Below are 57,671 nucleotides of genomic sequence, written 5' to 3' on the forward strand. Positions count from 1 at the left end.
GAAGAAGTCGGCGCCAAGCTGCGCGCCATGATGCCCTGGATCGGCAAGAACAAGCTGGTCGACAAGGCCAAGAACTAATCTTTGCTGCAAAGCAAAATTAGCGTGTTGCGCTTGCGCAATACTGGAAAGGTCGGGGAGAAATCTCCGGCCTTTTTCACATTGATCAGTCTAGTTCCGTCAATATTTGGAACTTTCGGTCTTTTGTTGTATTCTCTCGGTCAGGAGGATACTGCCATGACAACGTTCTTCTATCATTTCGCCATGTTCGATGCTTTCATCGTCGGTGCCATCGTGCTCCTCGTTGGACTCAGTATGTTCGGGCATCATGAAGCGTAACGACGTTTTCTACTGATACGGCAAGCGCTAAGACGGCTATTTGGCCGACGCTCGACCTGTCGGACAGTCACCGCTGTCTCGCGGCATAAATAATGTCCAGTCCTCTGCTCGCTGCCAAGGTCAACGCGTTGATCGCCGGTACCAGCGTCAAACAACGCGCGGCAAGCGATGGCTTTCATTCTCCTCGGTTTACTGACCTTCAAAGATCGATCACAAAATGTGTTCGACACGCCAAATATAGGTCAGCATTATTGACTTATTCGGCAGTCCATGATGTGCTCCGGCAAAAGCATAATCTGAGGAAACGTTCATGCTCGATTGGGAAAACATCTTCGCAACGCGGTCTTCGCGGATGCGCGCTTCGGAAATCCGCGAACTGTTGAAACTGCTGGACCGTCCAGACATCATCTCCTTCGCTGGCGGCATTCCGGATCCGGCCTTGTTTCCTGACGAAGCGTTCAAAGACGCCTATTCGGACATTTTCGGTGGCCCGACGGTGAGCGCCGCGCTGCAGTATTCCGTCAGTGAAGGTTACCTGCCATTGCGCCAGTGGCTGGCCAACCGCATGGCTGCGATCGGCATTCCCTGTGAGCCGGAAAATGTCCTGATTACATCGGGTTCGCAGCAGGCACTCGATTATCTCGGCAAGCTGTTCCTTTCACCGAACGATACCGCTTTGGTGACCTGGCCGACTTATCTCGGCGCCCTGCAGGCGTTCAATGCCTATGAGCCGACCTATGACCAGCTGTCCGTGACGGGCAATCGCACGCCGCAGGCCTATCGGGATGCCGCGGCGGAAGCTGGCGGCCGGGTGAAGTTTGCCTATATGTCGGCCGAGTTCGCCAATCCGACCGGCGAAACGCTGGATCTGGCGGCGCGCGAAAAGGCGCTCGATCTCGCCGAGGAACTGGATATCGCCCTTATCGAGGACGCGGCCTATCAGTCGCTGCGCTATGACGGCGACGCCGTGCCGCCGATCCTGGCGTTGGAAATCGCCCGAAAGGGCTCGATCAACGAGACGCGCACGATCTATTGCGGCAGCTTCTCAAAGACGCTGGCACCTGGCCTGCGCGTCGGTTTCGTCGTTGCGGCCATGCCGATCATCCGCAAGCTGGTGCTGATGAAGCAGGCGGCCGACCTGCATTCCTCGACCATCAACCAGATGGCGATCTGCCATGTCGCCGAGCGCGGTTTCGATGCCCAAGTCGAGAAGATTCGCGCCGTCTACAGCAAACGCCGCGATGCCATGCTGGCCGCCCTTGCGAAGTACATGCCTAAGGACGTTAGCTGGACCGTACCGGAAGGCGGAATGTTCGTCTGGCTCACCTTGCCCGTGGGCATGGACGGAGCGGAACTGCTCGCCAAGTCGCTGGTTTCGGCCAAGGTCGCCTTCGTGCCCGGCAAGGCCTTCTTTGCCGATGGATCGGGCGCCAACACCTGCCGGGTCAGCTTCTCCTGCGCCAACGAGGCGATGATCGACGAAGGTATTTCCCGCCTTGGCAGCCTGATCGGGGAGCAGGCTTTGGCCGCTTAATCCTTCTCTGCGAGGCTGGCGAGAGCGGCCTCGAAGATCAGGTCCGGGAGTACGTCGAACGCGTAGAGCATGTGAACGCGCTCCCATTTCTGATGATAGTCGCGTCCCCATGGGCCGATATTGACCACCGGATAGGACAAAAGCCCATCCGGTGCGTCATCGACAAAGGCGGCGCAGGGCGTGTTTTGCGCCAATAACTGCGTCTGTTCGCTCGATGGGCGGTGGCCAAAGAAGCTCATGTCGGAAATGCCGGCGAAGAATTGCTTGGGCCTAATACTCGTCCCGTGTCGCTTGGCGCAAAGCGCGGCGGCGGCCATCATGTTGCGCTCGAAATCGGCACCCCGTTCGCCGGCGCTGTCCAGATGGACGCGCGGATAGTGAAGGGTGGAAAATCCGATGACGACCAGAGGGCCTTCGAGCCCGGCTTCGGCCAGAGTCGCGGCAACGATCTGGCGGGTGATCGATAGCGGGTCCTGACCATCCGACAGAGACCGATCAAGCTCTTCGATCCGGTCGAGCGCTGCCTGTCCGCCGCGATCAAAGGCGAGGGCGCGGAGTTCGGCGTAAAGCAGGACTTGCCCATCATGCCGACGCACTTCGCCGCCGCCTTGGCGCGCAAAAAATGCCCCGGCGTTTTCACTCTGGGTATCGAGCGCCGTCCTCATCGCATCCGCAACGATCGAACGAAACGCGCCGAGCATCTCCTCGGGCGTGCGACGGTGGGTCAGCCAGTTGAACGACATCCAGACATGGGCCGGGGTCGTCACCTCATACCCGTGGCGCACGTCCTTGGCTTCGAGGCAGACGGGGGCGGGTGAAAGTTCGCCGTGCGCCTCGTCGCAAAGTGCGCTGTTCGTTTCCATCGCCCGCATGATCTCGGCGCCGATCAGATGGGCGCTGATGCCGTCGAAGGCGTATCCGGCATGGGTCGGGCGGCCGGCGATGAATGCGAAGGGCGAGAATTTCCCGACGGAACCCAAATAGACAGCGCGGCCTTCCTCACCGTCTCCGTCATCGCCGCTGGCATCGAGATTGATGCCGCCGATGATATCGAGATCGAATTGTTTTGCGATGGATGGCAGGGCGTCGCGCAGGGCGCGCATGCCGCGCGACCGGTTTTCCTCGTCCGGCGTGGCGACGAACAGGATGTTGCCGGGCGGCTCATCCAATTCGGCAAAGCGCTCGAGCGCTGCGATCCCCGCTGCCAGACCGCTTTTCATGTCGAGCAGGCCACGACCGGCGAGGAAATCGCCGCTCATCAGATCGGAAAGCGCCTTGTCCTCCGACGGGCTGCGGTTCTTCACCGACAACTCTTCGATTAGCGCCCGAGTCAGGGGCTCCGGATCACAGGCAAACGATGCCAGCGAACCATAATTGGTGATAGAGACCGTGTCGAAATGACCGGCCAGCACCAGGCAGCGGCGGCCTTTTCCGCGCACCAGCGCCAGCACGTTCTGCCGCGCCGGTGAGCCATGGCTGTCGAGCGCCAGCAGTTGATCTGGGTGAGCGGCGAAATAGGGCGTTTGCTCAAGAAGCTCGATCAGTCGCCCGGAAAAAGCCGCTTCGTCGTCGCTTTCCGTGACGCTCGGCCATCGGGTCATCTCGACCGACAGTTCGCCGGCACGTGACAGGGAATTGCGATGGGCGGCTGGGCTGGATGGCATGGAATGGGTCCTGATGTGCGGAAGGCAAGGAGCTTGCGGGAGCGATCACCAGACTGTAGTCGGTGGTGCGATAGGGCGAAATGGCAAAATAATAGAAATTTGATTGATAATTAACGCAAAATGATAACTCATATTGACGTATTGCAGAGGAGGTCGCGATGGACAGCACAGACCGTAGATTGCTGGCGATTCTGCGGACGGACGGGCGCGCCTCCGTTTCAAAGCTTGCTGAAATGCTGAAAATATCGCGCGGCACGGTGCAAAACCGCATCGACCGGCTGACCGCTGACGGCGTCATCGCCGGCTTCACGGTCCGCATTGCCGCAGCGGAGGACCCGCATGCCGTGCGTGCGGTGATGCTGATCGAGATCACTGGCCAGAAGACGGTGTCGGTCATCAAGACCTTGCGCGGCATTCCCGAGATCAGGGCGCTGCACACGACCAACGGCGCCTGGGACCTCGTTGCCGAAATCCAGACGGAAAACCTTGGAGAGTTCGACCGCGTGCTCCGTCACATCCGGGCTCTGGATGGCGTATCGAAATCCGAGACCAGCCTGTTGCTGACGACCATATAGCCATCCATTGCACTCATCGGAGAAAATGACTAGATTGCTGACTAGTCAGCAGGAGGGTTCAGATGCGAGAATGGCCAGTGCAGGATGCGAAAGCGCATTTCAGCGAACTTCTCGATACATGTTTGAGTGAAGGGCCACAGGTGGTGTCGCGACGCGGCGAGGCGAAAGCCGTGCTCGTTCCGCTGAACGAGTGGAATGATCTCAACAGGCGGGCGGCGCCAAGCCTGAAGGAGGTCCTGTTGTCCGGCGAACCCCGGTTCGAGCTCGATATTCCGTCGCGTGCCAGCTGGACTTGGCGGTCGGCGTCATTCGAGGAATAGGGATGTACCTCCTCGATACCAATGTCATTTCCGAACTTCGGCGACCGAAACCGCATGGTGCTGTCCTGGCGTGGGTCGGTGCGACGGATGAAAAGCTGCTGGCTGTTTCCGCGATCACCATCGGCGAAATTCAGCAAGGGATAGAAGCGGCCCGGGAGCAGGACGACCAGAGGGCGCAGATCATCGAAGCGTGGCTTCGGCAGATGATGCATAGCACCAGCGTCCTGCCGTTGGATGGGCCTTGCATGATCGAATGGGCAAAGCTCATGCACAGGCGTCCACAGCATCTCATCGCTGATGCGATGATCGCTGCGACGGCGATTGTTTATGGGCGGATCGTAGTCACACGCAATGTGCGGGATTTCGAGCATTTCCCGGTGCAATTGCTCAACCCGTTCGAAGCGCAATAAATTACGCTGGAATATGCGGCCCCAGCAACGACAGGTCGGCTTCGCCCAGCCTGTCGGAGGCGGTGCGCAACTGGTGCCAGTAAGGATAGATCACCGGTGGGGCGCTGACTTCGTCGAGGCGCTGGCGCTCTTCGGCGGAAAGCACGAGGTCGGCTGCCGCGAGGTTGTCCTTGAACTGCGCCTCCGTACGGCCGCCGATGATCACCGAAGTGACGGCCTTGCGACCGATCAGCCAGGCAAGCGCGATCTGCGCCGCCGAGACGCTGCGGCTGCCGGCAATATCGACGAGAACGTCGACGATGGCCCAGAGGCGATCCTCGTTGCGGATCGGCGGCTCGTCCCAGCCGGCCAGTTGCCGCGAGCCCTCCGCCGTCTTGTCGCGCCGGTGCTTGCCTGACAACAGACCGCCGGCAAGCGGGCTCCAGACGAGTACGCCGAGGCCCTGATCGATGGAGATCGGCAACAGTTCATATTCTGCATCGCGCGATTCCAGTGTGTAATGAATCTGCTGGCTGACGAAGCGCTGCCGGTGCTCCTGCGTGCTGACGCCGAGCGCCTTCATAATGTGCCAGCCGGAAAAATTCGAGCAGCCGATATAGCGGACCTTGCCGTGACGCACGAGCGTATCGAGCGCTTCCATGGTTTCCTCGAGCGGAGTCTGGCCGTCCCATTCATGCACCTGGTAGAGGTCGATCACATCGGTTTTCAGGCGCCGCAGGCTGTCTTCGCAGGCGCGGATCAGGTGATGACGCGAAAGGCCGCGATCGTTCGGGCCGTCGCCCATCGGAAAACGGGCCTTGGTGGCAAGGAGAACGCCATTCTTGCGCTTGCCGCCCAACGCGTCGCCGATGATCTCTTCGGAAACACCGGCGGAATAGGCATCGGCGGTATCGATCAGGTTGACACCGGCATCAAGGCAGATGTCGATCAGCCGGCTTGCCTCGTCGAGATCCTGCGTTCCGACCATCGACGCCCAACCCTTGCCGCCGATCGTCATCGTGCCCATCGTCAGCGTTGAAACCTTGAGGCCGGAGCGACCGAGGAGACGATATTCCATGATGATGTCCTGCTGTTCGTGGCGGGGAGGGTGCACGATAGATTAGGGCAATCCGCCGAAACGGGAAGGGCAAAGATGGCATTTGCCCCGCCCGCTGCGATCACTCCTTAGCAAGCACGATCACGCGGTCGCTTTCGCTGTAGAGTAGCTTCTCGGATTTCGAGGGATTGACGACGACGCCGCCGAGACGGCGCGGATCCGCATCGCCCTCGCGCTGGCGGCGGTATCCAATCGCCACTTCGCCGCGGCGCAGCGCCGCAAGGCAAAGCGTATAAAAGGTCACCGGCTCGCCGATCGCGACATAGTCGCTGACTGGCCGCATGTAGATTTCCGACCCGTCCTCGTCGAGCAGTTCATCGAAGATCGCCGCCATGCGCTCGTTCTCGGAAGCTTGAGCCAGCATCAGGCTGACCAGCTTGTTGCTGACGACGAAATCGTCGGCGCGGGTGACTTCCGCCAGTTCGCGGTTGCGCACGTCGGTCATCTCGCTGACGACGCTGATATGGCGGCCGGCCTTTTCGGCGATCTTGCGCAATTGCAGGAGCGTCACGAGGGTGCGGGTGTCGGCTGGCTGCGGCGCCATGTGGTCGCTGTAGCCGAGAACCAGCACGTGGTCGTAGCTCGGAATATCGAGCGCATCGAGTTCGGCGCGGTTGCTGGTGTCGATGATCCGGTGATCAATCGCCATATTGCCATTGGCGACGCTGAGCGCGCCGATTTCCGCTTCCAGCTCCGGCGTATCGCCGGCAATGGTCAAGAGCGAGCCCGGCGCGACATAGCGCGACAATTCATGGGTGATGATCGGCCCGCGACGGTTCCAGCCGAGAATAAGGGTACGTTCCGGGGCCTGTATCCGTGTCTCGACGGGAAGGATGGCATCCTTTTCGATGCGGATTTCGTTGCTTCCGGATTTGATCGCCGCATCGTCCTCGGCGATGATAATGGCGCGCTCTCCGTCCTTGAAGATGCGGCTGGGCGCTGGATTGAGATGCACCTTGCCTTCCTCGTCGCAAAGGCCGATCAGCGTCGATGTCTCGTAGGCCATGACGGCGGCGGCAAAGCTCTTGCCGGTGATATCCGGCTGCGCCAGCGTGTAGATCTCGCATCCATCGAAATCGAGCAATTCGGAATAGACGGCGCTGAGGCCCGATTGGCGGCTGGAGTGAACCACGATGCGGGAGATCAGGTCGTCGGCGAGGATGAGCTGCAATTCGTTGCCGCCGACGATGCGAGCGACATCGGCATTGCTGCTGTCGCGGATTTCGGCGGCGATCTGGTAAGGCTTTGCCCGCCGGGTTGGGCCGTTGACCAAAGCAAGCACCGTCTTCACCACCTGTGAATCCGGGTCGTCGCCTTCCGGAGACAGAACGATGATGGAGCGGGAAGTCTGCGGGTTGACGATATTGAGATCGTAAAGGTCGGTCGGGTCGCCACTGCGGCAAATGATCTTGGTGTTCCTCAGATCCGCCACCTTGGTGGCGATCTCGTCTTCCATCTCCACCTTGTCCTTGTTGGCCATGATGACGATCCGCGGCTTCTTGCGGCTGGTATTGGCGATCACAAGCTCGGAAATCACGTCGAAGATCGAGGGCGACCAGTTGAGAATGATGGTCTGGTCGTTCTCGAGCACCAGCGAGCGGCCCTTGCGCAATTCATCCAGCTTGTTTTCAAGGCCAGCGCTCAGGACACCGATCAAGGCTGAGAACACGAAGATACCGGCGATGGTGACAAACAGCGAAACGCCGCGGAAACCCCAGCCAAGGTCGCCGCCCATAGCTCCGGCATCCATGGTGCGCATCAGCGATTCCCACGCGCCTTCGATGAAGCTGACCGGTTCTCCGCCTTCAGGCGCAATCTGCGTGATGGCAAGGAAAGCGCCGGCGAGCACGATGACAATGAGCGAAATGACCGCTAGCCAACCGATCAGCGCGATCGGCCCGGCCGCCATGCTCTTGTCGAACGCATAGCGCAGCCGCGCGCCCCAAGCCGTATCCTTACTCATTCTTGTCCCCCAGCCGCCGCAATATGGCAGTCGCCCTGTGAATCGCAGATATTCCTAATGTAATCAACAAGTTTAGATCGATTACCGCCGATCTGCCCAGATAAGGTCGGGAATAAGCTGGACATCGGCTCGCGCGGCGTCTCGGCCGCCGCCGTACGACAATTGCCAAGCACAATCCGGCTTGTGCCCTCAGCGTGTCACATGACTGTCAAGGGCCGCGACTATCCATCGCCTGACCTGTTTTGGAAGGATGAACACCGATGAAAAAGTTGCTTGGCGCGTTCACCGCGCTCGCCGCCGCCAGTCTGATCGCTGTTTCGGCGCATGCCGAAAACTTGGTCCTCTACACGAGCCAGCCGAACGAGGACGCTCAGGCCACCGTCGATGCGTTCAAGGCCGCCAATCCCGGCGTCGAGGTCGAATGGGTTCGTGATGGAACCACCAAGATTATGGCCAAGCTCATGGCCGAGATCGAAGCCGGCAATCCGGTGGCCGATGTACTTCTCATCGCCGATACCGTGACGCTACAGCGCATGAAGGAGGCCGGTCAGCTTCTGAACTACAAGTCGCCCGAAGCGGCCAATTACGACGCGACCCTGTATGACGCCGACGGTGCGTATTATTCGACGAAGATGATCACCACGGGCATCATCTACAACACCTCCGCCTCGATGAAGCCGATCGGCTGGAAGGATCTGGCGAAGCCCGAAGCCAAGGGCCTGACCACCATGCCGAGCCCGCTGACGTCCGGCGCAGCGCTGATCCATGCGCAGACATTGACAGGCATCGACGGCTTCGGCTGGGACTACTACAAGTCGCTCGCTGAAAACGGCGCGACGGCCGCTGGCGGCAATGGTGGCGTCCTGAAGGCCGTCGCCACCGGTGAGAAGGCCTATGGCATGGTCGTTGATTTCATGGCGATCCGCGAAAAGGCCAAGGGCGCACCGGTCGAGTTCGTCTTTCCGGCTGAAGGCGTCAGCGCCGTGACCGAGCCGGTCGCCATCCTGAAGACCGCGAAGAATGTCGAGACAGCCAAGAAGTTCGTCGACTTCCTGCTGTCCGAACAGGGCCAGCAGGTTTCGGTCAAGCTCGGCTACATCCCGGCGCGCAACGGTATTGCCCTTCCGGCGGGTTTCCCTGCGCGCGACAGCATCAAGGTGCTGCCGATCGATGCCGCCGCTGCGGTCAAGAATTCGGATGCCGACCTGAAGACCTTTCCGGCATTTTCGGCACCAACTGATCGGTTCCGATGCCGAGATTGCCCCATCGTGGAAGCAGCCAGCCCGTCTGGCTGCTTCCACTCGTCATAGCCTTCGTCTGCCTTCTGAGTGTCCTGCCCCTCGCGCGCCTGCTCTATGCCGGCTTGCGCTTTTCATTCGAGGGCGAGGCAACCGGCTTGTTCGCCGAGCCGGCGACTTGGGCCGCCATCCGGAATACGATGGTCACGGCATCCGGAGGCATGCTGATATCCGTGCTTCTCGGCGCGGTTTTCGCCTTTGTCGTCACGCTCACCGATTTTCGCGGAAAAGGCGTTTTCAGCTTTGCCTTCATTCTGCCGATGATGATCCCGCCGCAGGTCACGGCTCTTGCCTGGGTCCAGATGTCGGGGCCGGCCAGTCCACTTCTGAAGACACTCGGGATCGCGCCACCGCTTGGCAGCCCGCAGCCGCTTTACTCGGTGGGTGGGATTATCCTTCTTCTGGGAGTCCAACATGCGCCACTGGTGTTTCTGGCGCTGAAGGCGGGGCTTGCCTGTTTGCCGCGGGATGGGGTCGAGGCGGCGCGGCTGGCCGGCGCATCGCCGTTGCGCGTGTTTCGCGACATCATTCTGCCGCTCACCACACCGGGCCTTGTTGCGGGTGCGGCGCTCGCCTTCGTGTCCGGCGTCGGCAATTTCGGTATCCCGGCGATCCTCGGCATTCCGGCCTCGATCTTCGTGCTGCCGACCCTGATTTACAGCCGCCTGTCGAGTTTCGGGGCGGGAACATTTGCCGAGATGGCGCAGCTATCGATGATGATCGCAGTGATCGCGGGGCTTGGGCTGGCCATCCAGCAATGGGCCTTGAGAGGTGCCGACTACCGCATTATCGGCCTCTCAGGGCGGAACGCGGTGTTTTCGCTCGGGCGATGGAGGATGGTTTTCGAAGCGGCCTTCCTGGTCATCCTGTTCTTCGTGCTCGCCGCGCCACTGGCAGCCCTTGTCGCGAGCTCGCTGGTCCCGGCTTACGGGGTGCCACTGAATTTCCGCACCATGTCGCTGGAGGCCTACCGCGAAATCCTGTTCCGGCAATCGGTCACGCTGACCGCCTTCGCGAACTCTCTCTTCCTTGCCGGAGCGACGGCATTCGGATTGCTGATCTTTTCCGTGCTGACGGCCTATCTCCTGGCGCGCCGTTCGGGAAAGCTCGCCAATGTCTTCGCCGCTCTGATCGAGATTCCCTACGCCTTGCCTGGCATCGTTTTGGCGGTCGCCTTCATCCTGCTATTTGCAGCGCCGTTACCTCTTGTGAACGTTTCCATCTATGGGACGATCTGGATCATCCTAGCTGCTTATTTTTCCAGTTTTTTCGCCGTCAGCCTCAAACCGGTCATGAGTGCGTTCCTACAACTCGATCCCTCGTTGGAAGAGGCGGCACGGCTATCCGGAGCTTCGTTCGGGTGCCGCATGCGTGACATTCTGGTCCCGCTCATCGCACCCGCCGCCGGTGCGTCGGTAATCCTCGTTTTCCTGATCGCATGCAGCGAGCTTACCGTTTCCGCGCTGCTCTGGTCCGCCGGTACGCAGACGCTGGGGGTGGCGATCTTCAATCTCGACGACAGCGGCAGTTCCGATCTTGCCGCCGCGTTGTCCGTCCTGGTCGTCGTGATGGTCGTCCTGCTGATGCTCATCCTGGAAATGCTGGCGAAAAGACTTCCCCGAGGGGTGCTGCCATGGCGCAATTGATCCTCAATCACGTCAGCAAGGATTTCGGAACCGGCCAGGCCGCCGTCCGTGACGTCTCGCTGAAGGTGCGGGAAGGTGGATTCCTCGCACTTCTCGGTGCGTCCGGCTGCGGCAAGACGACGTTGCTGCGGATGATTGCCGGCTTCGAAGAACCGACGGAAGGCTCAATCATTCTGGGTGAACGGACATTGGCCGATGGCAGCGGAAGTCTGCCGCCGGAAAAGCGCAACATGGCCATGGTTTTCCAGTCCTACGCGCTCTGGCCGCATATGACCGTCGCACAGAATGTCGGTTATCCGCTGAAGGTGCGTGGCGTCACCGGTGCCGCATTCGACGTCCGCGTCAGGGAGGCCTTGTCCGTGGTGCGTCTGGAGGATTTCGCTTCCCGCCGTCCGGCGGAACTTTCCGGCGGCCAGCGGCAGCGCGTAGCACTTGCCCGTTGTCTTGTCAGTTCGCCGGATGTGGTTCTGCTCGACGAACCGCTGGCCAATCTCGATCGTCACCTCAAGGCGGCAATGCTGGAAACGTTTCGCGAGTTTCACGCCCGTTCCGGTGCAACGATGATCTACGTGACCCATGACCAGAGCGAGGCGATGGCGCTGGCCACGGATGTCGCGGTTATGTCAGAAGGCCGGCTGTTGCAGGTTGCCGCACCGGAAGAGATTTATGCGCGACCGGAAGGGCATGTCGTCGGAGGGTTGATCGGGCAGGGGGCTGTTCTGGAGCTCGTCTTGCCCGATCACGATTCGCGTCTTATGGGCTGGCCAATGATCGAAAAAGCCTTTCGGCAGATGGGCGGGCCGAGACGCGCCATACTTGTGCGCCCGGAACATGTCGTTGCCGATCCAGATGGCGTCATGCTTCAGGTGCGCTCATGTGTCTATGAGGGGGAGCGTTTTGTCCTGTCGCTGCTCACATCGGGCGGCCAGGCCCTGCAGGCCTATTCCCCATTTGCTGTCGTTCCCGGCAGTCTGCAGCCGTTTGTCATCCGGCAAGGGTGGCTGGTGTGAAGACGGTTTCAATAACCGCCGGAGCATTGCCATCGAATGACCTGGCAGTTGTAGGAGTGTCTGGAGCAGGCTGCCAGTGCCGCGCGCTGCGCCGAGCGGCTGTCTTCCGCCCAGTCCGCGCCCCAGCCACCATCCGGGCCGCGTGCCACCGCACCGCAGCTGTTTTTGAACCAGATGGCAACGCGGCAATCACGGGCGTTTCTGTGGCAATAGTTTTGGGCGGCATCCTCGGCCTGCCAGCGCGACGTGAAGTCATGCGCCCATCCGGACGCGCCCGTGGAGGGCGACAGGGAAATCGCCCCGAAACTGTCGGCATGTGCGCCGGCAATGCCGGCGGCCAGGCAGACGGCCGCTGCAAGAATGGTTCTCGTTACGCGCTGGACTGTTCGCATGCTCTCTTCCCCGAGTGGCTCTGAAATGGTTTCCCGCCTGATCATGTGCATCAGCAACGGCTGGACAAGAACCTTTATTCGTCGCAGCAAGATGGCCCCAATATTGGTATGGGTGGCGCGTCGCGCCGGCGTAATCGGGACAGGGGGAAAGAGGTTCGACATTTCCCACCGATTGGCTAAAGTCGCGCCAATTGCAGTCGGAATTCGCTGATGTCGCTTCGCCTTGCCACCTTCAATATCGAAAACCTGATGAGCAGGTTCGATTTCTCCGGTTTCCGCAATCAGCTCAAGCAGGATCGCGTGTTGCGGCTGTTCGATGTGAAGAGCGAAGCCGAATACCAGCGGCTGGAGGAGGCGCGCACGATCGCCCATACCGACGACACACGACAGATGTCGGCGCTGGCGATTGCCGATTGCGATGCCGATATCCTCTGCCTGCAGGAAGCCGACAACATGACGGCGCTGCATGCGTTCGAATACGGTTACCTCTTCCGCATGGTCGGCAACGGCTACCGGCAGAAATATCTGATCGAGGGCAATGACAGCCGTGGCATAGACGTTGCCGTCTTGGTGCGCGAGGAGACGCGCGACGGCCAGAAGATCGAATGTGTCGAGGTGAAATCCCATGCCGGCCTTACCTACGCCGATCTCGGCCTCTTCAACGAAGCGCTGGCGACCACGAACGTACCCGGCGACCGCATCTTCAAACGGGACTGCCTCGAGCTCGATTTTCGCATCGGTGGCCGGCCATTCACGCTGTTTGTCGTCCATTTCAAGTCGATGGGGCCGGCAAGGGAAGGGCAGGACGGGCGAACCGCGACGATGCCGGTGAGAATGGCCGAGGCGGCTGCTGTCCGTCGCATTGTCGAAAAACGGTTCGGTGCCGGTAACCTATCGGGCAAGATGTTCGCGATCTGCGGCGACATGAACGATTATCAGGAGCGTGTCGATGTGCTGGGCGACCGGCGCAATGGTTATAGTTTCGTTCCGAAGCAGGAGGCGGTGAGCGCGCTCGATGTCTTCAGCCATGACGGTTTCGTCGAAAACGCGCTTCGCCGCCGCCCCGAGTTGGATCGCTGGACGCTGTTTCATAGCCGCGGCCCTGAGGAGCGCCATCTTTGTCAACTCGATTATATCTGGTTGTCGAAGGCGCTGGCTGAGCGCAATCCGGCCGCCGTGCCGGAAATCATCCGCGGTGGTCAGCCCTATCGCACGATCTTTCCGCAAGGGCAGGAGGTCGAGCGCTATCCGAGAACCGGCTGGGATCGTCCCAAGGCATCCGACCATTGCCCCGTCGTCATTTCCCTCAACGTGTGATTCTTCCCATGCATGATTTCAAATCGAAGCTAACCAGCAACATGTCCGAATGGCCGCCGGAACGCCGGATATTCCCGGTCACCGGCATCGATCTGCGCGTCATGGATGGGCCGCATCCCTACTGCATTTCCGAACAGGTGGCGATCTCGGCCAATTGGGCTGAGGAGCTTGCCGCCAATCCCGCGCTCTATGACGGTCGTATGTTGCTGCCGCGGGCAATCGCAATCGAAAACGGCGTGATACGCGGTGAAAGCCACATCGTTCCATTCTCTGCGTTCCTGTTGTGGCGCAAGACCCGTCCGGTCGACCTGGCGCTGCATCTCTTCGGTCTGCCGGTGATTGTTTCTTCCGATGGTGCCGTGATTGCCATCCGCATGGGCAAGCACACGTCAAATCCCGGTCGTGTCTATTGCGCGGCGGGCTCGCTTGATCCTGACGATATTCGCGATGGCATCTGCGATATGGATTGCAACATGGCCCGCGAAGTGTTGGAGGAAACGGGCGTTGCGCTTGCCGATGCCGAGAACGTGTCGGAGTTTCACGCCTTGCATGACCGGGGCGTCATTACCGTCCTGCGCGTCTATCGCTTTGCGGAGACTGCAGCGGAACTGATCGAGCGAATCGGCCGCCATATCGCCGAGGATCCCGAGCCGGAGATTGACGAGGCGCTGGCGATTCGCAGCGCCGAACCGGGGCTGCACACCTATCTGCCCTTCATGCCACCCGTTCTGGAATGGGTGTTGCACAGCGGTCGGTAATGCTTTTGCGCTTGCCGCCCGGTGTCAGGCGTGCAAGGTCTGGTGAAGGAAACAGACAGGGAGTTGATGGTGGCTCGACGCTACGCAATCTACGATGTTTTCACCGCCAACAGGCTGGAGGGAAATCCTTTGGCCGTCGTTTTCGATGGCGACGGGCTGAGTGATACGGCCATGCAGGCGATTGCCGGTGAATTCAACCTGTCGGAGACGGTGTTCATCCAGCCACCGGAAAATCCGGCGCATACGGCGCGCCTCAGGATTTTCACACCAGGATATGAACTGCCCTTCGCCGGGCATCCGACTGTCGGAGCGGCAATCGCGCTCGCCGAGGACGCGCGCAAGCCGAGCGATGGCGATTATGACCTCGTGCAGATGCTGGAGGAAAATGTCGGGCCGGTGCGTTGTGCGGTGCGGTACAAGGCTGGATCGGCGACCTTTGCAGAGTTCGATGTGCCACGCAAATCGATGCAACTGGATGCCAGGCTGGATCGGCAGGCGTTGGCCGATGCCTTCAGCCTCAAGGCGACCCAGATCGGTTTCGAGAATCACGTTCCCTCGTTCTGGAGCGCCGGCGTACCGTTTGTGATGGTGCCTGTCCATGACGTCGCAGCTGCCGGTGCGGTCGAATTCGACGCAGCCGCATGGGAGCAGCTTACGCCGATGGCAGACGGGCGGCTCGCCAGTGCCTATGTCTACTGTCGGGGCGGTATCAACCATGTCGCACGGTTCCATGCGCGCATGTTCGCGCCTGCCATGGGGATCAGCGAGGACCCGGCTACAGGCTCGGCCGTCGCGGCCTTCTCCGGCGCCATTCATCATTTCGACCGGCTGATCGACGGCCATCATCCATTCCTCATCGAGCAAGGGGTCGAGATGGGGCGCCCGTCTCTGCTACACCTTCATGTCGACGTCTCCGGCGGCGAAATCGCCGCCTCCCGGATCGGTGGGCAGGCGATCAGGATCGCGGCCGGTGAACTTTATCTTTGAAAAACAGGCCTTAAACCGCCCATACAGATTTTTTTGAAAAATCCGAAAGAAAATCGCTTGGGGCGCTGGACAAGCCAGTCGAAGGCCATTATACGCCCCATCAGACCACGGCAACGGCGGTCTTGAGGCCGCAGCGAAGCGGTTTTGGCGGGTGATTAGCTCAGTTGGTAGAGCAGCTGACTCTTAATCAGCGGGTCCACGGTTCGAGCCCGTGATCACCCACCATTCTTCTCTTTATTCATATTAAATTCCAAGCGGCCTTTTTACACTAGGCCGCTGGAGTCGTTTTTGTTTCTCGCTCTATGTAAAAAAGTCGCTAGTTGAAGCTGGTCTCAGGGGAGGACAGGCGCATGTCGAGCGAGTGGCCGATGTTTCTGCTATAGTCCGTGGCTGTGGTGACCCTCGTCGGCGCTTTGTTCATCCGCGGTCCTGATGACTGAAGGTTGCAGTCGTGCTTCCGGAATTCGTGGAAAGCAAAGTGCGGTTCCACTCTCGATCAATCGTCAGCATGGCTCAAGGCCTTGCTTGTTCCATCCGTGTTGGTCGACCCTTTCTGCTTGTTGTTCCCCTCGAAGTGATTAAAAGGGGCGCAATTACAATACAGCGCCTGTGCGAGTGCCTACCCAGCTTTCGCGCGGATTCCGGCGACCGTCTTTTGGATGCGACGCCGAAAGGACAGACTAATATGCGTGATCTCGTCGGCCGTTTCTTTGCCTATTACCGGCCGCACCGGCGGTTGTTTCTCCTGGACTTCTCCTGCGCGGTAGCGTCCGGCCTACTGGAGCTCGGCTTTCCCATCGCAGTGAAACTGTTCATCGATGTCCTGCTGCCGACGGGGCAATGGGGATATGTTGCGCTCGCGTCTGCCGGACTGATGGCGGTCTACGTCATCAATGGCGGACTGATGGCGATCGTCACCTATTGGGGGCATATGCTCGGTATCAACATCGAGACCGAGATGCGGCGCAAGGCGTTCGATCACCTGCAGAAGCTGTCTTTCGGCTATTTCGACAACCAGAAGACCGGCCATCTCGTGGCACGCCTGACGAAGGATCTGGAGGAGATCGGTGAAGTCGCCCATCACGGTCCCGAGGATGTGTTCATCGCCATCATGACGTTGATCGGCGCGTTCCTGCTGATGGCGTCGGTCAATCCGAAGCTGGCCCTGATCACGGCGCTGGTCCTGCCGCTGACGGCCTGGCTGACGACGCTCTATGGAGGCCGGATGACGCGCAACTGGCAGGCGCTGTATAATCGTGTCGGCGATTTCAACGCCCGGATCGAGGAAAATGTCGGCGGTATCCGCGTTGTCCAGGCCTTTGCCAATGAGGATCACGAGCGCGGACTGTTCGAAGCAGACAACCAGCGCTATCGCAAGACCAAGCTCGATGCCTACCGGATCATGGCTGTGTCCACCACACTCAGCTATCTCTCGATGCGCCTCGTCCAGATGGTCGTTCTGGTCGCCGGCAGCTATTTCGTCCTGAATGGGGAACTGACCGCCGGTGGTTTCGTCAGCTTCCTGTTGCTGGTGGGCGTCTTCTTCCGTCCCGTCGACAAGATCAATTCGGTGATCGAAACCTACCCGAAGGGCATTGCTGGCTTCCGGCGCTACATCGACTTTCTCGACACACGCCCGGATATCGCCGATCGCCCCGGCGCCCGTGACGTCGCCATGCTGAACGGTGATATCCGCTATATTCAAGCCGGGTTTGCCTATCAGACGTCGAGGGCGATCCTGGACGAGCTCACGATCGACATCCGCGCTGGCGAAACCATTGCCTTCGTTGGCCCGTCCGGCGCCGGCAAGACGACGATCTGCGCGCTGCTGCCGCGCTTTTATGAGGTCACATCGGGATCCATCACCATCGATGGCATCGATATCCGCGACATGAGCCTCCGGTCGCTCCGCAACCAGATTGGCATCGTCAGTCAGGACGTTTTCCTGTTTGCCGGCACATTCCGTGAAAACATCGCGTACGGGCGACTGGATGCCACGGAAGCCGAGATTGTCGAGGCGGCGCGCAAGGCTCGGCTGGAGGGCGTGATCGCCGATCTGCCGCAGGGGTTGGACACGGTTGTTGGCGAGCGCGGCGTGAAGCTTTCGGGCGGGCAGAAGCAGCGGCTCGCCATCGCCCGCATCTTCCTGAAGAACCCGCCCATTCTTATTCTCGATGAAGCGACTTCGGCGCTCGACACGGAAACCGAGCGGGCCATCCAGCAATCCCTAACGGAACTGTCGCAGGGCCGAACGACGCTGGTGATTGCCCACCGACTGGCGACTATCACGCAGGCGGATCGCATCCTCGTCGTCAACGAGGGCCGCATCGTCGAGGACGGAAGCCACGTCGAACTTCTGAAACGCGACGGTCTCTACCGACGACTGAGCCAATTGCAGGCGGGATAACCGATCTGCGGGCATGCAAGGAGCCACTAAAGGAACCTTGGGGGATGTGAGGCGTTTCAACCGCATCGTTCAACAAGGAGACGAACATGCGGTGGATTTCAAAGTCATTTCTCGCGAGTGCACTGCTTCTCTCGGGAGCAGGTCTGGTGCAGGCGGAAATGATCGCCACGACGGCGACTGACCTTACGGTCTATTCAGGTCCGGGACAGGACTATCCGGCCGTTGGCGTCGCGACGCGCGGCAGCACCGGTGCACTCGATGGCTGCTTGGAAAGCGAAAGCTGGTGCCGTATCGACGTGAACGGCATGCGTGGCTGGGTCTTTGCCCAGGAACTGATGGTCGATTACAACGGCGCGCCGGTCGTCGTACAGGAACGTAGGAGCGAACTGTCGGTGCCGGTCGTCAGCTATGAACAGACCGGAAGTGTCGCCGCGGATCCGGCTCCGGGGGACGAACTGCTTGGCAAGGTCGGCGAGATCGCACCACCGCCGGAAGTGCTGACCTATATCGATCGCACGCCGATGAACACGGTTACCTATGATGGTGACGTTGTTGTCGGAGCAACCTTGCCCGGCGACATGGTGCTCACGCAGGTTCCTGATTACCAATACAGCTATGTCCGCATCAACGACCGGCCGATGCTGGTCGATCCGCAGTCGCGCCGTATCGTTTACGTGTACGAATGAGTTGCTGATGCCGGGCGGTCATCTCGACCGCCCGGCTTCGCTCAATGTCGCCGATCCGCACGGAGATGATTGATGAACGCTCGCACGCTGATGATGGGTGTATTTGGTCTCGTGATCGGCGCGATTTTGAGCATTCTCGTCGTGCAGTATTTCGATCCCGACGACAGCGCAAAAAGTACGACGCGACCCGATCCGCTTGTGGTTTCTCCAGAAAAAGCCGCTGAAGAAACGCGGTGACGACCCTGTCAGGCGCTGATGGCCAAGTCTGTCCGAAGGGCTGCCTCGCATGCCCGTGTCAAGGTTTCGGGATCGCGCTGCCCGCCTTGATAGAGCCGGACAATGAGGTTGGCGCAAACTTCCATGTCGGCATCCGACCGGGTTTTCTGATGTTTTTCGCAGAACTGGTCGAACACCATTCGCAGCGTATCGATGTCCTCGGCGCACAAGGCGTCCATGTAGGGGCTGAGAGTCATGGTAATCCATCCTCCAGTTGGCGGAAGCGGTCCGCTTCCTGCGGCATGGGACGTCACGCCAGCCACGATGATCGCAGTCTACCCCGTTTTGAAATTGCCGCTATTCACTAAGACATGATCGGTCTGCAGCGGAAAAGTTTTTTTGCAGGCAACTTTTTGCCTTCTGACGCTTTTTCGGGTGACACGGGAAAATGTCATGGCGCCATTTTATTTCAAGGTAATCGATAATGACGGCACAAATCCGGCAGACGAGGCTTTTGATTTTCCGAACCTGATCGACGCTATCCATCAGGCAAAGGTCGTCCTGGCGGAAATGGCACTGGATGGCTTGCCGCAGGATCCGATCAAGGCACTGGAAATCGAAGTGCAGAACGGTGATCACCGACCGGTCGCCCGGCTGCAACTCGAGCTGAAAATCCAGTTTCCGGCTGGCACGGCTTGAGGCGTGCGTGGCACTGAATTGGTCGCCGGTGATGTTCAGTCGACCTGTCGCATTTCTATGGTCTTGACGGCATCCAGAATGGCCGGTAAAATGAGAGCGACTCCAGCATCCGACGGATGGTCATCATCGAAGTAAAAAACCTTTTCGGCGCTCAGGCTGTTGATGCAGCGATCCTTGAGGAATGAATTGCAGAACCCATCGGCAGGCCGCACGCGGTAAAGATTGGGATGCTCGATCGTGTCGAAGGCATCGATGACCGCCTTGTTCCGCAGCAGGTATCGATCGTAGCTGGTGCTCAACTCCAGTGAATGGGAGCCCGACATCGCTGTCTTTGCCAGCCGCTCGGGGACATTCCAGCCAGCCTCAGGAATGGGATAGACCAGCACCACATTGCGACCCGCGTCGAGATGCTTGCGGATGTCGCGCACATATTGCTGGAGAACGCGCGTCTTTCGCGCAGGGTCGTCCTGACCGGCATCTTCGTCGATATGATCGAGCAGATCCACATAGGTCGGCTTCAGCCGCTCGACCCCGCCTTCGCCATTGTCGAACGGTGAGCCGTCAACATAAAGGCTCCAACGGCTCGCCATGATCACGGTCTTCATCTCGCTCGTCCGGATGTAGTCCTCGATGCCCGTGAAGAAGGGATTGCAGCGCAGCCGGTATTTCGGATTGGAGACATAGAAGCCGGAGAAGCCGACGCAAGCGGAGTGCGCCATCACGTAAAGGTCGAGGCCGTTGGTCTCGAACATGCGCATGACTTCGCCGGCAATGGCGCCTGCATGGGAATCGCCGATGAGGATCGTTTTGCTGTCGGTGGAGTGCGGCGTCAGGCAGTCTCGCACCGGATGCGGCAGGTTCGCTTCTCCCTTGTCGAACAGACAGGATTCCATGACCGGATCGTGATGTTCTTCGCCGGACAGAGCCGCGCGGGCCTCCGGCGGCAAGCGGAATTCCAGCCCACTGTCCAAGGTGCCGACGAAGCCAACACCGATCAGGGCCGCGAGCCCCATCGCGCTGCCGGTGAAAATACCGGCGGTGGTGGGGAGAAGCTGAATTTTTCCGCCCTTGCGGAACGGCGTTTCGACGACGCGCCAGGACAGGTAGGCAAGTGCCACCGATACAAGGGCAAGAATGCCCATGGTCAGCAGCGAGGGTTCGTTAAGGCTTCGGATGCGGGCAAAGGCGAAAACCGGCTGGTGCCAGAGATAGAGGCTGTAGCTGATCAGTCCGATCCCGACCATCGGCGGTGCCGACAGAAAGCGCGCCGTCAACGTTCCGTCGGGCCCGAACAGGATGATGAGGACAGCGCCGAGCACCGGAACCAAGGCGTAGAGAGATGGAAAAGGTGTTGCGTCGTCATAGGCAAAAATCGCGATGACGATGATCACCAGACCCGTGAACGAGAGGATGTTGCTTCTGTAGCTTTTCCCCGAGCTGAGCAGGAAAGCGCAGAGCGAGCCCACCAGCAACTCCCATGCTCGCGTCGTCGGCAGATAGAAGTTCGCGGTTGCGAAAGCCTCGGAGCCATACTGCGCCAAAGCCAGGCTGGCGAGGCTGATGACTGCGATCGTGCTGATCAGAACCTTTTTGCCGAAACGCCAAAGAATCATCACCAGGAGCGGAAACAGAAGATAAAACTGTTCCTCGACCGCGAGGCTCCAGGTGTGCAGTAGCGGCTGCTCCTCGGATGCTGCCGCGAAATAGCCGCCGCTTTGCTGCCAGAAGAAGACGTTGGAGACGAACAGGCAGACGGCGATGATACTGCGTCCGAAGCTTGCCATCTGCTCCGGCAGCATCCACGCCCAAGCGAAGGGCAGGCAGCAGGCCATAACCACCAACAGGACGGGCAGAATGCGCCGTGCCCGGCGTTCGTAGAATTTCAGGATCGAAAAGCTACCGTTGCTGTTTTCGGAGATAATGATCGAGGTGATCAGATAGCCGCTGATGACGAAGAAGATATCGACGCCGATGAAACCACCGCTGAAGAGCGGATACCCGGCGTGAAACAGGATCACCGGAATGACGGCCACGGACCGGAGGCCGTCAATTTCACGCCTGTAATTCATGCCTGTCCTGTTCGGATCGAAAGGCCTTCGATATCCGAACAGGGTGCAACGGGATACGGCCGCAGATCAAGCCGGGATTTCGGACAAATCCCTAAACAATCGTGTTATTTGATCGCGCGTGATCAGTGGGTGCCACCGTGAAAGGACGGGCGTACGGCCGCCTGCTCTGCGGCCGTACGGGTTGTTACGCGGTTTCCCGGAACAGTTTCCAGCGTGTGGGACGGAAGGACAGGCGGGAGTGGTCGGACGTCACCTTTTCCGGCGGCAGTTCGATTTCTACCTTGCTCTTCGCAGCGCTGACATCAAGTTCGACATGGCGGGTGCCTGCGACACGGCGTGTCACCGTAACGGTGCCGGAAATCCCGCTGGCGCCATCCAAGAGCTCGATGTCGTGCGGGCGGAAATAGAGCTGGGCGGGGCCGTCCTTTTCCCCTTGGGCGCTGACGCCGATCGGCTGGCCGTCGAGAACGAGCTGGCCGTTTTCCACCTTGACCGGCAGGATGTTGGACTGGCCGATGAAACCGAAGACAAAGGGCGAATTCGGGGTGTCGTAGATTTCATCGGGCGTGCCGATCTGCTCGATCTTGCCCTTGCTCATGACGACCACGCGGTCGGCCAGTTCCAGCGCCTCGTCCTGGTCATGCGTGACGAAGACAGTGGTATGGCCGGTCCGGTCATGAATTTCGCGCAGCCAGCGGCGAAGTTCCTTGCGCACCTGCGCATCCAGCGCGCCGAAGGGCTCGTCGAGCAGCAGGACGTTGGGTTCGACCGCCATGGCGCGGGCGAGCGCGACGCGCTGGCGCTGGCCACCGGACAGTTGCGCCGGATAGCGCTTTTCCAGCCCGGTCAACTGGACGAGATCGAGTAGCTCCAGCGCGCGCTTGCGGATTTCAGCTTTGGCCGGCCGGCGGCTGGCGGGACGGATCGTCAGGCCGAAGGAAACATTGTCGAGCACGGTCATGTGGCGAAAGAGGGCATAGTGCTGGAACACAAAGCCGATATTGCGCTGCTGCACGGTCTTCCGGGAGGCATCCTCGTTGCCGAAATAGACGGTGCCATCGGTCGGGCTTTCGAGGCCGGCGATCAGGCGCAGGAGGGTGGTCTTGCCGGAGCCGGACGGACCAAGAAGCGCAATCAGTTCGCCCGAACGAATATCGAGAGAAACGTCGTTCAGCGCCGGAAAGCGGCTGAATTCCTTGCGTATGTTTTGAACGCGAACTTCCATATAAACTTGACCTTTCAGTGCCTGCGGCTGGCGGCGATCTGTTCGCTGTACTTCATTTCAAGCACCGATTTCAGAACGAGCGTAACAAGGGCCAACAGGGCGAGCAGCGTTGCAACCGCGAAGGCGGCAACGAAATTGTATTCGTTGTAGAGGATTTCCACCTGCAGCGGCATGGTGTTCGTCAGGCCGCGAATATGGCCGGAGACGACCGAGACCGCACCGAACTCGCCCATGGCACGGGCGTTGCAGAGAAGAACGCCGTAGAGCAATCCCCATTTGATGTTCGGCAGGGTGACATACCAGAAGGTCTGCCAGCCGCTTGCGCCGAGTGACAGGGCTGCCTCTTCGTCGCTGGTGCCCTGTTCCTGCATCAGCGGGATCAGTTCGCGGGCAACGAAGGGGAAGGTGACGAACACGGTTGCGAGCACGATGCCGGGAACGGCAAACAGGATCTGAATGCCGTGGCTTTGCAGCCAAGGGCCGAGCAGACTGTGCGAACCGAACAGCAGAACGAAGACGAGACCCGAAATGACCGGGGAAACCGAGAAGGGCAGGTCGATCAGCGTTGTGAGAAACGCCTTGCCCTTGAATTCGAACTTGGCGATCGCCCAGGCCGCAGCAATGCCGAAAACCAGATTGAGCGGGACCGCGATGACCGCGACGAGCAGGGTCAGTTTGATTGCCGCAAAGGTTTCCGGGTCGGCCAGAACGGTGGCGAACTCTCCAGGGCCATTGCGCATGGCTTCTGTGAAGACTGCCGCCAGCGGCAGGACCAGGAAAAGCGCGACAAAACAGAGCGCGACGCCGATCAAGCCATAACGGGCCAGACGGCTTTCGGATGTGGCGATGCGGACAGTTTCCGTGTTGCCGGTTCGCGATGAAATGGCATCATGCGCCATAACCGTACCTCCGTCTGCTCCAGGCCTGTATCGTGTTGATGATCAACAGCATGGCGAAGGAAATGATCAGCATGACAGCCGCAATGGCGGTCGCTGCGGGGTAGTTGAATTCTTCCAGCCGGATGACGATCAGAAGCGGTGCGATTTCCGAGACGTAAGGCAGATTGCCGGCGATGAAGATGACGGAGCCATATTCGCCGACGCCTCGGGCGAAGGCGAGCGCGAAACCAGTGAGGACAGCAGGTGCAAGCCCCGGCAGAAGAACCCGCCTGATCGTCTGGAAACGATTGGCGCCAAGTGTAGCGGCGGCTTCCTCCACTTCCTTGTCGATCTCTTCCATGATCGGCTGCACCGTCCGGACAACGAAAGGCAGGCCGACGAAGACCAGCGCGAAAACGATGCCGATCGGCGTGAAGGCGATCTTGATGCCGAAGGGTGTAAGCAGGCTGCCGATCCAGCCGTTCGGAGCATAGAGTGCGGTGAGCGCGATGCCGGCGACAGCGGTCGGCAGTGCGAAAGGCAGGTCGACCATGGCGTCAATGATCCGCTTGCCGGGAAAGCGGTAGCGAACCAGGACCCAGGCGAGAATCACCCCGAAGATCACGTTGACGAGGGCGGCGAGGAAGGCGGTGCCGAAGCTGATGCGTAGCGCATTGACGGTTCTGGTGTCGGTAGCCAGCGTCCAGAATGTGCTCCACCCCAAGGCGCTGGAGCGCCAGGCAAGGCCGGAAAGAGGGATGAGAATGATGAGTATGAGCCATGACAAAGTAACGCCGAGCGCCAATCCGAATCCCGGAATGACGCTCGGCTGTCTGAATTGCCACAGCGAAGCTGTGCGTGCGGTCATTAAGTCTCTTATTGCCCCGGCTTGTAGATCTGGTCGAAGAGCCCACCGTCTCCGAAATATTTCGGCTGAGCTTCCTTCCATCCGCCGAATTCGTCAATAGTCGACAGCTTCACGTCGGCAAAACGCTTGATGTCTTCCGGGTCGGCGACCTCAGGCTTGAAGGGGCGATAGTAGTGCTTGGCGGCGATTTTCTGGCCGACATCCGAGTACAGGTACTGGAGATAGGCTTCAGCCACCTTGCGGGTGCCCTTCGCGTCGACATTGCCGTCAACGAGAGCAACCGGCGGTTCAGCCTTGATCGAGATCGAGGGTGTGACGATCTCGAACTGATCCGGGCCGAGTTCTTCCAGCGACAGATAGGCTTCGTTTTCCCAGGCGAGCAGAACGTCGCCGAGGCCACGCTGCACGAACGTCGTCGTCGAGCCACGTGCGCCAGTATCGAGAACCGGGACATGCTTGAAGAGCTGCGTCACATATTCCTGTGCCTTGGCATCATCACCGTTGTTGGCCGCGCGTGCCCACGCCCAGGCTGCGAGGAAGTTCCAGCGCGCGCCGCCCGAGGTCTTCGGGTTGGGCGTGATCACCTGGATATCGTCCTTGACCAGATCGCCCCAGTCCTTGATGCCCTTCGGATTGCCCTTGCGCACAAGGAATACGATCGTCGAGGTGTAGGGCGCACTGTTGTTTTCGAATTTCGTTTTCCAGTCAGCCGGAATCTTTCCGGTTTCCTTGGCGATGGCGTCGATATCGGCTTCGAGCGCCAGCGTGACCACATCGGCTTCGAGCCCGTCGATGACGGCGCGTGCCTGCTTGCCGGATCCCCCATGCGACGCCTGGATCGTCACTGTCTCGCCCGTATCCGCCTTCCACTTTTCAGCGAAGGCCGCGTTGAAATCCTTGTAGAGTTCGCGCGTCGGGTCATAGGAGACATTGAGCAGCGTCGTATCTGCAAACGCGAAACCCAGGCCACCAACCTGGATACTCGTGGCGAGAAGCGCCACCGTAAAGAATTTCGTGAGTTGTTTCGCTCGCATGTCTACCTCCGTTGTTAGCAGGCATACTCTATCCATTAGGTGGGATATTATAACGCAGAACATTCCTTTTCGCCGCGCGGCCGGAGAAAGTCCTGCCCTCGACGGATGCCAATGCCGAAATCATTTGCCTCGCAGGAGTGATTGCAACAGGGATCGCTCATAAGCGGCCCGCTCCGGCGATGCGTGGCGTCAATCACGGAATCCCCAAGGCTCACGGTAGCGTGCAACAAGTTTAAGCGATCGATCCGGCATGACCATGTAGGTCTCCTCAATCCGCTCGCCGAAGGGGCCGTAGAAATTGTTGTGCAGCGTGCTGCCGACCGGCGCTTTCTTGAGCTTGGTGCGGGGCTGGCCGTTGTAGGTGATGCTGCCGGGTATGGGCTCCAGGCTGTTATACGGCGTCGGCGCGACGCAGGCTGTCAGAAACAGGGCGGAAAATGCCGTAACGACCATGAATTTCATCGTCGAACTCCCTTTGGGACGATCATATCCCTCACAACCAGAATTTAGCGCGCCAGCGGAAATTTTCCAGTCTCGCGATCGTTCAGAGACGGAAATCCGCTGCTTGTGCCGAGCTTGCGCCGCCGTCGGCGTTGCCCTTGCGAATATCAGCGAATCAGCAAGAATGAATATGGGAGGTTTTACGGGGACTTGATGCCATGAAACGTAAACTCCTTGCCTCCATTTTTCTTGTACTTCTCGCAGACACGACTTTTGCGGCCGCCAAGGGCGCGCGCGAAGATATCATGGAAAAGATTGCCGACGTGGTCGCTTTTGCCCGGGTCTGTCCCGCGCTTGAAATGGACACCGTCTCCGTCACGACCATGGCTATCAGCCAGAAGATCGGAAAATCCAACCGCGACTACGACGTGATCGATGCCATGGCCAATGCCCGCGAGGGGGCTATCCGGCGCGGCAATGCCGAACTTGCCTGTGAAACGGGAAGGCAACAATATGGTCCCGGCGGCAACGCTCTGCCGGGTCTGCTGCGAGAGCGGTAAGACCGCCCGGCCCCTGGCCTGTTCCGGCAGCATCACAGCTCGCTTTCCGCAACTGCGGCAGTTTCCCATGCTGGAAACGGTCGTACATGCTCCTATGTCTCCGACGGGTGGGCCTCGACGGATGAGGCGCTGACATTTATGGCGCAAGGGAGAGGCAATCATGGCGGATACGCGCCAGATATGTACGCCGGATGAGGTTCTCACATTCTGGTTCGACGAATTGCGTCCGCAGGACTGGTTCGAGCCGACTGCGGAGGTGGATCTGCAGTGCGATCGTCGATTTCGTGAGACGCATCTCGCGCTGGCGGCGGCCATTTCTCCATATTGGCGTGATACAGCGGCCGGCCGGCTGGCAGCGATCATTGTTCTCGACCAAATTCCGCGCAACATCTATCGCGGCACGGCCCTGGCATTCGCGACCGACGGTCTGGCGCTTCGCGAGGCGCGGTTCGCCCTGGATGCTGGAGCCGACCTTGACGTTCCGGTGGATCAACGACCCTTCTTCTATCTTCCGTTCGAACATTCGGAATATCTTGCCGACCAGGTTGTCTCTGTGAAGCTCTTTACCGAGCTACGGGATGCCGAGCATCTCGATTTTGCCATAAGACATTGCGAGGTCATTCGACGGTTCGGTCGCTTTCCGCATAGAAATGCAGCTCTCGGACGTGTTTCCAGCAGGGCGGAAATCGATTTTCTGTCCCAGCCGGGGTCTTCGTTCTGATAGTTTCGGGGCGAGCTTTTGCATCTGGTGGCACCTCGTCCTAAGGAGCAGCCAGCAGTTTGCGGCATTTCGATTCCTTGAGAGCGGCCGACGGCAGGAAAAGGATACTTGAATACCGATGATGTCTAAAATCGCCTCCGCCTTTCTGTCGTTGTGGATGGTTGCCGTGTCGCTGCCCGTCATGGCGCAGCAACAGCAACCACCTGCGAAAACTGCCGAACAGCCGGCAACGGAGGTGGCCAGCCCACAGGCCCAGGCTGCCCAGCAGCTTGAAGAAGCGCGCAAGAACGTGGCGCGGCTGACCGATCTGGTGGCGCGTGCGAAAGACGACGACAATCGCCTGGCAGAACTGAAGGTGGAGGTCGATGCGGCTGCCAAGCAGATCATCGCCACGTCTGTTGCGACTCGTCCGCGACTGGACGAGATCAAGAGCCGCCTGACGGAGCTGGGTGATCCGCCGGCGGAAGGTGCACCACCGGAAGCCGATGTCGTAGCGCAGGAGCGCAAGCGACTGGCGGCAGAGCGGGGCGAAATCAATGCACTGACCGGCACGGCGGAAGATCTTTCCATTCGGGCGACCAAACTGTCGAATGGCATCACCGCGACACGACGCGCCCTTTTCAGCAACACGCTGCTCAAGCACACCGAACTCGATCGGTCCATGGTGATCGACGCCATTGCCGCCATCGATACCGAGCGGCGCGCATTCGTGCGCACCGTCGGGAGTTGGCTGGGGTTCGCCTGGAATTTCAAGCGAATCCAGCTGCTGTCTGCGATCTTCCTGTCGCTGTGTGCAGCCCTGCTTTTGGCTGCGGTAACGCGGAAACTGTTTTTCCCACTCATCCACCGCGAGGTTTCATTCGATGAACCGGGCTATATCACCCGGCTGTCGGTGGCATTCTGGTCGACGATGATTCCGACATTGGCGACAGGTGTCTTTGCTGCGACGAGTTACTTTTTCCTTCAGGCCTTCAAGGTTCTCAGGCCGGACATTGCGCCAATCGTCTCGATTCTGCTCGCGATCTCCGTTGCGCTGGTCTTCGTTTCGACGCTGGCGAATGCTGTCCTTGCACCAAAGGAAAGCGGGTGGCGTCTGGTTCGGGTGTCGGATCGCGGCGCCCGGTTGCTGGTTGTAGCCATCATTGCCATGGCGGTTGTCAACGGCCTCGACTATCTGGCGGGTACGATCAGCGAAGTAATGGGCTCTCCGGTTGTCTTTACGGTCGTGAAAAGCCTGATCGCCACAGTCATCATCGGATTCATCTTGATGGCGATGGCACTGATCAAGCCGATCGTGCCGCGCGGCGAGATGCTCGATGGGCAGGGCAAGCCATGGCCAAGAGCGGTTTCACTGCTTTTCGTTCTGACGGGCGCCGCTCTCATTCTGTTGACTCTGTCCGGCTATGTTGGTCTCGGCCGCTTCATTGCCACTCAGATCGTCATGACCGGCGCCATCCTGGTGACGATGTATATCGGCATCCTGACGGGCAAGGCTGTTGCCAAGCAGAACGCTCTTGCCGACACCGTGGTCGGCCGACGGCTCGAAAAGCGGTTCGGACTTGAACAGGTGGCACTCGACCAGGTCGGTCTGGCTGCAGGTCTCGGCATCTATGCGATGGTCGTCGCATTTTTCATCCCGCTCATTCTCCTTCAATGGGGCTTCAAGATCGCCGATATCGAATCCTGGGCCTACAGGATTTTTACCGAGATCAAGATCGGCAGCATAACCATTTCGATCGTCGGCATCCTGGCGGGAATATTGCTGTTTGCCGGCGGTTATGTGGTAACGCGCTGGTTCCAGCGCTGGCTCGATGGCAGCGTCATGGCGCGCAGCCGCATTGATGCCGGCGTGCGCAATTCTGTCAGAACCGGTGTGGGCTATCTCGGTGTCGGTCTCGCGGGTCTTATCGGTGTCTCGGCAGCGGGATTCGATTTATCGAACCTGGCGCTTGTCGCCGGCGCGCTCTCCCTCGGCGTCGGTTTCGGTCTGCAGAATATCGTCTCGAACTTCGTCTCGGGCCTCATTCTTCTTGTCGAGCGGCCGTTCAAGGTGGGGGACTGGGTGGTGACCGGGACGACCGAGGGTTTCGTCAAGCGGATTTCGGTGCGCGCGACGGAAATCGAGACCTTCCAGCGTCAGACGATCATGGTGCCGAATTCGCTATTCATCAACGCGTCGGTGGGCAACTGGACGCACAAGAACAAGCTTGGCCGTTCCGACATTCCGGTCACCGTCAGCTACAACAGTGTTCCGCGGCAGGTCATGGATACGCTGCTGCAGATCGCCGCCAGCCATCCGCTCGTCTTGAAAAACCCGGAGCCACAAGCCGTTTTCGCGGCTTTCGGCGAGGCGACGATGACATTCGAGTTGCGGGTCTATCTCGCCGATATCGTCAACGGCAACGGCGTGCGCAACGATCTTCGGCTCGCCATCTACGAGCGGTTCCGGGAGGAGGGGCTTGGTGCTCCATTCCCGGCGGATGTGCTGGAACCGGAGCCGCTGCCGCCGGGACCTGAGGCGGACGCGCTTGCGCAGCAGGCGGAAATGGCGGGGCCTCCCGAGCCGATTGCAGCCGAGGAAGCGGTCAAGCGCAGCGGAACGCAGCGCCGCCCGCGCAGGGTTTCGGTGGACGCAGCAGGCGACAAGGGGTGAGCGGCGTCGGCAAAAAAATCCGCTTCCCGATGCGTCAATTCGTGGACTGTCCGGCTCTGGTCGTGCAGCATGATAAGAATGTCGTAGACAGGCTCTAATCGCGACGGAGCACGCTCTAAATTCGCGTTCAATATTCAATCAGGGTTCCACGAAATGGCAGAATTTCCTCAGAAGGCGAAGGTCGTAATCATTGGGCTCGGCGGCATCGTCGGTGCGTCGATCGCGCATCACCTGATCGAGCGCGGATGGGATGATATCGTCGGCATCGACAAGTCCGGCATTCCGACGGACATCGGATCGACGGCACATGCATCCGACTTCTGTTACACGACCAGCCATGACTATCTCTCTGTCTGGACCACCCAGTATTCGATCGATTTCTACGAGAAGATGGGGCACTACGCTCGCATCGGCGGCCTGGAAGTGGCGCGCACCGGCGATGACACTTGGATGGAAGAGATCAAGCGCAAGCTGTCGTCCGCCAAGGCCTTCGGCACCCGCGCACACTATGTCTCGCCGTCCGAGATCAAGGCCATGTTCCCGCTGATCGAGGAAGATCAGGTCATGGGCGGCATGTTCGATCCGGATGCCGGCCTCGTCATCCCGCGCTCGCAGACGGTCGCCGGAAAGCTGGTCGATGCTGCTGAAAAGTCGGGCAAGCTGCAGATCTTCGGTAACACGCCCGCGACATCGCTGATCGTCGAAGGTGGCCGTATCAAGGGCGTCGTCACCCATCGCGGCACGATCATGGCCGATCACGTCATCGTCTGCGCCGGCATCTGGGGCCGCCTGATCGCCGAAATGGTCGGTGAAGACCTGCCGGTCATGCCGGTCGACCATCCGCTGACCTTCTTCGGCCCGTACAACGAGTTTGAAGGTACCGGCAAAGAAATCGGCTATCCGTTGCTGCGCGACCAGGGCAACTCCGCCTATATGCGTGACACGGGCGACCCGAAGACCACCGAAGGCGGCCAAATCGAGTGGGGCTATTACGAGCAGCACAATCCGCGCATGTGCCATCCGCGCGACATTCTCGAAAAGCACGAGGCGCGCCTGTCGCCGTCGCAGCGCGACCTCGACATGGAACAGATTCTCGAGCCGCTTGAAAAGGCCATGGAACTGACGCCGATCCTCGGCGAACTCGGCTATAATGAAGGCCATTCGTTCAACGGCCTGTTGCAGGTGTCTGCCGCCGGCGGTCCGTCCTGCGGCGAGAGCCAGAAGGTGCGCGGCCTCTGGTATTGCGTCGCCATCTGGGTCAAGGACGGCCCTGGCTACGGCAAGCTGATTGCTGACTGGATGACCGACGGCCGCACCGAGATCGACCACAACTCGATCGACTATTCCCGCTTTTATCCACACCAGCTGACGGAAGAGTTCATCGAAGGACGCTCCTACGAGGCCGCCCAGAAGATCTACTTCCCGGCCGTCCATACCCGCGAACCCTATGCGACGGGCCGTGGCGCCAAGCGCTCGCCCTTCCACGAGCGTGAAAAGGAACTCGGCGGTTACTTCATGGAGCTTGGTGGGTGGGAGCGTGCGCATGGCTATGCTGCCAACGAGCACCTGCTTGAAAAGTATGGCAACCGCGTGCCGGTGCGTGAGAACGAGTGGGACAGTCGCCACTTCTGGCGCGTCTCGAATGCCGAGCATCTGGCGATGAGCGAGGATTGCGGTATCGTCAACCTCTCCCACTTCCACATGGTCGATATCGAAGGCCCGGATCACGTCGAGCTGCTCGAATGGCTTTGCGCCGCCAAGATCGGTGGCGATGCGAATATCGGCAAGGGCATCTATACCCACTTCCTCGACGACGAGGGCATGGTGCGTGCCGACTTCACCGTCTTCCGCATGGCTGACCGCTGCCGTTTGGTGAACGGTGCCGACGCCGGTCCGCGTGACTTCCATTACATGAAGCGCGTCGCACAGGATCGTGGCCTCGATGTCACCATCACCGACACGTCGGAAAAGTACATCACCATCGGCATCTGGGGACCGAATGCCCGCGATACGCTGAAGAAGGTCGTCAAGGATCCCGCCGGTCTCGATATCGAGAACTTCGCCTTCGCTGCGATCAAGCAAATCGAGATCGCCGGCAAGAATGTTTCGGCCTTCCGCATTTCCTATGTCGGCGAGCAGGGCTGGGAACTTCACATGAAATACGAAGACGGCCTGGCTGTCTGGGACGCTTTGCGCGCCACCGGCGTCATGGCGTTCGGCGTCGAGACCTATGCAAACTCGCGCCGCATGGAAAAGAGCCTTCGCCTGCAGAACGGCGACCTGCTCACCCAGTATAACCTGATCGAGGCCGATCTCGCGCGTCCGAAGGTCAAGGAAGCCGATTTCCGCGGCAAGGCCAAGCACCTGGAATACAAGGCGCGTGACCACCAGCCGGCCATGCTCTGCACTCTGGTCATGACGGAAAACACCGACGCCAACGGCGTGAAGCGCTATCCCGTCGGCTCGATGCCGGTCATGGATCCGGAAACCGGCGAGGTTCTGGTGGATGAACTCGGCCGCCGCTCCTACACGACGTCTGTCGCCTACGGCCCGACCATCGGCAAGAACATCGCGCTGGCCTATCTGCCGCATGCCTATGCCCAGGAAGGCCGCAAGCTGAATGTCGAGTATTTCGCCGAGACCTATCCGGTCGAGGTGGTGGGCGTGGGCTACAAGCCGTTGTACGACCCGGAAAACCTCAAGCCGCGCAGCTAAGCCGGTCAGGTTCATTCAGTCGAAAAAAAGCGCGCTGGCCGGATCGGCTGGCGCGTTTTTCATTTCGGATCTCCGCTGCGACCCGATTGTGTTTTTCGGGCGCCTTCAACTCATTCAGCCTCTATTCAGCCGCTCCATCATATTTTGCATGCAATTCTTCCAACGTCGGATAATCTGATGTCGGGCAGAAGGGGGCTCGTCCTGTCCGGGTATGTCGCCTGGATGCACGGGTCGCCAAAAGGGGCAGCGCGGCGTCGCTGAATGGCAATGAAGACTTTTGTCAGTGCATGCGTTTTGACAATCATCGCGGCTTTTCCGGCCTGGTCCGCCAACGTGACCAACAAGGATGGAGAGGCGGCCGTCCTCGTGATTGTCGAGGGCGAAAATCGCATGGAGGTCGCCATCAGCGCTGGCGGCACGGAATCGATCTGCCCGAGCGGCTGTTTCATCACCACCCCGAGTGGAGACCGTATCGGTCTCCAGGGTGACGAGACGCTGGAAATCGTCAACGGATCGCCTGTCGTAAAATAGTGTCGCAGCGGGCAGTTATTGCCCGTTTCGCTCCGGTATTATTTCAGCAAGCGATTAACCACTGCGAAAACCTTTCTGCGTAGCTTGACCCTAGGGGACAATCTTTTCAGATAGGCGATCTATGTCATTTTTTGGCGTGTCCGGAATGTACTATTCCGGTGAATCCTTGCAGCAGCACCGCATTGTGCTTGCCGAAGATTCCAATCTTTTCTCGGCCATGGTCTCCAAGAGACTGAAGGAACTTCTCGATATCGACGTCATCGTCTGCCGCGATTACGACGACCTGCAGTTCGCCGTCGAGAATGCATCCTTTCCGGCCACGCTTGCTATTTCCAACATCAACCTGCCGGGCGCTGAAAACGGCGAGGCTCTGTCCTATCTCATCGACATGAGCATCCCGACAATTGTCTTCACCGGAACATTCCAGGAAAGCACGCGCGAGACGATCCTTGCCAAGGAACTGGTCGACTACGTGATCAAGGACAGCGTCTTTGCGGTCGACATGCTGGCTGAATCCGTCTGCCGCTTCCTCACCAACCACCAGCATCACGTGCTGATCGTCGATGACAGCCCGACGGCGCGTGCATTGCTGACAACGCAGTTGAAGCGCTATAATTTCCGCACAAGCTCGGCCGAAAGCGGCGCTGCCGCGCTCGACCTCTTGAAGAAGCACCCGGATATCGGCCTGGTCATCACCGACTATAACATGCCCGATATCGATGGTTTCGAACTGACACGCCGCATCCGCGGCGCCTACGGTCCGCACCAACTGCGCATCATTGGCGTATCGTCCTCGGCAAACCGCTTGCTGTCGGCGCGCTTCCTGAAGGCGGGCGGTAACGATTTCATGCTGCGACCCTTCGTCAATGAAGAGTTCTACTGCCGCGTCAATCAAAACCTCGATACGCTGACAAAAATCCAGACTTTGAGCACGAAAATCGCTCGAAAAGCGTGAAATCCATGCTGTTTTGCTAATTTATACGCTTCGGCGGCTGGAAATGTGACATTTTTGAGTATCCAGCCGCCAAATTCATCATTTTGCCTGACGACTTAACCAATTCGCAACGGCAAGTCGTTTGAATACATCGACGGGAAAACGGATAGCGTTCTGCGGGGGCAGATTCGGTATCCGATAAAAAGATAAGTATCTGAGAGCCAGCGTCCAGGACCAGGAAACGCCTAAGGCTCACTACGGGATTAACGGAACGTGGGTTTTCGGAAAGCGCCGGGGCGGGGGAACGACCTGCAGAAGCATTCGGGCAAACGAATGCTTCTGATCGAGGATTCCCGCATGTTCTCGACAGTTCTCAAACATGGCTTGGAGACGGCGCACGGTATCGACGTCACCCATTGCCCGTCGCTGACGGCGCTCAAGCGCGCCGTCGAGAGTGGCGGGGACTATTCGCTGGCGGTTCTCGACCTCAACTTGCCCGATGCGCCAAATTGCGAAGCCCTCGATTATGTGATCGCGCACGGTATTGCGGCGATCGTCTTCACAGGCTCGTTCAACAACCAGACGCGCGAGGATATTCTTTCACGCAAGGTCGTCGATTGCGTCATCAAGAGCCAGCCCGATTCCATCGGTCACGTCATTAGCGTGGTGGACCGGGCGCTGACCAATGTTCGGACCAACGTGCTTCTGGTCGATTCCGACGATGCTTCCCGTGGTGACCTTCTGGCACTGCTCGAACAGCAGCAGTTCAACGTCGTACAGGCGTGCGCCGGGGCGGAGGCTCTACAGGCACTCGACAGCAGCGATGCGATCGATGTTGTCATCACCGATGTTGCGCTCTCAGACATGTCTGCCTACACCCTGCTGGCCGAAATCCGCCAGCGGCATGGGGAGGACGCTGTCAGTGTGATCGCGCTTGCCGCTGGTGACGATCGCCAGCACGCCGCTCGCTTCCTGCAATGCGGCGGCACGGAATTCATCCAGAAGCCTTTTCTGGTGGAAGAGTTCAACAGCCGGGTTTTCCTGGTCGCCAATATCCAGAAGCGCATTCAGGCTCTGCACAGCATCGCCGCGCGCGACTATCTGACCGATATCTACAACAGGCGCTATTTCTTCCAGTCTGGTCCCAGGCTCGTGGAGCAATGTCTGCGGCGTGGCGAGACGACGTCCATTGCCATCCTCGATATCGACCACTTCAAGCGCCTCAATGACACGTATGGACATGAAGTCGGCGATCTCGTGCTCAAGGCTGTCGCGAAGCGCCTGAAGGTGACTGTCGGCGAGGAGCATCTCTTGGCGCGTCTCGGTGGCGAGGAGTTCGGTGTTCTGTTTAACGGGCTTGATGCCGCCGCCGCGCATGAATATTGCGAAACGCTGCGGCTCGATCTCGCCAGAACGAAAATTACTGCGGACGACGAGGAACTGTCGGTCACGGTCTCGATCGGTCTTGCGACCATCGAAAGCCTTGAATCCTTCGAAAACTACCTCAACGCCGCCGATCAGTTCCTCTACATGGCGAAATATGACGGCCGCAACCGGATCGTCTCGGAACTGACGCTTCTCAAATCCATGGCGTCCTGAACGCGAAAAAGGCGACCGATCGGGCCGCCTTCGCATTTCGTTATTTCCTGAATTGGCTCAGCGAACCGTTTGTAGCGTCAGTTTGCGCTCGGCACGCTCCTGCTGCGGCGAACGGTTGTAGAGTTCGCGATAACACTTGGAGAAGTGCGAGGCCGATACGAAGCCGCAGGCAACCGCGACCTCGACGACCGGCATGGCCGACTGGACGAGAAGGTGGCGTGCGCGGTCGAGCCGGATTTCCAGATAGTAGCGGGCAGGGGAGCGGCCCATTTCCTGGCGAAACAGGCGCTCGATTTGGCGGCGCGACAGGCCGGCGCTGTCAGCGATTTCGAGAAGAGACAGCGGCTCGGACAGATTGCCTTCCATCAGTTCGATAATCGACAGGACCTTGGCATTCTGTACGCCAAGGCGGGCGCGCAGCGGCAGGCGCTGGCGGTCATGTGGGCCGCGGACACGGTCGGTGAGCGCCTGCTCGCAGACGCGGTTGACGAGGTTTTCGCCGAAATCCTGATCGATCAAGTTGAGCATCATGTCGAGCGAGGCTGTGCCGCCGGCGCAGGTGTAGATATTGCTGTCGATTTCGTAGAGGTCGGCATAGACATCGACCTGCGGGAAGCTCTCGGCGAAGCCCGGCAGGTTTTCCCAGTGGATCGCGCAACGCTTACCGGTCAGGAGGCCGGCCGAGGCCAGCACATGGGCGCCCGTACAGAGGCTGCCGACCGAGACGCCGCGATTGTAGACTTCGCGCAGCCAGGCATTGACCGATTTGTTGTTGAAGTCCTCGACATAGATGCCGGAACAGACCAGCACCATGGACGGACGGTTTTCGCCACCGAGAAACTTGCGCTCGTCGGCAAGCGAGGTGTTTACCTCGAGGCCGATGCCGCTCGAGGACAGGACCTGCGTGCCGTCCGTCGAGGACAGACGCCAGGTATAGGCTTCATAGCCTAACATGCGGTTGGCGATGCGGAGCGTTTCGATGGCAGCCGAAAACGGCAGCATGGAAAAGTTCGGCACGAGAAAGAAGACGAGAGATCGCTTTTTGGTCAGTGGCTTGTTCATCGAAGGTTCCCAGCACCGCAGATGTCGCATTTGTCACGTGGAAAAGCGTCATCTGGCTTTCCTGATTACGACATTCGCATGGACGGCTGCGACTGGGAAGAAATAAATGTTTGCGACACACCGGGTGCTGCCGCCGAAAGTGGCGTATGCCTGCGAAAACGCCCAGTATTTTGGCTGTAAGCGACGAATTTGTCGCATTCTACATCGCGGGTGTGACGTGTGACATTTGTCGGCGATTTATCTCGGCGGTTCCGGTTTTCAGTTTGCGACGTTTTGCGATTTCCGTTCTGTGTCGGAAACAGGCCATCTGCGTCATGTGTTGATGCTGCTGTTTCCAAAAATCAAAAAGGGCATTCCGCCATCATGGCAAAATGCCCTTTCATGCGTGGTCTGCGTCTTTGGGACAGGCAGGATCGTCACCCGCTTTTGCCGGTGCCGGATCGTTCATCGTGTCGGCGCGTCCTTGTTGAGCATGTCGGCCGAGGGAAAGCCGATATCCTTCAAGGCGTCGTAGGACAGGCCTTCGAGTTCGCGTTCGGTCCGGTAGCGCTTCCACGATGCGACGGCGCGCGAACGCAGGCTGACGATGGCAGAAGCAACGGACGAGCGTCCGGTCTGCGGTGAATGTTCCAAGCTGAAGAATGCCATTTTCCTGGTTCCTTTTGGAGTGAGGGCTTCAAAAGGTCGCGACCATGGAAAGAGTAATGCGCCTGACCCATTCATCATTCAAGCGAATATAATTGATCTCATGCATCAAGGAATATGATGCTTCTCGCAGACAGAATTTCCGTCGCGTTGACTGTGCAGCAAGGGAAGGACATGCTGTCCAAATAGATTTCCCTGGTATTTTTTGCTGGCATTGCCGCAAGCGCCACATGGAGGCGCTTGCGAAAAAAATGAGAACCATTGCGAGTTTTAGATCAGGAAATCATTCGATCCTGTCGCTGGTGAGGCCCATGAGATGGTGGTCCAGTCTCCGTCCAGGGCATCCATGGCATGATGCGTGTCAAGAGCAGACTGAGTGGCTGCGAGACCAAGCACATCGATCGTGTCGTCTTCCGGGATGAAGAGAGACGCCGGAAGCATCTTTGCGTCGCCTACCTTTCCGGAGGAGTCGCCGAAGTGGAAACTGTCCTGTTCCGACGGAGGCTGGAAGCCGCCGCCGGTGCCCTTGCTGGCTTCGACGACATCCGTGACGGTGATGGTGAATGTTTTCGTCGCCGCGAAGCCATCGGCGTCCTTCACCTCGACCGTGATCGTATCGCTCTTCACTGTTTCGTAGTCGATCGCCTTTGCAACCTGCAATGTGGTGCCGGACAGCTTGAACAGCCCGCCGGCGGTGTCCGTGAGCTTGTAGCTCAGCGCCTTTCCTTCTGGATCGATGGCGGAGAAAGTGCCGGCGGTTTTCCCGATCGCCGTGTTTTCCGCAACGGTCGTTTTGGAAAGGGTGATTGCGCCTGGCGCTTCATTGACGTTTTTGATCGTAACGGCAATGGCCTGTGTATCTGTCAAGCTGCCATTGTCTGTCACCTTGACGATGACATCATAGATATTGTCAGCGCCACCATCCTTCTTCGTTTCGAAATCCGGTGCCGACTTGAAGGCGAGGGCTCCGGTCGTCGCGTTGATCGTGAACAGCGAGGCATCGGCGCCACCGGACAGAGCGTAGGTGCGTGTTGCTCCGGTGTCCGGATCAGTCGAGGTCACCGTCGTGACCGCTGTCGTGTTCTCGTTGATCGAGACGCTTGCGGTCGCACCGCCGCCATTGGACGTAATGGTGGGGGCTTCGTTGACATTGGTCACGGTGACGGCAATTGCCTGCGTATCCGTCAGGCCGCCGTCGTCTGTGACTTTGACGACGAGGTCGTAGATATTGTTCGTGCCGGCATCCTTCTTCGTTTCGAAATCAGGTGCCGACTTGAAGGTGAGGGCGCCGGTCGTGGCATTGATGGTGAACAGCGAAGCATCCGCACCGCCCGAAATGGCATAGGTTCGGGTCGCGCCTGCATCGACATCGCTGGAGGCGACGGTGGTAACGGTGGTCTTGTTTTCCGCGACGGAAATGCTGGCGGTGCTGCTACCGCCATTCGAGGTAATACGCGGCGCCTCGTTGACATTGGTGAGCGTGACGGCGATTGCCTGGCTATCCGTCAGGCCGGTGTCGTCTGTCACCTTGACGACAAGGTCGTAGATATTGTTGCCACCGGTGTCCAGTTTCGTCTCGAAGTCCGGCGCTGCCTTGAAGGCGAGGGCACCGGTCGTGGCATTGATGGTGAACAGAGCTGCATCCGCGCCACCGGAGATCGTATAAGTGCGTGTCGCTCCGGCGTCCTGATCCGTGGCGGTAACGGTGGTGACCGCCGTCTTGTTTTCGGCGAGCGAAATGCTGGCCGTGCCGCCGCCGCCATTCGAGGTGATCGTCGGTGCCTCGTTGACATTGGTGATCGTCACGGCAAGCGACTGCATATCCGTCAGGCCACCATCGTCGGTCACTTTGACAATAATGTCGTAGATGTTGTTGGTGCCGGCATCGAGTTTTGTCTCGAAGCTGGGCGCTGCCTTGAAGGTCAGCGCACCGGTCGCGGCGTTGATCGCAAACAGCGCCGAATCGGCGCCGCCTGAGATCGCGTAAGTCCGTGTCGCGCCGGCATCGACATCACTGGAGGCGACGGTCGTGACGCCCGTCCTGTTCTCGGCAATGGAAATGCTGGCGCTGGTGCCGCCGCCATTGGAGGTGATGCGTGGCGCTTCGTTGACATTAGCGACGGTCACTGCAAGCGCCTGCGTGTCGGACCCGCCGATCGAGATCGCCTTGACGATGACGTCGTAGGTATTGTTGGTGCCAGTGTCCGTCTTCGTTTCGAAATCCGGTGCCGCCTTGAAGGTGAGTGCGCCGGTTGTCGCGTTGATCGTGAATTTGGACGCGTCGGCGCCGCCCGAGATCGAATAGACCCGGGCATCGCCCTCGGGGTCGACGGCAATGACCGTCGTGACGGCCGTGCTGTTTTCCGCCACCGAAACCGCCGCGGTTGCTCCGCCGCCGTTCGAAGTGATCGATGGACCTTCCTCGATATTGGTGACGGTCACCGCGACAGCCTGGGTGTCCGTCAGGCCGAAATTGTCGGTAACCCTCACAGTGACGTCGTAAACGTTGTTCGCCCCCGTATCCGCCTTGGTTTCGAAGTCGGGGCCGGCCTTGAAGGTAAGGACGCCGGTTGCGCTGATCTGGAATTTCGAGGCATCGGCACCCGTCAGCGAGAATTTAACGACGCCGCCATCGGGATCCGTGGCCACGATAGTTGAGACCGCAGTCGTGTTTTCGACGACCGACAAGGCGAGGGCTGCGCCGCCATTCGAGGTGATCGTCGGAGCAGCATGGGCAATCGCCGTCGCCTTCAGGTCGATCCAGTCGAGGCCCAGCAGGGTAAGGCTGGTGCCGGCGGCGAAGTTGATGACGGTGTTGGTATGGTTGGTCTGGTCGATCTTGGACAGCAGTTGGGTGAACGAGGTGAAGGTGCTGAACAGTGCGCTCTTCAACGTATCCTTGGTGATGTCGAAATCGGTAATCTGGTCGTTGCCGCCGCTGTAGATGAACAGGTCTGCTCCGAGCCCGCCGGTCAGGCTGTCGTCACCGGCGCCGCCCGAAAGAGTATCGCTGAGATCGCTGCCGCGCAGTGTGTCGTTGCCCGAGCCGCCGGTCAACTCGAAACGTTCGACGTCCGAGAAGCTCATATGCATGTAGCCGAAATAGTCGCCGCTATCGACTGCATTGACTATCGTGCGGTAATAGGTGCCGCCATAGATGATGTCGTTGTTGGCGCCGCTCCAGTCCATGACCAGCGTATCGGTGCCGTCTCCGCCGGCAAAGCCGTGGCCATAGCCCTGCGAGTTGAAGTTGATCTTGAACGTGTCGTCGCCACCGCCGGCGTCGAAGCCGTTGCCGCTGTAGCCCCACGAGCCGACCGAGGTCTTGGTGCTCAGGCGGGCATCTAGAACATCGTTGCCAAGGCCTGTCTTCAATTGCACGACCTCGATGCCGCGCCAGCTGGTTTCCGTGGCGCCGCCGCTATCGACCACGACATTGGCCGTCTGCGTTGCCTGCAGGGCAAGCGAGAAATTCGCCGCCGTCGTCGAGGCAATCTCGGCGATCACCAGGTCCATACCCGCGCCGCCATTGTAGCTGCCCTTGCCGGCCTTGCCTTCCAGCCGGTCGTATCCGGCACCGCCCGAGAGCGTATCATCGAGCGCGCCGCCGATCAGGTTGTCGTCGCCCGCGCCGCCGTACAACTGGAAGCGCTCGACGCTGGAATAGAAGACATGCATGTAGCCGGAATAGTCGCCGGAATTCACCGCGTTGACCGTCGTCCGGTAATAGCCGTCGCCGGCGATGATGCCGTTGGTCGCGGCACTCCAGTCGATCAGCATCGTGTCCGTGCCGTCGCCGCCGGCAAAGCCGTGGCCATAACCCTGCGAATTGAAGTTGACGCGGAACGTGTCATTGCCGGCACCGGCGTCAAAACTGTTGCCGCTGTAGCTCCAGATGCCGACGAAGGTTTTTGCGTCCAGCCGGGTATCCAGCGTGTCATTGCCGGCGCCGGTCGTCAGTTGAACGACCTCAAGCCCCTGCCATGTTGTCTGAATGTCCGTTCCACTGTTGGACGTGACCGCCGCATTCTGCGTGCTCTGTAGCGCCAAGGAAAAATTCTTTCCGGTATCGCTGGCAACGGTCGCAATGGCGATGTCGGTTCCCGCGCCGCCGTTATATGTGCCCTTGCCGGCCTTGCCGTCCAGCCTATCGGACCCGTCGCCGCCGATCAGGATGTCGTCGAGCGCGGCGCCGATGAGATTGTCGTTGCCGAGGCCGCCGGTCAGCTGGAAGCGTTCGACGCTGGAATAATAGACGTGCATGTAGCCGGAATAGTCGCCCGATACGGCGGCATTGACGGTTGTCCGGAAGTATCCATCACCGGCAATGACGTCATTGGTCGCGTCGGCCCAGTCCATCACGAGCGTATCGATATCATCGCCGGCCGCGAAACTGTGACCGGGACCCTGTGAATTGAAGTTGATCTTGAATGTGTCGTTGCCGGTACCAGAATCGAAGACGTTGCCGCCATAGCCATAGATATCGACGCGAGTCTTGGTCGCGAGTTGCGCATCCAGCATATCGTCGCCACCGGCCGTGACCAGATGGACGACTTCGATGCCGCGCCATTTCGTCTCGATGGCGGTGGTGGCGTTGACGGTCGTCGTGGTTGTCAGGGCCGCTTGCAGCGCAAGCGTGAAGTCATTGGTCGCGTCGCTGGCGACATTCGCGATGGCGAGATCCGTGCCGGTGCCGCCGTCATAGGTTCCCTTGCCGGTCTTGCCCTCCAAACGGTCCGTGCCGGCATTGCCGATCAGGATGTCATCGATGGCGCCGCCGATCAGGTTGTCATCGCCCGCGCCGCCGGTCAGCTGGAACCGCTCGACGTTGGAATAATAGACATGCATGTAGCCGGAATAATCGCCGGAATCGACGGCGTTCACGGTGGTGCGGTAATAGCCGTCACCGGCGATGATGCCGTTGTTGGCGCCTGCCCAATCCATCACCAGCGTATCGACACCGTCGCCGGCCGCGAAGCTGTGGCCGTAGCCCTGCGAATTGAAGTTGATCTTGAACGTGTCGTTGCCGGCGCCGGCATCAAACAGGTTACCGCTATAGCTGTGGATGCCGACACTGGTCTTGTTGGTCAGTTGGGCGTCAAGGGTATCGTCGCCGCTGGCGGTGACCAGTTGCACGACCTCGATACCGCGCCACTTTGTTTCGACGCCCGAGCCGCCATTCACCGTCGCCATGGTCGTCATGGCAGACTGAAGCGCAAGGGTGAAGTTGTTGGTCGCGTCGCTTGCGATTGTTGCTATTGCGATATCGGTGCCGGTGCCGCCGTCATAGGTTCCCTTGCCGGTCTTGCCTTCCAGGCGGTCAAAACCGCCGCCGCCGATCAGGATGTCGTCGATTGCGCCACCGACCAGGTTGTCGTCGCCAAGGCCGCCAGTGAGATGGAACCGCTCGACATCCAAGAAGCTCATATGCATGTAGCCGCCATAGTCACCACTCACGGCGGCATCGACCGTCGTGCGGTAATTGGTGCCCTGGTAGATGATGGCGTTGGTGGCGCCGGCCCAGTTCATTACAAGCGTGTCGGTACCATCACCGGCGATAAAGGCGTGGTCGTAAGCCTGGGCGTTGAAATTGACCTTGAACGTGTCGTTACCTGCGCCGGCGTCGAAACGGTTGCCGTTGGCGCCGTGAATGTCGAGGCGGGTCTTGTTGGTGAGGCTGGCATCCAGCGTATCGTCGCCGCCGCCGGAGGTCAGCAAGACGGTCTCGATGCCCTGCCAGATCGTTTCCAGCGCATTGCCGCTATTGGCAGTGACCGGGCCGGTTTGTGTCGCCTGGAGTGCAAGGGTGAAATTCTTGCCGGCTTCGGAAAGTCCCGAGGCGATAACGATATCCGTTGCCGCGCCGCCATTATAGGTGCCTTTGCCGGTCTTTCCTTCCAGCCGGTCGAAGCCATCGCCGCCGATCAGGATGTCGTCGATGGCGCCGCCGACCAGATTGTCATTTCCAGCTCCACCCGTCAGCTGGAACCGTTCGACGTCGGTGAACGCCATATGCATGTAGCCGCCATAGTCGCCGCTGACGGCGGCGTTGACAGTGGTGCGGTAGTTCGGGCCGTTATAGATGATGTCGTTGTTCGCGCCGGACCAGTCCATGACCAGGGTATCGACCCCATCACCGCCGGTGAAACCGTGCTCATAGCCCTGTGAATTGAAATTGATCTTGAACGTGTCGTCGCCATTGCCGGCATTGAACCAGTTGCCGGCAGCGCCCCAGATGTTGACCGCTGTCTTGGTGGTCAGTCGCGCATCGAGCGTATCGTTGCCGTCAGCGGTTGCCAGATGGACGACCTCGACGCCCCGCCACTTCGTTTCCGCATCGGTGCCGGAGTTGACGGTGATTTCCGCAGATTGCGTTGCCTGCAGTGCGAGCACAAAGTTCTTGCCCACGGCGCTTGCGACCGAAGCGATGACGATATCCGTGCCGTCACCGCCCTGGTATTGACCCTTGCCGCCTTTGCCTTCCAGGCGATCCGTGCCGGCATTGCCGATCAGGATGTCATCCAGCGCGCCGCCGACCAGATTGTCGTCGCTCAGGCCGCCGGTGAGCTGGAACCGCTCGACGTCGGTGAACGACATGTGCATGTAGCCGCTGTAATCACCGCTCACGAGGGCGTTGACGGTGGTGCGGTAGTTGGTGCCGTTGTAAATGATGGCGTTGTTCGCGCCGGCCCAATCCATCACCAGTGTATCGGTTCCATCGCCGCCGGTGAAACCGTGATCGTATCCTTGTGAATTGAAATTGATCTTGAATGTGTCGTTGCCGCTACCGGCATTGAACCAGTTGCCGTGGTAACCATGAATGTTGACGGCGGTCTTTGTGTTCAACCGCGCATCCAGCGTATCATTGCCAGCAGCGGTGGCGAGCTGAACGACCTCGACACCCTGCCATTTCGTTTCGATATCGGTTCCGGAATTGACAATGATTTCAGAGGCCAGTGCGTTCTGCAGGACAAGCGAAAAACTCTTAGGCACAGTCGTCGCGATGCTGGCGATGACGATATCGACTTCGCTGCCGCCATTGTACGTGCCTTTGCCGGCCTTTCCTTCCAGCCGGTCATAACCCGCGCCGCCGACGAGGATATCCTCAAGCGCGCCGCCAATCAGGTTGTCGTTGCCCGCGCCACCGGTCAGGTGGAACCGCTCGACGTCGGTGAAGGACATGTGGGCATAGCCGGAATAGTCGCCGCTGTTCACGGCGCTGATTGTTGTCCGGTAGTTGGTGCCGCCATAGATGATGTCGACTGTTGCCAGCGACCAGTCCATGATCAGCGTATCGGTATCGGCCCCGCCTTCGAACACACTGTTATAGGCATTCTGTCCGGCAAGGTTGAAGACGCCGGTATCGTCGCCGTCACCGCCACGCAGCGTGTCGCCGCCACCGATGCCGATCAGCATGTCATTGCCGCCGAGACCCTCGATCAGCTGGGCATTCTGGTTGCCGGACAGGACGTTATCGAGCGCATTGCCGGTCAGATGGACGTTTTTCAGATTGTCGGTGAGGAACAGGTCCTCGACGTCGACGGCCCAGCTTTCGTTGATGCTGAACGTTGGAATGGCGCCGATATTGGAGAAGCCGCCGGTCGCCAGCAGGATCGTATCGTGGCCACCGTCTTCTTCCTCAACGACGCGGTCGCCCGCACTGTCGAAGACATATGTATCGTTGCCGCCCGCGCCTGAAAGCGTGTCGCTGCCGGCACCGCCGTCGAGATAGTCGTTTCCGGCGGTGCCGAAGATCTGATTGTTGAGTGCATTGCCGGTGGCGCTGCGGGCGGCGCCGGTCAGGTGCAGGTCCTCGATATCGGCGCGCTTGCCGTCTGCGTCGGCAAGGGAATAATCGATCGAGGCGTAGATCGTGTCGTAGCCACCGCCGGTCAGGCGCAGGTTTTCGAAGATGACGGTTTGCAGGCTGTCGACGTAATAGGTGTCGTCTCCCAGTTCACCGACCAGGGTGTCTGTCCCGCCGCTAGCAAAGAAGATATCCTTGCCGTCGCGGCCGTAGAAGGCGTTGTCGCCAGCGCCGCCGAAGAAATAGTCGTCGTGGTCGGAGCCGATGGCACCTTCGATATTGACCAACGTGTCAGTATCGTCATCACCGTGATTGGCATGCATCGACGCGACCGTCCTGCCGCCAGCCGTCTTGCCGCTGTCGGAGAGATTGACCACGACATTCATGTAGTCGACCTGGTAGTCAGTGAGGTCAAAGCCGCTACCGCCATCGATATAGTCGTCTTCCCACTGGCCCATGAGGATGTCGTCGTCACCATCACCATAGAGGAAGTCGTCGCCTTCGCCGCCCTGGACGATATCCTTGCCGCCGCCGCCATGCAGCGTGTCGATGCCTTTTCCGCCCAGCAGCGTATCGACAGCGTCGCTGCCGAACAGTTGGTCAGCACCTTCGCCACCGCTGATCGACGAACCGGCATCGCCGGCAATCAGGATATCAGCATGTCCGCTGCCGTAGATTTCCTCGAAATTGCTGACAGTGTCGATAAAGCCATAGCCGTCGATCGCGGTCCCGGCATCAACAGTGATGGAGTCGATGGTGCGTTGGACGCTGCTGAGGTTGACGACCACACGCGCGGGATCGAAGGCATAGGACAAGCTGTCGGCGCCGTCGCCGCCATCGAGGATATCCGCGCCGGACTTCCCCATGATCATGTCATTATCGACGCCGCCATTGATCGTATTGTCAAGCGCATTGCCGGTGATGGTGTCATTGCCGGCAAAGCCGTCATAGGTCACCTGATGCGGCGTGAGTGTCAGGGAATCGGCACCGGACGTGCCGACGTAGAACCGCTCCCACGGAATGACATAGTCCACCTCGATCGTGCCGAGATCGACATCGAAGGTTTCGTCGAACAGGGTGATCTTGGCGAGATCCCAGTCCTTGGAGAAGGAGATCAGCGGTCCCCAGATAAATTCGAAGCCCAATCCCGGTGCCAGGATGGTGTTGGAAACAGAGGCTTTCAGGATATCGAGGGTCAACTGGCCGTTGATGACCAGGCTGGTCAGGTTGCGCAGTTCGCCCGTCAGGTTGAAGCTGGCATGGACGTTGTGGTTGCCGTAGCCGGCGACAGGCGTGTCGAACACGAAATCGTCACCGAGTTCGCCATTGAGCACCTGACCCGTCTCGGCGACGGTCATGGTGACGGAGATCGGATCGGGGGTGAATTCGAACTTCTGGTCGACCCGGAAATTCAGCGACGCCGTCGTGTCGATCAGATCGAAGTTGAAGCCCAGCACGCCACCACCGGGATCGGTGAACAGGGGAACGGAAACACCGAGCGGCGAAGGGAATCCGAAGAAGGCGGCAATCAGGCCGTCGATATCAAGAGCCGCCTGCACGATGTCGATCGTCGATCCCTCACTGAGGAGATCGGACAGGTCACCTTCCAGTTCCTCTTCCGTGTCATTGGTGGTGAGCGGGTCGAGCGGAACGCGCAACAGGCCGGAAATCAGCGAGCCCGGATAGTTGAAGGGGATCGATCCGTTGACGACGTCGCTGAGATTGGCCTCGAACAGCGTGTTGGTCGTGTTCGGCAGGTTGAAGATCTGGTAGGCGCTCGGCAGATTGGCCGTGAAGGAGCCGATGCTGACGCCGGTCGTCGTGTCGAATTGCGCAAAGGCGCCATAGGACATTGTGACATCGAAATGAAAGTTCGCCGGATCCAGTCCGGACGTCACCAATTGGCCGGAGAGCTGCTTGAAGGCGCTTGTGTCGAAATGGACGATGTCATTCAGGGAGAATTCGGGTGAATCGAGAATGTCGGCATCGATCTCGTAGGCGACGCCCATCGTGCCGAGATCCCATTTCAGATGAGCCGCCAGATTGAACATGGCCGCATAACTGAAGCCGATATCCAGCCCGACACTGACGCCGAGGGCGTTGCCGCCGAGGCTGAAGACACGCTGGTCGGCGAAGTTCAGATTGACGAGAGTGTAGGTCTGGTCGATGTTCGGGCTATTCGGACCCCACATCGGCAAATCATCGATCGAAAACGACAGTTGCGTCGTGTCAGTCATGCCCGAGCTCCCCCACAGACTGAAATTATTATTTTTGCATTGCAATAAAATTACTATGAAAGACTTCGTTTACCATGTGTATATCTGTTTTTTAGGAAGAAGTGAAACATCTTCGAGCATCTGCCCAAGAAAATTGCAAAACATAGCTAAAATGGGTGAGGAGAGTGTTTGGAAGGGCAGGCTCACCCGCGCTTCTGCTTTAAATCTCTGCTTTTTCGCGAAAAATAAGCAGATTCACGTTGTGGTCGCGTCAGTGCATCCGATGCGTGTCGGTATTTTTAATCTTTAGCTAAACTTGTGATTGTCGGAATTGTTTCTATTTATCGTCAAGAATTATTCCGTGGAGAAGGGACGAGGCCGGCCAGGTGAGGCCGACCTCGTCGAAAGATGATCAATCTTCTTCCTGGAAGACTGCTTCGCGCTTTGCCTTGATCGACGGCAGGAAGACGATGACCAGGATGGCAGCCGCGACCAGCAGCAGGCCAGCACTGATCGGCCGTGTGATGAAGGTGGTCGCATCGCCGCGCGACAGGATCATCGCCCGGCGGAGGTTTTCCTCCAGCAGTGGCCCGAGAACGAAGCCGAGCAGCAGCGGCGCTGGTTCGCAACGCAGCTTGACGAGCAGATAGCCGGCCAGGCCGAAGAAGGCGACAGCATAGAGGTCGTAGACGTTGGAATTGACGCTGTAGACCCCGATCGAGCAGAAGGCCATAATGATCGGGAAGAGCACGTAATAGGGCACGGTGAGCAATTTCACCCAGAGCCCGATCAGCGGCAGGTTGAGGATCACCAGCATCAGGTTGCCGATCCACATGGAGGCGATGATGCCCCAGAACAGGGCCGGCTGTTCCGCTGCCACGTTCGGGCCGGGGACGATTCCCTGGATGATCATCGCGCCGACCATCAGCGCCATCACCGGATTGGCTGGAATACCAAGCGTTAGGAGCGGAATGAACGACGTCTGCGCGCCGGCATTGTTGGCCGATTCCGGACCGGCGACGCCGGCGATGGCGCCATGGCCGAATTCCTCCGGTGTCTTCGATATGCGCTTTTCGACCGTATAGGATGCGAAGGCGGCAAGGATGGCGCCGCCGCCGGGCAGGATGCCGAGCGCCGAGCCGATGGCCGTACCGCGCAGGACAGGACCGAACATGCGCCTGAAATCGTCGCGTGTCGGCAGAAGCCCGCTGACCTTGGCCATCAGGAGGCTACGGGTCTTTTCACCTTCGAGGTTGCGCAGGATTTCGGCGATGCCGAAAACGCCGACCGCCACCGCAACGAAGTTCAGCCCATCGGCATATTCACGGATGCCGAGCGTAAAGCGTGGCGAACCGGTATAGATGTCGGTGCCAACGAGCCCGAGCAGGAGACCGAGCGCGACCATGGCCAGCGCCTTGACGATCGAGCCGTGCGCCAAAGCGATCGAGGAGACGAGGCCGACGATCATCAGCGAGAAATATTCTGCAGCTCCGAATTGCAGCGCGATGCCAGTGAGTGGAATGGCGAAGATCGCCACCAGGAAGGTGGAGACCGTCCCGGCGAAGAACGAGCCGAGAGCCGCTATGGACAAGGCGGCGCCGGCCCGGCCTTTGCGCGCCATCTGGTAGCCGTCGATGGCGGTGACCGCAGACGAGGATTCGCCGGGCATGTTGATCAGGATCGCGGTGGTCGAGCCGCCATATTGCGCACCGTAATAGATGCCGGCCAGCATGATCAGCGACGAGACCGGTTCCAGCTGGAAAGTGATCGGCAGCAGCATGGCGATGGTTGCCGTGGCGCCGATGCCGGGAAGAACGCCGATCAACGTGCCGAGCAGCACGCCGATCAGGCAGAAAAGCAGGTTTTCCGGTGATCCGGCCGTGGTGAAGCCGAGAGCGAGATTGTCGAAGAGTTCCATCGCGATATCCTTACAATCTGACCCAGGGGCCGAAGCGCTCGAAGGGCAGGCCGAGCGCGTAGCTGAAAACGGCAACCGAGAAGATCGTCAGGGCGATCGACAGGATGATGGCGGTCACTGGCTTCATGCGCTGCGAGGCGAAGCAGGCGATCAGGGCGGTGAAGAACAGCGACGGCACGAAGCCGAGCCCGCGAACCGTCAGGCCGAAAAAGATCGGCGCCGGCAGGATGAACAGCATGCCGCGCCAGGCGATCGGGCCGAGCGGTTCCCCCTCGACACGCGCCGATTGGATGAGGATGACGAGGCCGAGCAGGGAGAGGACGCCGGCAAGCAGCAGCGGGAAGTAACCAGGCCCCATCTTAAAGGCCGTGCCGAGTTCCAGATCCAGGCTTTGATAGATGAAGAAGCCGCCGAGCGCCATGAAGAGCGCACCACACAGCGCATTGGTCGTATCGAAGGATAGGGATTTCATGATGCCTCCTTGAAATCCGGCCGTTCCGCCGTGCTCTCCTGAACGAGATACATGGGCGGACGCCTTCCCCTCAATGGGAGAGGAAGGCGGGACAGGCTTGGCTTTGCGGGAATGAGGATCAGTCGGCGTACTGGCCGGCCGCTTCGATCACCGGCTTCCAGCGGGCGATTTCGCTTTCGAGCTTGGCCTTCAGCGCGGCGGGCGTCGCGTCGGCGTCCGACGAAGGCACCGTGCCGAGTTCGGCAAAGCGGGCGACAACGTTCGGGTCCTTCAGCGCGACTTGAAGGGATTTCGAAAGGCGGTCCGTGGCTTCCGTCGGCGTACCTTTTGGGGCATAGATGCCGTGCCAGATGCCGACCTGGAAATCGGCAAGGCCACCTTCGGCAGCCGTCGGGACGTCCGGCAGGACGGGCAGGCGGGCAGGCGAGGTCACGGCATAGGCCTTGATCGTTCCGCCCTGGATCTGCTTGGTGGTGTTGGTGGTCTGGTCGCACATGATATCGACCTGGCCGCCGAGCAGATCGGTCATCGCCGGACCGGTGCCCTTGTAGGGAACAGTCGTCAATGGCGTCTGGATGGCACTCATGAACATCATGCCGCAGAGATGCGAGGCAGCGCCGATGCCGGCATTGGCGACCGTCACCGTGTCCTTGTTGGCCTTGACGTAGTCGATCAGGCCCTTGAGGTCGGTCGGCTCGAAATCCTTGCGGGCGACGATGGTCATCGGCACGTCGGTGACGAGGCCGACATATTCGAAGGCGTTGAGCGTGTCATAGGCGAGCTTGCGGTAGAGCGTGGCAGAGGTCGCCATGCCGATGTGATGCAGGAGAATGGTGTAGCCGTCCGGATCGGACTGCGCGACACGGCCCGCACCGAGCGAGCCCCCGGCGCCGCCGACATTTTCCACAATGATCTGCTGGCCGAGATCCTTCGACATGGATTCAGCGACGAGGCGGGCGACGGTGTCTGTCGGGCCGCCGGCCGCGAACGGCACGACCATGGTGATGGTGCGTTCGGGATAACCCTCGGCATGCGCGGAAACGGAAATGAACGACATGGCGGCCAGAGCCGTGGCGCCAAGCATGGTTTTCAGAATGTTCATCGAAGTCCTCCCGGATGATGTATGGCCAGCCGGCGCAGCTCCTCCCGCGCCGTTTCTGGATGACCATTTGTGAGGCTCATGCGCGGCGGCGGGCAACCGATCTTGTGACCGGCGAATAGGATTTATGGATGAGTGCAGCGCACCATGGGTGGGATCGGAAACAAATGCACCGGATGATGGGTGGATTTCCACCCATTCGCGTCCATCAGGCGGCGTAGTCGTCGTCCGTGGACGAGAGTTTCTTGTCGAGACCGTATTTCTGCATCTTCTCGTAAAGAGTCTTTCGGGAGATTCCCAAAAGCTCGTAGACCGGCCGAAGGCTGCCGCCATGGGCTGCAAGGGCGCTGGCGATGATGCCGCGCTCATAGCTCGCGACCTTGTCGGCGAGGCGTTGCGGTTCGACTGCTGCCTGTCCCTCGTCCGGTTTCAGGTCGAGACCGAGCACGAGGCGATCGGCGGCATTGCGCAATTCTCGAACATTGCCCGGCCAAGCGCGTTCTGCGATCTCGGTCATCAGGTCCGGCGGCACATCGATATCGCTCCGCAGATAACGGGCGGCGGCTTCACGGACGAGCTGCAGGAACAGGAGCGGAATATCGGACCTCCGCTGGGCAAGTGAGGGTACATGCAGGGTCGCGACATTCAGCCGATAAAGCAGGTCGGCGCGAAAGCGGCCGGCGGCGACCTCCGCTTCCAGATCGACCTTGCTCGTGGCGATGAAGCGGACATCGAGGGGAACGGGTTCGTTCGAACCCAGCCTAGTGATCACCCGTTCCTGCAGCACGCGCAGGAACTTGGCCTGCAGGTCATAGGGCAGGGAGCCGATCTCGTCGAGCAGGATGGTGCCGCCGCGGCCATGCTCGAACTTGCCATAGCGTGGCCTGAGTGCGCCTGGAAAGGCGCCGGCCTCATGGCCGAACAATTCGCTTTCGATCAGGTTTTCCGGAAGGGCGGCGCAATTGATGGCGACGAAGGGGCGATCGGCTCGGGCGCTGATATCGTGCAGGGCGCGGGCGACCACTTCCTTGCCGGCGCCGGTCTCGCCGATGACAAGCGTATCGGCATCCGTGGCGCCAATTGCGCGCAATCGGTATCGGAGATCGACCATGGCCTGGGTGCGACCGGGAAGCCGGGCCTCGATATCGTCACGCTTACCGGCAACCGCCCGCAGGCGGCGGTTTTCGAGCACGAGATTGCGGCGATCGAGCGCGCGGCGCGCGATCCCAGCCAGATTTTGTGCTGTGAAGGGTTTTTCGAGGAAGTCGTAGACACCCTCGCGCATCGCCTTGACGGCCAGCTGGACATCGCCGTGTCCGGTTACCAGAATGACGGGGATTTCCGCGTCGACCTCCCGGATGCGCTGCAGCAGCGTCATGCCGTCCATGCCGGGCATGCGGATGTCACTGATCACCACGCCGGCAAAGCTGTAGCCGACCAGTTCCAGCACATCCTCGGCGCTGGAAAACGTGTCTACCTCCAACCCGAAGAGTTGCAGCGCTTGCGCCGTTGATCGCCGCATTTCTTCTTCGTCATCAATGAGGAGTATCCGCGCTTCGCTCACTCGGCTGCCTCCTGTGCCGCCGTCGCGGCCTCCAGCTCGATCAGGAAGACGGCACCGCCCTCCGGGTGATTGGAGACCAACAGGCTGCCGCCGAAATCCTTGATGATATTGTAGGAGATTGACAGGCCGAGACCCAGACCCTTGCCGACGCCCTTGGTGGTGAAGAACGGATCGAAGATACGCTCGGTGATGGCAACGGGAACGCCGCGGCCGTGGTCGCGGATCGTCAGCGTGACCCTTTCGCCGTGTTGTTCCGCAGTCAGGTGGATACGCCGGTCGGCCAATCCTTCGACGGCATCGGCGGCATTGGTGATGATGTTGACGAGAACCTGCTGCAGGCGCACGGAGCCGGCTCTGACCATCGTGCCCGGCTGACCGAGGTCGATCTGCAAATCCGCGTCCGCCGTCTTCAGCCGCGCCGAGACGATTTCGAGCGTATCGGCAACCACGGCCTCCAGCGCGACCGGCCCAAGCTTCTCGTTCGGCTTGCGGCCAAAATTGCGTAAGTGCCGGCTGATGGACGCCATGCGGTCGATCAGGCCGGAGATGCGCCGGACATTGTCGCGGGCTTCGGGAACACGTTCGAGGTCGATCAGCATGGCGGCGCTGTCAGCATAGGTCTTGGCGGCCGCCAGCGGCTGGTTGAGTTCATGGGAGAGGGCGGCCGACATCTGGCCGAGACCGGCGAGCTTTCCTGCCTGGATAAGGTCTGCCTGGGTCTTGCGCAGTTCCTGCTCGGTCAGCCGCCGTTCGGCGATCTCCAGCTCAATGCGCTGGTTGACCAGGGCGAGGTCGGCGGTGCGTTCTTCCACCCGATGTTCCAGTTCGTTGCGGGCTTCGAGCTGCAAGCGCATACGCTCCTGCAGCCGGGCGCGCCGTTGCAGGACGATGGCCAGCGCAAGAGCGGCAAGGCAAAGGAACAGCACGATGGCGACGATCATGGTCCGCGCCTGGGCGTGGACGGAGGCGGTGTCCATCAGCACGTTCACCGTCCAGTCGGCTTCCGGCATATAGTGCGACAGGATCAGGTATTCCCGGCTATCTGCGGTGGTCGTGGTCATCAGTTGATGGTCGTCCAGCGTGCCGCGCCTGATCGGCAGGGGCTTCAAAACTGCTTCGGCATAACGACGTGAGGCCTGTGTGCGTGCCAGGCGTTCGCTGTTCAGCGGCAGAATCCCCGAATAAAGCCATTCGGGGCTTCCGGTCATGAAGATGATGCCTTCGGGATCGGAGACGAAGATCTTGTATTCGCCGCCGCGCCAGGAGGTTTCGATCGAGTCGATATCGACCTTGAAGACGATGACGCCGCTGATTTTTTCCTCGAGGTAGACGGGCGAGGCGAAGTAGTAGCCCCGCTTCAGGGATGTCGTGCCAAGCGCATAGAAACGCGACTGCCTGCCCTTCGCCGCATCCTGGAAATAAGGGCGATAACTGAAATTTTGGCCGATGAAGCTTGCCGGCTGATCGTAATTGCTGGCCGCGATCGTGTTGCCGTCCAGCGTCATCACGTAGATGTCGGAGGATTCCAGCAGCGTGTTGATCTCTTTGAGGTAGATGTTTGCCGTGTCGCGCAGCGTCTTGTCCTGCGGATGGGCAATGAGATCCTTGATGCCGTCATGATCGGCGATCAGTGCGGGCAGGGGCTCGTAGCGGCTGAGGTGCCCGCTTAATGCTGATGCGGCAAGGCGCAACGCCGAGCCCGCCTGCAGCGACGCCTCGTTCATATAGCTGCGCGTCGCCAGCGCACCGCCCTGAAAGATCACGGCGGCGAGAATGAGCGGAACGAGGCACAGGGCCACAAGGCGGATTTTGACGGACTGCAAGGCTCCTCCCTCGTTGCTCCCTCGCTCGGGAGTTTAGAGATCAACGCCCCCTTTTCCAAGGGGCGTTGATGCGAGAGAGGAATGGCAGCCGTTTCGACTGTGGTCGGTGTGTGTCGAAATCCATCAGGAAAGCGCGATTACCGTGCCGTCGGCGAAGGCGAGATCCTGCTGCAGGCTGGAGGGCAGATGCCGGATCTCGCGGGTCGTTGCCTTGCGAATCTGAGCGATCCGATACCGATGATGGCCGTTGACGAGAGGGGCCAGCAGGCTGTGAACCGCAGAGGACATACCGGATGCATGCATTGCGGCAGTGTTCGAATGGATCGGCGCCGTATCGTGTTGCAGGGACATGGGAGGCTCCTTTCTGATGTCTGCCTGTTTACAACTTGACTATCTGCTTCTGTTGATGTTCAATCAAACGAAATGAAGTGATCATTTCTTTCAGAAAAACTGATCCGTGAGGTTCCCATGAACATGATGATGCGGCATGTCCTTCCGCTCCTCGAACTGGACATCCTCAAGACATTTGTCGCGATCGCCGAAACCGGAAATTTCACCACGGCGGCGGAAACCGTCTACCGGACACCGTCGGCTGTCTCCATGCAGATCAAGAAGCTGGAAGAGACGCTTGGTTGCGTTCTTTTCCTGCGCGATGCGCGCTCGGTGTCGCTGACGCCGAAGGGAGAGGTGCTGCTGGGCTTCGCGCGGCGCATGCTGGCGCTGAACAATGAGGCCGTTTCCCGCTTCCTGCTGCCCGATATGAACGGCGTGGTGCGTGTCGGCGCGCCCGAGGATATCGGCGAGCGCATTCTGCCTGAAGTGCTCAAGCGTTTTTCCGAGTCCTATCCGAATGTCACGGTCGATGTGACGATCGGCAACAGCAGCGTCATGCGCAAGCGGGTGGAAGAGCATCGCATGGACATCGCCATCTTCAACAGCATGACTGGCGAAAATACCGGCGGCGGAGAAATCCTCGTGTCCGAAAAGCTCGTCTGGGCTGGCATCAAATGCGGCACGGCCCATACGCGCCAGCCCCTGCCGATTTCGATGTGGGAAGATGGCTGCGTCTGGCGGGCGAACGCTGTCGATCAGTTGAACCAAGCGGGCAAGCCGTTCCGCGTCGCCTTCCTCAGCGCCCATACGACCGGCCAGCGCGCCGCGATTCTTGCGGATCTCGCCGTCGCGCCGCTGCCGCGCTATCTCGTTCAGGGTGAACTGGTGGCTCTGGGCGAAGCCGAAGGCTTGCCGGATCTCGGCCATTACAGCATCGGCCTGCAACTGATCGACAATGCGTCAGCGCCTGTGTTGGCGGTCGCCGAACATGTCCGGGACGCCTTTGTCGGGTTGCTATGAACGATGATTCGGGCGGCGTTCAGGCGTCGCCCGCCTTCAGCCAGCGCAGCACCTTGATCTCGTCATCCTCCATCCAGCGCGTCAATGTCACGCTCCGGCTCGGCCGCATCTTCAGAAGGCCGGCGAGCGATCCCTCTTCGAAATCGTCGAAGACCTTCGGATGGATATAGGATGAGCGGCAAACGGCCCGGGTATTGACCAGCCGTGCCGCAACGGCGTCGATAACATCGTTAACCTGGCGTTTTCGTTGCCGCTCACTCTGTCCCGGCTCAATGGCTGCGAGCGCCGTTGCCGCCATTCGCGTTGCCCCCCAAGTGCGGAACTGCCGTGAGCTGAATTCGGCCCCGGACGCATCGCGGATATAGGCGTTGACGTCCTGCGAGCGGATCGGATGCCGGTTGTCATCCTCGTCAAGATACTGGAACAACTGTTGCCCCGGCAATTCCTGCAGCATACGGATGGATTTGGTGATGCGCCGGTCGCTGTGGCTCAGCCGCCATTCCTTGCCGGATTTGCCCTTGAAGTTGAAATGGACGCTGGAGCCTTCGATCTTCACATGCCGGTTGCGCAGCGTCGTCAGCCCGTAGGAGCCGTTTTCCTCGGCATAGGTGGCATTGCCAACGCGAATATAAAGATTGTCGAGCAGCCAGACGATGGTCGCCAGCGCCTTATCCATTCCGGGTTTTCGCAGTCTGAGGTCGGTATCGACCCGCTCGCGGATTTTCGGCAGTCGGGAGGCAAAATCGGCGAGCTGCGCAAATTTGGTCTTGCCACGTTCCGCCGACCAATCCGGGTGATAGCGATATTGTTTGCGTCCGCGCACATCGTAGCCGGTGGCCTGAAGATGCGAGTTCGGATCGATCGAAATCAGGACATCGGTATAGGCCGGTGGAATGGCAAGCGCGGCGATCCGGTCGAGTTCATCCCGGTTCTCGATTCGCTTGCCATCGGCGTCATAATAGAGAAAGGCGCGCTTTCCGGGCTTGCGGGTGATGCCGCCGTCGAGGTTGGAGAGATAGACAAGCTGCGCCGCTGCCGGTTTGGCAGGGACTGCAATGTCGGGCGCCGTTTTGCGGGTGTAAGAAAGCATCTGATCCACAGTGACGCAAGAACGCCATGTCGATCATTTGGTTCCACCACTTTGCGTGCTCAGTCGCGGCTGCGGCGCCGGCGTCTGCCGCCACCATCACCACCGTCGTCGGACACCACCTTGCGCTCGGGCAGGGTGACGACCTTGGCGAGTTCAGGGAAGGCATCGACCTTGTTCGGCATGGCCATCGCATTGACGAAAAGCTGCTGAAAATTGGGTTCCAGCGCGGTCTCGATCTTCTCGATATGCGCGACGGTCTTTTCAATCTCCCGGCGATGGTCGCGGTTGAGCAGTGCCATCAGCGCGCCCGTGCCGGCAGCATTGCCGACGGCCTTGACCTCGTTCAAGTCGCAGTCCGGGATAAGGCCTAGCACCATGGCGTATTTCGGGTCGATGAAGGAACCGAAGGCGCCGGCAAAGCGAATCGTGTCGACATGCTCGACACCCAGCTTTTCCATCAGCAACTTGATGCCGGCATAAAGCGCGGACTTCGCCAGTTGGATGGCGCGGATGTCGTTCTGCGTCACCGTGATACGCTGTTCGCCGTCATGCAGCAGGTAGGAGAAGGTTCGGCCGTTCTGCAGGATGCGCGGGCTGCGCTCCGCCATCGAGCCATCGACAACGCCATCTTCCGAGATGACACCAGCAAGATACATTTCCGCGACGACCTCGATGATCGCCGAGCCGCAGATGCCGGTGACGCCGACGCTGGCGGCCTGCTCGGCAAAGCCCTCTTCATCGGACCATTTTTCGACACCGATGACGCGAAATTTCGGCTCCAGCGTGACCGGATCGATACGGACACGCTCGATCGCGCCGGGAGCCGCGCGCTGGCCGGAGGAGATTTCGGCACCTTCGAAGGCCGGACCGGTGGGCGAGGAGGCGGCGACGACGCGCTGGCGATTTCCGAGCACGATTTCCGCATTGGTACCGACGTCAACGAGCAGCATCATGCGATCCTGCCGGTAGGGACCTTCGGAAAGGGTAGCACCTGCCGCATCCGCGCCGACATGACCGGCGATGCAGGGCAGGGTATAGAGCCGCGCGCCCCGATTGACGTCGATATCGATCTCATGCGCC

Annotated in this window: 44 protein-coding genes, 1 tRNA gene and 1 pseudogene (2 of these 46 running past the window's edge); 24 read left to right on the forward strand and 22 right to left on the reverse strand. The window is 59.7% G+C overall.

The genetic code is table 11. The annotated features are described in order from the left end of the window. Positions 1-78: the 3' end of a ketol-acid reductoisomerase gene (gene ilvC, locus ASG68_RS19785; protein ID WP_062580192.1), read on the forward strand. The gene continues 942 nt to the left of window position 1, outside the view; the window shows 78 of its 1,020 coding nt (coding positions 943-1,020); its start codon lies beyond the left edge, outside the window; it ends in the stop codon at positions 76-78. Positions 79-646: 568 nt separating this feature from the next. Next, positions 647-1,870 carry a PLP-dependent aminotransferase family protein gene (locus ASG68_RS19790; RefSeq protein ID WP_062580194.1) on the forward strand — a complete coding sequence of 408 codons (1,224 nt, stop codon included), beginning with the start codon at positions 647-649 and terminating at the stop codon, positions 1,868-1,870. Here the strand turns inward: ASG68_RS19790 and ASG68_RS19795 are convergent. Then, positions 1,867-3,534, reverse strand: a complete 1,668-nt coding sequence (locus tag ASG68_RS19795; RefSeq protein WP_082478176.1) for a M20/M25/M40 family metallo-hydrolase — start codon at positions 3,532-3,534, stop codon at positions 1,867-1,869. The two genes, ASG68_RS19790 and ASG68_RS19795, sit on opposite strands and share 4 nt — an antisense overlap. Positions 3,535-3,692: 158 nt before the next feature. Between ASG68_RS19795 and ASG68_RS19800 the strand changes: the two genes are divergently transcribed. The 3 genes from ASG68_RS19800 (at position 3,693) to ASG68_RS19810 (ending at position 4,839) form a co-directional block, all read left to right on the forward strand. Further along, positions 3,693-4,109 carry an Lrp/AsnC family transcriptional regulator gene (locus tag ASG68_RS19800; protein WP_062580200.1) on the forward strand — a complete coding sequence of 139 codons (417 nt, stop codon included), beginning with the start codon at positions 3,693-3,695 and terminating at the stop codon, positions 4,107-4,109. Positions 4,110-4,171: 62 nt separating this feature from the next. Then, positions 4,172-4,429: a type II toxin-antitoxin system Phd/YefM family antitoxin gene (locus tag ASG68_RS19805; RefSeq protein ID WP_062580202.1), complete on the forward strand. Its 258-nt coding sequence runs from the start codon at positions 4,172-4,174 to the stop codon at positions 4,427-4,429. After that, entirely contained in the window at positions 4,402-4,839 is a 438-nt protein-coding gene (locus ASG68_RS19810; RefSeq protein WP_200943243.1) for a type II toxin-antitoxin system VapC family toxin, read from the forward strand. The genes ASG68_RS19805 and ASG68_RS19810 overlap by 28 nt, the downstream gene beginning before the upstream one ends. A 1-nt stretch (position 4,840) precedes the next feature. Here the strand turns inward: ASG68_RS19810 and ASG68_RS19815 are convergent, their stop codons facing one another. Both ASG68_RS19815 and ASG68_RS19820 read right to left on the reverse strand, forming a co-directional pair. After that, positions 4,841-5,896 (reverse strand): aldo/keto reductase, encoded by a 1,056-nt coding sequence (locus ASG68_RS19815; protein WP_062580207.1) that lies wholly within the window; start codon positions 5,894-5,896, stop codon positions 4,841-4,843. A gap of 100 nt (positions 5,897-5,996) precedes the next feature. Beyond that, the gene (locus ASG68_RS19820) at positions 5,997-7,898 is read right to left on the reverse strand and encodes a CASTOR/POLLUX-related putative ion channel (RefSeq protein ID WP_062580209.1); all 1,902 of its coding nucleotides are present in this window, start codon (positions 7,896-7,898) and stop codon (positions 5,997-5,999) included. A gap of 260 nt (positions 7,899-8,158) precedes the next feature. On the opposite strand from ASG68_RS19820, the pseudogene ASG68_RS19825 reads away from it, so the two are divergent. The 3 genes and pseudogenes from ASG68_RS19825 (at position 8,159) to ASG68_RS19835 (ending at position 11,852) form a co-directional block, all read left to right on the forward strand. Then, positions 8,159-9,138, forward strand: a pseudogene (locus ASG68_RS19825) (ABC transporter substrate-binding protein). Positions 9,139-9,147: 9 nt separating this feature from the next. After that, entirely contained in the window at positions 9,148-10,842 is a 1,695-nt protein-coding gene (locus tag ASG68_RS19830; protein ID WP_062580212.1) for an ABC transporter permease, read from the forward strand. Then, on the forward strand, positions 10,830-11,852 hold the full coding sequence (locus ASG68_RS19835; RefSeq protein ID WP_062580214.1) for an ABC transporter ATP-binding protein: 1,023 nt from the start codon (positions 10,830-10,832) through the stop codon (positions 11,850-11,852). Before ASG68_RS19830 ends, ASG68_RS19835 begins: the two co-directional genes overlap by 13 nt. A gap of 8 nt (positions 11,853-11,860) precedes the next feature. Here ASG68_RS19835 and ASG68_RS19840 read toward each other — a convergent pair whose 3' ends face one another. Next, on the reverse strand, positions 11,861-12,244 hold the full coding sequence (locus ASG68_RS19840; protein ID WP_062580216.1) for a DUF4189 domain-containing protein: 384 nt from the start codon (positions 12,242-12,244) through the stop codon (positions 11,861-11,863). Between the two features lie 210 nt (positions 12,245-12,454). Between ASG68_RS19840 and ASG68_RS19845 the strand changes: the two genes are divergently transcribed. The 7 genes from ASG68_RS19845 to ASG68_RS31525 all read left to right on the forward strand — a co-directional run bounded on the left by ASG68_RS19845 (position 12,455) and on the right by ASG68_RS31525 (position 18,636). Then, on the forward strand, positions 12,455-13,561 hold the full coding sequence (locus ASG68_RS19845) for an endonuclease/exonuclease/phosphatase family protein (RefSeq protein ID WP_062580219.1): 1,107 nt from the start codon (positions 12,455-12,457) through the stop codon (positions 13,559-13,561). Positions 13,562-13,569: 8 nt separating this feature from the next. After that, positions 13,570-14,319, forward strand: coding sequence for a hypothetical protein (locus ASG68_RS19850; protein WP_062580221.1), 750 nt, complete (start codon positions 13,570-13,572; stop codon positions 14,317-14,319). A gap of 69 nt (positions 14,320-14,388) precedes the next feature. Beyond that, on the forward strand, positions 14,389-15,306 hold the full coding sequence (locus ASG68_RS19855) for a PhzF family phenazine biosynthesis protein (protein WP_062580897.1): 918 nt from the start codon (positions 14,389-14,391) through the stop codon (positions 15,304-15,306). A 149-nt stretch (positions 15,307-15,455) separates the two neighbouring features. Continuing rightward, positions 15,456-15,531 (forward strand) — tRNA-Lys (locus ASG68_RS19860). Positions 15,532-15,991: 460 nt separating this feature from the next. Beyond that, on the forward strand, positions 15,992-17,713 hold the full coding sequence (locus ASG68_RS19865) for an ABC transporter ATP-binding protein (RefSeq protein WP_062580223.1): 1,722 nt from the start codon (positions 15,992-15,994) through the stop codon (positions 17,711-17,713). An 86-nt stretch (positions 17,714-17,799) separates the two neighbouring features. Further along, the gene (locus ASG68_RS19870; protein WP_062580225.1) at positions 17,800-18,399 is read left to right on the forward strand and encodes a DUF1236 domain-containing protein; all 600 of its coding nucleotides are present in this window, start codon (positions 17,800-17,802) and stop codon (positions 18,397-18,399) included. A gap of 72 nt (positions 18,400-18,471) precedes the next feature. Continuing rightward, on the forward strand, positions 18,472-18,636 hold the full coding sequence (locus tag ASG68_RS31525) for a hypothetical protein (RefSeq protein ID WP_156373739.1): 165 nt from the start codon (positions 18,472-18,474) through the stop codon (positions 18,634-18,636). An 8-nt stretch (positions 18,637-18,644) separates the two neighbouring features. On the opposite strand, the gene ASG68_RS19875 is transcribed toward ASG68_RS31525, so the two are convergent. Continuing rightward, complete coding sequence (locus tag ASG68_RS19875; protein WP_112407558.1) at positions 18,645-18,872, reverse strand: hypothetical protein; 228 nt, start codon at positions 18,870-18,872, stop codon at positions 18,645-18,647. A 196-nt stretch (positions 18,873-19,068) separates the two neighbouring features. On the opposite strand from ASG68_RS19875, the gene ASG68_RS19880 reads away from it, so the two are divergent. After that, positions 19,069-19,314: a DUF6894 family protein gene (locus tag ASG68_RS19880; RefSeq protein ID WP_062580230.1), complete on the forward strand. Its 246-nt coding sequence runs from the start codon at positions 19,069-19,071 to the stop codon at positions 19,312-19,314. Between the two features lie 35 nt (positions 19,315-19,349). Here the strand turns inward: ASG68_RS19880 and ASG68_RS19885 are convergent, their stop codons facing one another. The 6 genes from ASG68_RS19885 to ASG68_RS19910 form a co-directional block, all read right to left on the reverse strand. Then, the gene (locus ASG68_RS19885) at positions 19,350-21,383 is read right to left on the reverse strand and encodes an acyltransferase family protein (RefSeq protein ID WP_062602552.1); all 2,034 of its coding nucleotides are present in this window, start codon (positions 21,381-21,383) and stop codon (positions 19,350-19,352) included. A 184-nt stretch (positions 21,384-21,567) separates the two neighbouring features. Further along, positions 21,568-22,608 (reverse strand): sulfate/molybdate ABC transporter ATP-binding protein, encoded by a 1,041-nt coding sequence (locus tag ASG68_RS19890; RefSeq protein ID WP_062580234.1) that lies wholly within the window; start codon positions 22,606-22,608, stop codon positions 21,568-21,570. A gap of 14 nt (positions 22,609-22,622) precedes the next feature. After that, entirely contained in the window at positions 22,623-23,507 is an 885-nt protein-coding gene (gene cysW, locus ASG68_RS19895) for a sulfate ABC transporter permease subunit CysW (protein ID WP_062580237.1), read from the reverse strand. After that, positions 23,497-24,354 (reverse strand): sulfate ABC transporter permease subunit CysT, encoded by an 858-nt coding sequence (cysT, locus tag ASG68_RS19900; protein WP_062580239.1) that lies wholly within the window; start codon positions 24,352-24,354, stop codon positions 23,497-23,499. Before cysT ends, cysW begins: the two co-directional genes overlap by 11 nt. An 8-nt stretch (positions 24,355-24,362) precedes the next feature. Next, positions 24,363-25,388, reverse strand: coding sequence for a sulfate ABC transporter substrate-binding protein (locus ASG68_RS19905; RefSeq protein WP_062580241.1), 1,026 nt, complete (start codon positions 25,386-25,388; stop codon positions 24,363-24,365). Between the two features lie 189 nt (positions 25,389-25,577). After that, complete coding sequence (locus ASG68_RS19910; protein ID WP_062580244.1) at positions 25,578-25,850, reverse strand: hypothetical protein; 273 nt, start codon at positions 25,848-25,850, stop codon at positions 25,578-25,580. 197 nt (positions 25,851-26,047) lie between these two features. Here ASG68_RS19910 and ASG68_RS19915 point away from each other — a divergent pair, with 197 nt between their 5' ends. From ASG68_RS19915 to ASG68_RS19945, 7 genes are all read left to right on the forward strand, one after another. Beyond that, on the forward strand, positions 26,048-26,389 hold the full coding sequence (locus tag ASG68_RS19915; RefSeq protein WP_062580246.1) for a hypothetical protein: 342 nt from the start codon (positions 26,048-26,050) through the stop codon (positions 26,387-26,389). Positions 26,390-26,549: 160 nt separating this feature from the next. Then, positions 26,550-27,110 carry a DUF924 family protein gene (locus ASG68_RS19920; protein ID WP_062580248.1) on the forward strand — a complete coding sequence of 187 codons (561 nt, stop codon included), beginning with the start codon at positions 26,550-26,552 and terminating at the stop codon, positions 27,108-27,110. Between the two features lie 118 nt (positions 27,111-27,228). Then, on the forward strand, positions 27,229-29,763 hold the full coding sequence (locus tag ASG68_RS19925; protein WP_062580251.1) for a mechanosensitive ion channel family protein: 2,535 nt from the start codon (positions 27,229-27,231) through the stop codon (positions 29,761-29,763). Between the two features lie 153 nt (positions 29,764-29,916). Next, positions 29,917-32,478 carry a GcvT family protein gene (locus ASG68_RS19930; RefSeq protein ID WP_062602554.1) on the forward strand — a complete coding sequence of 854 codons (2,562 nt, stop codon included), beginning with the start codon at positions 29,917-29,919 and terminating at the stop codon, positions 32,476-32,478. A 267-nt stretch (positions 32,479-32,745) separates the two neighbouring features. Beyond that, positions 32,746-33,009, forward strand: coding sequence for a hypothetical protein (locus ASG68_RS19935; protein WP_082478178.1), 264 nt, complete (start codon positions 32,746-32,748; stop codon positions 33,007-33,009). Positions 33,010-33,130: 121 nt separating this feature from the next. Next, complete coding sequence (locus tag ASG68_RS19940; RefSeq protein ID WP_062580259.1) at positions 33,131-33,964, forward strand: response regulator; 834 nt, start codon at positions 33,131-33,133, stop codon at positions 33,962-33,964. A 336-nt stretch (positions 33,965-34,300) separates the two neighbouring features. Beyond that, complete coding sequence (locus ASG68_RS19945; RefSeq protein ID WP_082478212.1) at positions 34,301-35,542, forward strand: diguanylate cyclase; 1,242 nt, start codon at positions 34,301-34,303, stop codon at positions 35,540-35,542. A gap of 57 nt (positions 35,543-35,599) precedes the next feature. Here ASG68_RS19945 and ASG68_RS33080 read toward each other — a convergent pair whose 3' ends face one another. From ASG68_RS33080 to ASG68_RS19990, 9 genes are all read right to left on the reverse strand, one after another. Further along, a complete protein-coding gene (locus ASG68_RS33080) occupies positions 35,600-36,604 on the reverse strand; it encodes a GlxA family transcriptional regulator (protein ID WP_062580262.1) in 1,005 nt (334 codons plus the stop codon). A gap of 444 nt (positions 36,605-37,048) precedes the next feature. Then, positions 37,049-37,252 carry a hypothetical protein gene (locus ASG68_RS19955; RefSeq protein WP_062580265.1) on the reverse strand — a complete coding sequence of 68 codons (204 nt, stop codon included), beginning with the start codon at positions 37,250-37,252 and terminating at the stop codon, positions 37,049-37,051. A gap of 267 nt (positions 37,253-37,519) precedes the next feature. Further along, on the reverse strand, positions 37,520-47,293 hold the full coding sequence (locus ASG68_RS19960; RefSeq protein ID WP_062580267.1) for a calcium-binding protein: 9,774 nt from the start codon (positions 47,291-47,293) through the stop codon (positions 37,520-37,522). 391 nt (positions 47,294-47,684) lie between these two features. Next, a complete protein-coding gene (locus ASG68_RS19965; RefSeq protein ID WP_062580270.1) occupies positions 47,685-49,190 on the reverse strand; it encodes a tripartite tricarboxylate transporter permease in 1,506 nt (501 codons plus the stop codon). A 10-nt stretch (positions 49,191-49,200) separates the two neighbouring features. Then, positions 49,201-49,662 carry a tripartite tricarboxylate transporter TctB family protein gene (locus tag ASG68_RS19970; protein WP_062580273.1) on the reverse strand — a complete coding sequence of 154 codons (462 nt, stop codon included), beginning with the start codon at positions 49,660-49,662 and terminating at the stop codon, positions 49,201-49,203. A 118-nt stretch (positions 49,663-49,780) separates the two neighbouring features. Further along, positions 49,781-50,764, reverse strand: a complete 984-nt coding sequence (locus ASG68_RS19975; protein WP_062602556.1) for a tripartite tricarboxylate transporter substrate-binding protein — start codon at positions 50,762-50,764, stop codon at positions 49,781-49,783. A gap of 205 nt (positions 50,765-50,969) precedes the next feature. Continuing rightward, on the reverse strand, positions 50,970-52,325 hold the full coding sequence (locus tag ASG68_RS19980) for a sigma-54-dependent transcriptional regulator (RefSeq protein ID WP_062580279.1): 1,356 nt from the start codon (positions 52,323-52,325) through the stop codon (positions 50,970-50,972). After that, positions 52,322-54,148 (reverse strand): sensor histidine kinase, encoded by a 1,827-nt coding sequence (locus ASG68_RS19985; RefSeq protein WP_274534230.1) that lies wholly within the window; start codon positions 54,146-54,148, stop codon positions 52,322-52,324. The genes ASG68_RS19980 and ASG68_RS19985 overlap by 4 nt, the downstream gene beginning before the upstream one ends. Before the next feature lie 123 nt (positions 54,149-54,271). Next, positions 54,272-54,499: a hypothetical protein gene (locus ASG68_RS19990; protein WP_062580281.1), complete on the reverse strand. Its 228-nt coding sequence runs from the start codon at positions 54,497-54,499 to the stop codon at positions 54,272-54,274. Between the two features lie 117 nt (positions 54,500-54,616). On the opposite strand from ASG68_RS19990, the gene ASG68_RS19995 reads away from it, so the two are divergent. Further along, complete coding sequence (locus ASG68_RS19995) at positions 54,617-55,501, forward strand: LysR family transcriptional regulator (RefSeq protein ID WP_062580283.1); 885 nt, start codon at positions 54,617-54,619, stop codon at positions 55,499-55,501. Positions 55,502-55,520: 19 nt separating this feature from the next. Here the strand turns inward: ASG68_RS19995 and ASG68_RS20000 are convergent, their stop codons facing one another. After that, positions 55,521-56,600, reverse strand: a complete 1,080-nt coding sequence (locus ASG68_RS20000; RefSeq protein WP_413814032.1) for a DNA topoisomerase IB — start codon at positions 56,598-56,600, stop codon at positions 55,521-55,523. A 50-nt stretch (positions 56,601-56,650) separates the two neighbouring features. Next, positions 56,651-57,671, reverse strand: the 3' portion of a protein-coding gene (locus ASG68_RS20005) for an ASKHA domain-containing protein (RefSeq protein WP_244484299.1). It continues 980 nt past the right edge of the window; 1,021 of the gene's 2,001 nt are visible here — the last part of the coding sequence; its start codon lies off the right edge, out of view; its stop codon occupies positions 56,651-56,653.

It is taken from the genome of Rhizobium sp. Leaf453 (assembly GCF_001425605.1).
In the GTDB taxonomy this organism is placed as follows: domain Bacteria; phylum Pseudomonadota; class Alphaproteobacteria; order Rhizobiales; family Rhizobiaceae; genus Pararhizobium.

Excerpts from the sequence above, each read along its gene's own strand:
- ASG68_RS19805 (WP_062580202.1), top strand. The coding sequence starts at position 4,172 with ATGCGAGAATGGCCAGTGCAGGATGCGAAAGCGCATTTCAGCGAACTT.
- ASG68_RS19965 (WP_062580270.1), bottom strand. The coding sequence starts at position 49,190 with ATGGAACTCTTCGACAATCTCGCTCTCGGCTTCACCACGGCCGGATCA.
- ASG68_RS19815 (WP_062580207.1), bottom strand. The coding sequence starts at position 5,896 with ATGGAATATCGTCTCCTCGGTCGCTCCGGCCTCAAGGTTTCAACGCTG.
- ASG68_RS19845 (WP_062580219.1), top strand. The coding sequence starts at position 12,455 with ATGTCGCTTCGCCTTGCCACCTTCAATATCGAAAACCTGATGAGCAGG.
- ASG68_RS19995 (WP_062580283.1), top strand. The coding sequence starts at position 54,617 with ATGAACATGATGATGCGGCATGTCCTTCCGCTCCTCGAACTGGACATC.
- cysW (WP_062580237.1), bottom strand. The coding sequence starts at position 23,507 with ATGGCGCATGATGCCATTTCATCGCGAACCGGCAACACGGAAACTGTC.
- ASG68_RS19960 (WP_062580267.1), bottom strand. The coding sequence starts at position 47,293 with ATGACTGACACGACGCAACTGTCGTTTTCGATCGATGATTTGCCGATG.
- ASG68_RS19910 (WP_062580244.1), bottom strand. The coding sequence starts at position 25,850 with ATGAAATTCATGGTCGTTACGGCATTTTCCGCCCTGTTTCTGACAGCC.
- ASG68_RS19945 (WP_082478212.1), top strand. The coding sequence starts at position 34,301 with ATGTTCTCGACAGTTCTCAAACATGGCTTGGAGACGGCGCACGGTATC.
- ASG68_RS19920 (WP_062580248.1), top strand. The coding sequence starts at position 26,550 with ATGGCGGATACGCGCCAGATATGTACGCCGGATGAGGTTCTCACATTC.
- ASG68_RS19870 (WP_062580225.1), top strand. The coding sequence starts at position 17,800 with ATGCGGTGGATTTCAAAGTCATTTCTCGCGAGTGCACTGCTTCTCTCG.
- ASG68_RS19930 (WP_062602554.1), top strand. The coding sequence starts at position 29,917 with ATGGCAGAATTTCCTCAGAAGGCGAAGGTCGTAATCATTGGGCTCGGC.
- ASG68_RS19925 (WP_062580251.1), top strand. The coding sequence starts at position 27,229 with ATGATGTCTAAAATCGCCTCCGCCTTTCTGTCGTTGTGGATGGTTGCC.
- ASG68_RS19835 (WP_062580214.1), top strand. The coding sequence starts at position 10,830 with ATGGCGCAATTGATCCTCAATCACGTCAGCAAGGATTTCGGAACCGGC.
- ASG68_RS19820 (WP_062580209.1), bottom strand. The coding sequence starts at position 7,898 with ATGAGTAAGGATACGGCTTGGGGCGCGCGGCTGCGCTATGCGTTCGAC.
- ASG68_RS19990 (WP_062580281.1), bottom strand. The coding sequence starts at position 54,499 with ATGTCCCTGCAACACGATACGGCGCCGATCCATTCGAACACTGCCGCA.
- ASG68_RS19915 (WP_062580246.1), top strand. The coding sequence starts at position 26,048 with ATGAAACGTAAACTCCTTGCCTCCATTTTTCTTGTACTTCTCGCAGAC.
- ASG68_RS19890 (WP_062580234.1), bottom strand. The coding sequence starts at position 22,608 with ATGGAAGTTCGCGTTCAAAACATACGCAAGGAATTCAGCCGCTTTCCG.
- cysT (WP_062580239.1), bottom strand. The coding sequence starts at position 24,354 with ATGACCGCACGCACAGCTTCGCTGTGGCAATTCAGACAGCCGAGCGTC.
- ASG68_RS19880 (WP_062580230.1), top strand. The coding sequence starts at position 19,069 with ATGGCGCCATTTTATTTCAAGGTAATCGATAATGACGGCACAAATCCG.
- ASG68_RS19800 (WP_062580200.1), top strand. The coding sequence starts at position 3,693 with ATGGACAGCACAGACCGTAGATTGCTGGCGATTCTGCGGACGGACGGG.
- ASG68_RS19955 (WP_062580265.1), bottom strand. The coding sequence starts at position 37,252 with ATGGCATTCTTCAGCTTGGAACATTCACCGCAGACCGGACGCTCGTCC.
- ASG68_RS33080 (WP_062580262.1), bottom strand. The coding sequence starts at position 36,604 with ATGAACAAGCCACTGACCAAAAAGCGATCTCTCGTCTTCTTTCTCGTG.
- ASG68_RS19940 (WP_062580259.1), top strand. The coding sequence starts at position 33,131 with ATGTCATTTTTTGGCGTGTCCGGAATGTACTATTCCGGTGAATCCTTG.
- ASG68_RS19865 (WP_062580223.1), top strand. The coding sequence starts at position 15,992 with ATGCGTGATCTCGTCGGCCGTTTCTTTGCCTATTACCGGCCGCACCGG.
- ASG68_RS19935 (WP_082478178.1), top strand. The coding sequence starts at position 32,746 with ATGAAGACTTTTGTCAGTGCATGCGTTTTGACAATCATCGCGGCTTTT.
- ASG68_RS19850 (WP_062580221.1), top strand. The coding sequence starts at position 13,570 with ATGCATGATTTCAAATCGAAGCTAACCAGCAACATGTCCGAATGGCCG.
- ASG68_RS19795 (WP_082478176.1), bottom strand. The coding sequence starts at position 3,534 with ATGCCATCCAGCCCAGCCGCCCATCGCAATTCCCTGTCACGTGCCGGC.
- ASG68_RS19790 (WP_062580194.1), top strand. The coding sequence starts at position 647 with ATGCTCGATTGGGAAAACATCTTCGCAACGCGGTCTTCGCGGATGCGC.
- ASG68_RS31525 (WP_156373739.1), top strand. The coding sequence starts at position 18,472 with ATGAACGCTCGCACGCTGATGATGGGTGTATTTGGTCTCGTGATCGGC.
- ASG68_RS19905 (WP_062580241.1), bottom strand. The coding sequence starts at position 25,388 with ATGCGAGCGAAACAACTCACGAAATTCTTTACGGTGGCGCTTCTCGCC.
- ASG68_RS19975 (WP_062602556.1), bottom strand. The coding sequence starts at position 50,764 with ATGAACATTCTGAAAACCATGCTTGGCGCCACGGCTCTGGCCGCCATG.
- ASG68_RS19970 (WP_062580273.1), bottom strand. The coding sequence starts at position 49,662 with ATGAAATCCCTATCCTTCGATACGACCAATGCGCTGTGTGGTGCGCTC.
- ASG68_RS19830 (WP_062580212.1), top strand. The coding sequence starts at position 9,148 with ATGCCGAGATTGCCCCATCGTGGAAGCAGCCAGCCCGTCTGGCTGCTT.
- ASG68_RS19840 (WP_062580216.1), bottom strand. The coding sequence starts at position 12,244 with ATGCGAACAGTCCAGCGCGTAACGAGAACCATTCTTGCAGCGGCCGTC.
- ASG68_RS19875 (WP_112407558.1), bottom strand. The coding sequence starts at position 18,872 with ATGACTCTCAGCCCCTACATGGACGCCTTGTGCGCCGAGGACATCGAT.
- ASG68_RS19885 (WP_062602552.1), bottom strand. The coding sequence starts at position 21,383 with ATGAATTACAGGCGTGAAATTGACGGCCTCCGGTCCGTGGCCGTCATT.